This is a genomic window from Xenorhabdus budapestensis (genome assembly GCF_002632465.1).
Lineage (GTDB): Bacteria > Pseudomonadota > Gammaproteobacteria > Enterobacterales > Enterobacteriaceae > Xenorhabdus > Xenorhabdus budapestensis.
Map to the genome: position 1 here is coordinate 57,672 of NZ_NIBS01000013.1, position 57,671 is coordinate 115,342.

Annotated in this window: 51 protein-coding genes, 1 other RNA gene and 4 pseudogenes (2 of these 56 cut by a window edge); 35 read left to right on the forward strand and 21 right to left on the reverse strand. The window is 42.0% G+C overall.

Translation table 11 applies throughout. From position 1 onward, the window contains the following. Positions 1 to 27, forward strand: partial view of an 8-oxo-dGTP diphosphatase MutT gene (mutT, locus tag Xbud_RS12415; RefSeq protein WP_099136355.1) — the 3' end only. It extends 369 nt beyond the left edge of the window; the window shows 27 of its 396 coding nt (coding positions 370-396); its start codon lies beyond the left edge, outside the window; it ends in the stop codon at positions 25 to 27. A 116-nt stretch (positions 28 to 143) separates the two neighbouring features. On the opposite strand, the gene yacG is transcribed toward mutT, so the two are convergent. From yacG to ppdD, 6 genes are all read right to left on the reverse strand, one after another. Continuing rightward, on the reverse strand, positions 144 to 338 hold the full coding sequence (gene yacG, locus Xbud_RS12420; RefSeq protein ID WP_099136356.1) for a DNA gyrase inhibitor YacG: 195 nt from the start codon (positions 336 to 338) through the stop codon (positions 144 to 146). A gap of 37 nt (positions 339 to 375) precedes the next feature. Next, positions 376 to 1,134 carry a cell division protein ZapD gene (gene zapD, locus Xbud_RS12425; RefSeq protein ID WP_099136357.1) on the reverse strand — a complete coding sequence of 253 codons (759 nt, stop codon included), beginning with the start codon at positions 1,132 to 1,134 and terminating at the stop codon, positions 376 to 378. Next, positions 1,127 to 1,750: a dephospho-CoA kinase gene (coaE, locus tag Xbud_RS12430; protein WP_099136358.1), complete on the reverse strand. Its 624-nt coding sequence runs from the start codon at positions 1,748 to 1,750 to the stop codon at positions 1,127 to 1,129. Before coaE ends, zapD begins: the two co-directional genes overlap by 8 nt. A 141-nt stretch (positions 1,751 to 1,891) precedes the next feature. Then, entirely contained in the window at positions 1,892 to 3,091 is a 1,200-nt protein-coding gene (hofC, locus tag Xbud_RS12435) for a protein transport protein HofC (RefSeq protein WP_099136359.1), read from the reverse strand. Continuing rightward, complete coding sequence (gspE, locus tag Xbud_RS12440) at positions 3,088 to 4,629, reverse strand: type II secretion system protein GspE (RefSeq protein WP_099136360.1); 1,542 nt, start codon at positions 4,627 to 4,629, stop codon at positions 3,088 to 3,090. The genes hofC and gspE overlap by 4 nt, the downstream gene beginning before the upstream one ends. Before the next feature lie 136 nt (positions 4,630 to 4,765). Next, on the reverse strand, positions 4,766 to 5,188 hold the full coding sequence (ppdD, locus tag Xbud_RS12445) for a prepilin peptidase-dependent pilin (RefSeq protein ID WP_099136361.1): 423 nt from the start codon (positions 5,186 to 5,188) through the stop codon (positions 4,766 to 4,768). A 340-nt stretch (positions 5,189 to 5,528) separates the two neighbouring features. Here ppdD and ampD point away from each other — a divergent pair, with 340 nt between their 5' ends. The 6 genes from ampD (at position 5,529) to lpdA (ending at position 14,864) form a co-directional block, all read left to right on the forward strand. Further along, on the forward strand, positions 5,529 to 6,080 hold the full coding sequence (gene ampD, locus Xbud_RS12450; RefSeq protein WP_099136362.1) for a 1,6-anhydro-N-acetylmuramyl-L-alanine amidase AmpD: 552 nt from the start codon (positions 5,529 to 5,531) through the stop codon (positions 6,078 to 6,080). After that, on the forward strand, positions 6,077 to 6,931 hold the full coding sequence (gene ampE / locus Xbud_RS12455; protein ID WP_099136363.1) for a beta-lactamase regulator AmpE: 855 nt from the start codon (positions 6,077 to 6,079) through the stop codon (positions 6,929 to 6,931). Before ampD ends, ampE begins: the two co-directional genes overlap by 4 nt. A gap of 1,025 nt (positions 6,932 to 7,956) precedes the next feature. Next, complete coding sequence (gene pdhR, locus Xbud_RS12460; RefSeq protein ID WP_099136364.1) at positions 7,957 to 8,721, forward strand: pyruvate dehydrogenase complex transcriptional repressor PdhR; 765 nt, start codon at positions 7,957 to 7,959, stop codon at positions 8,719 to 8,721. Positions 8,722 to 8,962: 241 nt separating this feature from the next. Beyond that, positions 8,963 to 11,626 (forward strand): pyruvate dehydrogenase (acetyl-transferring), homodimeric type, encoded by a 2,664-nt coding sequence (aceE, locus tag Xbud_RS12465; RefSeq protein ID WP_099136365.1) that lies wholly within the window; start codon positions 8,963 to 8,965, stop codon positions 11,624 to 11,626. A gap of 13 nt (positions 11,627 to 11,639) precedes the next feature. Next, positions 11,640 to 13,235 (forward strand): pyruvate dehydrogenase complex dihydrolipoyllysine-residue acetyltransferase, encoded by a 1,596-nt coding sequence (aceF, locus tag Xbud_RS12470; RefSeq protein ID WP_099136366.1) that lies wholly within the window; start codon positions 11,640 to 11,642, stop codon positions 13,233 to 13,235. A 201-nt stretch (positions 13,236 to 13,436) separates the two neighbouring features. Further along, positions 13,437 to 14,864, forward strand: coding sequence for a dihydrolipoyl dehydrogenase (lpdA, locus tag Xbud_RS12475; RefSeq protein ID WP_099136367.1), 1,428 nt, complete (start codon positions 13,437 to 13,439; stop codon positions 14,862 to 14,864). A 64-nt stretch (positions 14,865 to 14,928) separates the two neighbouring features. Here lpdA and Xbud_RS12480 read toward each other — a convergent pair whose 3' ends face one another. Then, positions 14,929 to 15,576 (reverse strand): GNAT family N-acetyltransferase, encoded by a 648-nt coding sequence (locus Xbud_RS12480; RefSeq protein ID WP_099136368.1) that lies wholly within the window; start codon positions 15,574 to 15,576, stop codon positions 14,929 to 14,931. Between the two features lie 353 nt (positions 15,577 to 15,929). Here Xbud_RS12480 and acnB point away from each other — a divergent pair, with 353 nt between their 5' ends. The 5 genes from acnB to Xbud_RS12505 all read left to right on the forward strand — a co-directional run bounded on the left by acnB (position 15,930) and on the right by Xbud_RS12505 (position 21,867). Further along, positions 15,930 to 18,527 carry a bifunctional aconitate hydratase 2/2-methylisocitrate dehydratase gene (gene acnB / locus Xbud_RS12485; RefSeq protein WP_099136369.1) on the forward strand — a complete coding sequence of 866 codons (2,598 nt, stop codon included), beginning with the start codon at positions 15,930 to 15,932 and terminating at the stop codon, positions 18,525 to 18,527. Positions 18,528 to 18,685: 158 nt separating this feature from the next. Beyond that, positions 18,686 to 19,051 carry a YacL family protein gene (locus Xbud_RS12490; protein ID WP_099136370.1) on the forward strand — a complete coding sequence of 122 codons (366 nt, stop codon included), beginning with the start codon at positions 18,686 to 18,688 and terminating at the stop codon, positions 19,049 to 19,051. Between the two features lie 168 nt (positions 19,052 to 19,219). Beyond that, complete coding sequence (gene mscS / locus Xbud_RS12495; RefSeq protein WP_099136371.1) at positions 19,220 to 20,092, forward strand: small-conductance mechanosensitive channel MscS; 873 nt, start codon at positions 19,220 to 19,222, stop codon at positions 20,090 to 20,092. A 223-nt stretch (positions 20,093 to 20,315) separates the two neighbouring features. Continuing rightward, positions 20,316 to 20,939, forward strand: coding sequence for an arginine exporter ArgO (gene argO, locus Xbud_RS12500; protein ID WP_099136372.1), 624 nt, complete (start codon positions 20,316 to 20,318; stop codon positions 20,937 to 20,939). 190 nt (positions 20,940 to 21,129) lie between these two features. Next, a complete protein-coding gene (locus Xbud_RS12505) occupies positions 21,130 to 21,867 on the forward strand; it encodes an oxidative stress defense protein (RefSeq protein ID WP_099136373.1) in 738 nt (245 codons plus the stop codon). On the opposite strand, the gene Xbud_RS12510 is transcribed toward Xbud_RS12505, so the two are convergent. After that, positions 21,864 to 22,772: a LysR family transcriptional regulator ArgP gene (locus Xbud_RS12510; RefSeq protein ID WP_099136374.1), complete on the reverse strand. Its 909-nt coding sequence runs from the start codon at positions 22,770 to 22,772 to the stop codon at positions 21,864 to 21,866. The two genes, Xbud_RS12505 and Xbud_RS12510, sit on opposite strands and share 4 nt — an antisense overlap. 229 nt (positions 22,773 to 23,001) lie before the next feature. Here Xbud_RS12510 and rpiA point away from each other — a divergent pair, with 229 nt between their 5' ends. Together rpiA and serA are read left to right on the forward strand one after the other, a co-directional pair. Beyond that, positions 23,002 to 23,661: a ribose-5-phosphate isomerase RpiA gene (rpiA, locus tag Xbud_RS12515; protein WP_099136375.1), complete on the forward strand. Its 660-nt coding sequence runs from the start codon at positions 23,002 to 23,004 to the stop codon at positions 23,659 to 23,661. Positions 23,662 to 23,933: 272 nt separating this feature from the next. After that, positions 23,934 to 25,175, forward strand: coding sequence for a phosphoglycerate dehydrogenase (gene serA, locus Xbud_RS12520; RefSeq protein ID WP_099136376.1), 1,242 nt, complete (start codon positions 23,934 to 23,936; stop codon positions 25,173 to 25,175). Between the two features lie 121 nt (positions 25,176 to 25,296). Here serA and Xbud_RS12525 read toward each other — a convergent pair whose 3' ends face one another. The 3 genes from Xbud_RS12525 to zapA all read right to left on the reverse strand — a co-directional run bounded on the left by Xbud_RS12525 (position 25,297) and on the right by zapA (position 26,615). Then, a complete protein-coding gene (locus Xbud_RS12525) occupies positions 25,297 to 25,893 on the reverse strand; it encodes a 5-formyltetrahydrofolate cyclo-ligase (protein WP_099136377.1) in 597 nt (198 codons plus the stop codon). A 49-nt stretch (positions 25,894 to 25,942) separates the two neighbouring features. Then, a non-coding RNA gene (gene ssrS / locus Xbud_RS12530) (6S RNA) lies at positions 25,943 to 26,126 on the reverse strand. A gap of 180 nt (positions 26,127 to 26,306) precedes the next feature. After that, entirely contained in the window at positions 26,307 to 26,615 is a 309-nt protein-coding gene (gene zapA, locus Xbud_RS12535) for a cell division protein ZapA (RefSeq protein WP_038270060.1), read from the reverse strand. A gap of 264 nt (positions 26,616 to 26,879) precedes the next feature. Here zapA and Xbud_RS12540 point away from each other — a divergent pair, with 264 nt between their 5' ends. From Xbud_RS12540 to Xbud_RS12575, 8 genes are all read left to right on the forward strand, one after another. Beyond that, complete coding sequence (locus Xbud_RS12540; RefSeq protein WP_099136378.1) at positions 26,880 to 27,461, forward strand: YecA/YgfB family protein; 582 nt, start codon at positions 26,880 to 26,882, stop codon at positions 27,459 to 27,461. A 44-nt stretch (positions 27,462 to 27,505) separates the two neighbouring features. Then, on the forward strand, positions 27,506 to 28,846 hold the full coding sequence (pepP, locus tag Xbud_RS12545) for a Xaa-Pro aminopeptidase (RefSeq protein WP_099136379.1): 1,341 nt from the start codon (positions 27,506 to 27,508) through the stop codon (positions 28,844 to 28,846). After that, positions 28,846 to 30,036 (forward strand): 2-octaprenyl-6-methoxyphenyl hydroxylase, encoded by a 1,191-nt coding sequence (ubiH, locus tag Xbud_RS12550; RefSeq protein WP_099136380.1) that lies wholly within the window; start codon positions 28,846 to 28,848, stop codon positions 30,034 to 30,036. Before pepP ends, ubiH begins: the two co-directional genes overlap by 1 nt. A gap of 23 nt (positions 30,037 to 30,059) precedes the next feature. Beyond that, positions 30,060 to 31,292 (forward strand): FAD-dependent 2-octaprenylphenol hydroxylase, encoded by a 1,233-nt coding sequence (ubiI, locus tag Xbud_RS12555; protein ID WP_099136381.1) that lies wholly within the window; start codon positions 30,060 to 30,062, stop codon positions 31,290 to 31,292. A gap of 375 nt (positions 31,293 to 31,667) precedes the next feature. Then, entirely contained in the window at positions 31,668 to 32,765 is a 1,098-nt protein-coding gene (gcvT, locus tag Xbud_RS12560) for a glycine cleavage system aminomethyltransferase GcvT (protein ID WP_099136382.1), read from the forward strand. Between the two features lie 46 nt (positions 32,766 to 32,811). Continuing rightward, a complete protein-coding gene (gene gcvH, locus Xbud_RS12565) occupies positions 32,812 to 33,204 on the forward strand; it encodes a glycine cleavage system protein GcvH (RefSeq protein ID WP_099136383.1) in 393 nt (130 codons plus the stop codon). Positions 33,205 to 33,305: 101 nt separating this feature from the next. Beyond that, positions 33,306 to 36,182 carry an aminomethyl-transferring glycine dehydrogenase gene (gcvP, locus tag Xbud_RS12570; RefSeq protein ID WP_099136384.1) on the forward strand — a complete coding sequence of 959 codons (2,877 nt, stop codon included), beginning with the start codon at positions 33,306 to 33,308 and terminating at the stop codon, positions 36,180 to 36,182. Positions 36,183 to 36,319: 137 nt separating this feature from the next. Then, positions 36,320 to 37,042, forward strand: coding sequence for a type 1 glutamine amidotransferase (locus tag Xbud_RS12575; RefSeq protein WP_099136403.1), 723 nt, complete (start codon positions 36,320 to 36,322; stop codon positions 37,040 to 37,042). A gap of 70 nt (positions 37,043 to 37,112) precedes the next feature. On the opposite strand, the gene Xbud_RS12580 is transcribed toward Xbud_RS12575, so the two are convergent. Then, the gene (locus tag Xbud_RS12580) at positions 37,113 to 37,721 is read right to left on the reverse strand and encodes an HD domain-containing protein (RefSeq protein ID WP_099136385.1); all 609 of its coding nucleotides are present in this window, start codon (positions 37,719 to 37,721) and stop codon (positions 37,113 to 37,115) included. Positions 37,722 to 37,741: 20 nt separating this feature from the next. Beyond that, positions 37,742 to 38,740 carry a tRNA-modifying protein YgfZ gene (gene ygfZ / locus Xbud_RS12585; RefSeq protein ID WP_099136386.1) on the reverse strand — a complete coding sequence of 333 codons (999 nt, stop codon included), beginning with the start codon at positions 38,738 to 38,740 and terminating at the stop codon, positions 37,742 to 37,744. Positions 38,741 to 39,039: 299 nt separating this feature from the next. On the opposite strand from ygfZ, the gene sdhE reads away from it, so the two are divergent. Together sdhE and Xbud_RS12595 are read left to right on the forward strand one after the other, a co-directional pair. After that, on the forward strand, positions 39,040 to 39,306 hold the full coding sequence (sdhE, locus tag Xbud_RS12590) for an FAD assembly factor SdhE (RefSeq protein ID WP_099136387.1): 267 nt from the start codon (positions 39,040 to 39,042) through the stop codon (positions 39,304 to 39,306). Further along, on the forward strand, positions 39,287 to 39,745 hold the full coding sequence (locus Xbud_RS12595) for a protein YgfX (protein ID WP_244589944.1): 459 nt from the start codon (positions 39,287 to 39,289) through the stop codon (positions 39,743 to 39,745). The genes sdhE and Xbud_RS12595 overlap by 20 nt, the downstream gene beginning before the upstream one ends. 279 nt (positions 39,746 to 40,024) lie before the next feature. Here the strand turns inward: Xbud_RS12595 and Xbud_RS20550 are convergent, their stop codons facing one another. Both Xbud_RS20550 and Xbud_RS12600 read right to left on the reverse strand, forming a co-directional pair. Continuing rightward, on the reverse strand, positions 40,025 to 40,309 hold the full coding sequence (locus tag Xbud_RS20550) for a hypothetical protein (protein ID WP_244589945.1): 285 nt from the start codon (positions 40,307 to 40,309) through the stop codon (positions 40,025 to 40,027). A gap of 83 nt (positions 40,310 to 40,392) precedes the next feature. Continuing rightward, complete coding sequence (locus Xbud_RS12600; RefSeq protein ID WP_244589946.1) at positions 40,393 to 41,103, reverse strand: hypothetical protein; 711 nt, start codon at positions 41,101 to 41,103, stop codon at positions 40,393 to 40,395. 1,013 nt (positions 41,104 to 42,116) lie between these two features. Here Xbud_RS12600 and Xbud_RS12605 point away from each other — a divergent pair. Further along, complete coding sequence (locus Xbud_RS12605) at positions 42,117 to 42,497, forward strand: DUF4354 family protein (RefSeq protein WP_099136388.1); 381 nt, start codon at positions 42,117 to 42,119, stop codon at positions 42,495 to 42,497. 89 nt (positions 42,498 to 42,586) lie between these two features. Here Xbud_RS12605 and fldB read toward each other — a convergent pair whose 3' ends face one another. Then, positions 42,587 to 43,105 (reverse strand): flavodoxin FldB, encoded by a 519-nt coding sequence (gene fldB, locus Xbud_RS12610; protein ID WP_099136389.1) that lies wholly within the window; start codon positions 43,103 to 43,105, stop codon positions 42,587 to 42,589. Positions 43,106 to 43,211: 106 nt separating this feature from the next. On the opposite strand from fldB, the gene xerD reads away from it, so the two are divergent. The 5 genes from xerD to lysS all read left to right on the forward strand — a co-directional run bounded on the left by xerD (position 43,212) and on the right by lysS (position 49,556). Further along, positions 43,212 to 44,150, forward strand: coding sequence for a site-specific tyrosine recombinase XerD (gene xerD / locus Xbud_RS12615; protein WP_099136390.1), 939 nt, complete (start codon positions 43,212 to 43,214; stop codon positions 44,148 to 44,150). Positions 44,151 to 44,226: 76 nt separating this feature from the next. Next, positions 44,227 to 44,928 carry a bifunctional protein-disulfide isomerase/oxidoreductase DsbC gene (gene dsbC / locus Xbud_RS12620; RefSeq protein ID WP_099136391.1) on the forward strand — a complete coding sequence of 234 codons (702 nt, stop codon included), beginning with the start codon at positions 44,227 to 44,229 and terminating at the stop codon, positions 44,926 to 44,928. 53 nt (positions 44,929 to 44,981) lie between these two features. Beyond that, complete coding sequence (recJ, locus tag Xbud_RS12625; protein ID WP_099136392.1) at positions 44,982 to 46,715, forward strand: single-stranded-DNA-specific exonuclease RecJ; 1,734 nt, start codon at positions 44,982 to 44,984, stop codon at positions 46,713 to 46,715. A gap of 218 nt (positions 46,716 to 46,933) precedes the next feature. Beyond that, positions 46,934 to 48,032 (forward strand): peptide chain release factor 2 gene (gene prfB, locus Xbud_RS12630; RefSeq protein ID WP_099136393.1). Its coding sequence is split into 2 segments (ribosomal slippage): positions 46,934 to 47,008 and positions 47,010 to 48,032, totalling 1,098 coding nucleotides; the frame shifts between segments, so codons are not numbered across the junction. 9 nt (positions 48,033 to 48,041) lie between these two features. Next, complete coding sequence (gene lysS / locus Xbud_RS12635) at positions 48,042 to 49,556, forward strand: lysine--tRNA ligase (protein WP_099136394.1); 1,515 nt, start codon at positions 48,042 to 48,044, stop codon at positions 49,554 to 49,556. A 142-nt stretch (positions 49,557 to 49,698) separates the two neighbouring features. On the opposite strand, the pseudogene Xbud_RS20555 reads toward lysS, so the two are convergent. Further along, positions 49,699 to 49,961: pseudogene (locus Xbud_RS20555) on the reverse strand (PAAR domain-containing protein). A gap of 72 nt (positions 49,962 to 50,033) precedes the next feature. Continuing rightward, complete coding sequence (locus tag Xbud_RS12640; protein ID WP_099136395.1) at positions 50,034 to 50,690, reverse strand: DUF2931 family protein; 657 nt, start codon at positions 50,688 to 50,690, stop codon at positions 50,034 to 50,036. 48 nt (positions 50,691 to 50,738) lie between these two features. Here Xbud_RS12640 and Xbud_RS21120 point away from each other — a divergent pair. Continuing rightward, a pseudogene (locus Xbud_RS21120) lies at positions 50,739 to 50,900 on the forward strand (IS630 transposase-related protein); the annotation flags it as partial. On the opposite strand, the pseudogene tssI reads toward Xbud_RS21120, so the two are convergent. Next, a pseudogene (tssI, locus tag Xbud_RS12650) lies at positions 50,861 to 51,956 on the reverse strand (type VI secretion system tip protein TssI/VgrG); the annotation flags it as partial. The pseudogenes Xbud_RS21120 and tssI overlap by 40 nt on opposite strands. Positions 51,957 to 52,057: 101 nt before the next feature. Continuing rightward, entirely contained in the window at positions 52,058 to 52,993 is a 936-nt protein-coding gene (locus Xbud_RS12655; protein WP_244589947.1) for a type VI secretion system baseplate subunit TssF, read from the reverse strand. Between the two features lie 500 nt (positions 52,994 to 53,493). Between Xbud_RS12655 and Xbud_RS20195 the strand changes: the two genes are divergently transcribed. The 3 genes and pseudogenes from Xbud_RS20195 to Xbud_RS20560 all read left to right on the forward strand — a co-directional run. After that, a complete protein-coding gene (locus Xbud_RS20195) occupies positions 53,494 to 54,468 on the forward strand; it encodes a tail fiber protein (protein WP_422645747.1) in 975 nt (324 codons plus the stop codon). Further along, on the forward strand, positions 54,468 to 55,082 hold the full coding sequence (locus Xbud_RS12670; protein WP_099136398.1) for a tail fiber assembly protein: 615 nt from the start codon (positions 54,468 to 54,470) through the stop codon (positions 55,080 to 55,082). The genes Xbud_RS20195 and Xbud_RS12670 overlap by 1 nt, the downstream gene beginning before the upstream one ends. Positions 55,083 to 55,206: 124 nt before the next feature. After that, a pseudogene (locus tag Xbud_RS20560) lies at positions 55,207 to 55,341 on the forward strand (GNAT family N-acetyltransferase); the annotation flags it as partial. A gap of 12 nt (positions 55,342 to 55,353) precedes the next feature. Here Xbud_RS20560 and Xbud_RS12675 read toward each other — a convergent pair. Next, positions 55,354 to 56,421 carry a PfkB family carbohydrate kinase gene (locus Xbud_RS12675; RefSeq protein ID WP_099136405.1) on the reverse strand — a complete coding sequence of 356 codons (1,068 nt, stop codon included), beginning with the start codon at positions 56,419 to 56,421 and terminating at the stop codon, positions 55,354 to 55,356. An 801-nt stretch (positions 56,422 to 57,222) separates the two neighbouring features. Between Xbud_RS12675 and Xbud_RS12680 the strand changes: the two genes are divergently transcribed. Next, a protein-coding gene (locus tag Xbud_RS12680) for a ShlB/FhaC/HecB family hemolysin secretion/activation protein (RefSeq protein ID WP_099136399.1) crosses the window boundary here: on the forward strand, positions 57,223 to 57,671 show its 5' portion. The gene runs 970 nt beyond the window's last position; only the first 449 of its 1,419 coding nucleotides appear in the window; its start codon is at positions 57,223 to 57,225; the stop codon falls past the right edge of the window.

Here is a 57,671-nt window from a genome sequence, read left to right on the forward strand (position 1 = left end):
ATTGTCAATTTATTAACTAAAGATTGAACTCATTGAAACAAATATCGCGGTAGTGTCAGATGATTCGATACTACCGTGATATATTTTAGCAAAAAGCACCGTAAACTCTCGCCTAATACAGGCGGGAATATAAAATGTGATTACTAATCCGGTTGTTCACTCCAGTCATCATTTTCTGTGCTGTCGCCCTGGCTGGGGATTTTCTTTTCCTCATTAGCCCACTCGCCCAAGTCAATTAACTGACAACGTTTACTGCAAAATGGGCGATGAGGGCTGATTTCACCCCATATTATTGTCTTGCCGCATGTTGGGCATGCGACAGTCAATACTTCAGACATTTTAGTTCTCTTCTCCTGCTTAGTTTGATTGATTATATTAACAGCAGGCCAATTCAAATGACAAATGCGTAGGTACAGTACCGTTTTCACTATCCATTGGTAAGAAACGGATAGCAAAACGGGTTTTGTGGCCGGAGATTTGTGGATAAATCAGTGAGTTCAGTACAATATCTAATTTTAATCTCAATAGATCCCCCTCATCAGCATTTCCTTGATAGAAACCGTTATGACTGATTTGCGCAGAGAACATCGTTGAGTGGCGTATCAACCCCAGAATACTTTCTAATGCTTGTTTTAATGGTAACAAACTGTTCAGCCAGGATTTAACTGTCTCATCCCGGATAGATTGTGGTAGATGCAGCCACAGATGTAATGTCGGTAAGTCAAAACTGCAACATCCTCCCGGGATGCTGAGCCGTTGACGCACCATGCTGATGATACGATCTTCTTTGATTTGCTGGCTAAGGCGCGGAGCATGATGTAATGCGATGCTCCGCTCTTTTAGCTGCTCCATCAGTTTGTGAATCATAGGAGTGTCCACATTAGGTGCACTAAGCCATTGTTTTAATTTTATTTGTTGACGATCCAGTTCCTTTAATAATTCAGAGCGTACTTCACCACGTTCCAATATCTCAATTAATTCAGCAATCGTACGAAAAAATGCGAGGCTGTTTGCTTGTGAATCCAGATAGCACTGTTTTTCTAGCTGTTGTAGTGAAGATTCAATCCTCAACCATGAACGCATTTTCTCATTTAGTGGGTGTTCAAAAATAATAGTGGAGGTTGCATCACTCATTACGTTCTTCCTGTCTAACTAATTCTGCTTGTTTCAAATAGTTTTGATGTAATCCGATTATACGTGCAGCGAGATCTTGCTCTTTTTGATCGTTAAGGATGACATCATCCGCCTTTTCCAGGCGTTCTTGACGACTGACTTGCGCGGCCAGAATATTTTCGACTTGTTCACGGTTGACGCCATCACGTGTGATTGTCCGGCTGATTTGTATTTCAGGAGGAACATCAACAACCAAGATACGGTTAGCCAAGTGCATTAAGTTATTTTCTATTAACAGAGGAACGACCCAAATGACATAAGGATAACTGACCTGATTTAATTGCCGTTGTGTTTCTGCATGTATTAGTGGATGAAGAAGTGAGTTGAGCCATTGTTTTTCTTCTGGGGCTGAGAAAATCTTCTGACGTAGCGCGGCGCGGTTTAAACTGCCATCTGATAATAAGATGTCGGAGCCAAAGTGTTCTGAGATTGCTTGTAATGCGGGAGAACCAGGAGTAACAACTTCTCTGGCAATAATATCTGCATCAACAAGCGGGACACCAAGGGATGAAAATACATTAGAGATAGTCGTTTTACCGCTACCAATTCCACCTGTGAGTGCAACAATATAATTCATTCTATCCCTTAAAAGATTTCTGATAGCATATGCAAATTGTAACTCAAGGGATGCACATGGGCTATAAACAAACATGTATAATTTCGGTTCTTACAACCCTCGAGAAAAAATAATGATATTGAAAATATGCAAATTAAGCTGTTACATCAAAATAGTACCTAATTGAAAGATAGGCAGGTACATGGCGAGTAGTAGTAAGCCAACAATCACCGCCATAATCAGCATTAATACAGGTTCAAGTAATTGCACTAATTTATCAGCACAGTTGATAAATTGTTCTTGATACCATAACGCTAGATTACCCAAAAATACTTCAAGTTCACCTGATTCTTCACCAATTATGACAAATTGTTTACATAATGGTGGAAAACAGTCTTCTCTTTTCAAGGCACTGCTCATTGGTATCCCTTGCTGGATCTGTCGGTGAAGGCTTTTTATCCCCGTTATAAATAAAGGATGATGCGTTGCATTCAGTGCGCATTCCAGACCGCTGGTTAAGGTTAACCCTGCTTTCTGTGTCATAAACAGAATATGGAATATTTGGCTGGTATGTTGGTAGCTTGTGAGTTTTCTGAAAAGAGGGAGCTTGAGAAGAAGCATTTTTTCCTTTGAGTACAACACCGGGTATCGTAAACGTAGCCAAGAATAGAGGCTGACCAATATTAATATCGTTGTTAAAAATAGTATGCCCCAGTTAATCAGAAAGTCGGATGCTGACAAAACTCCCTGTGTTAATAAAGGAAGTGAGGCATTAAATGCAGAATATACCTGTTTGAATTCGGGCAGGACAACAATCAACATTAGCAAAATGACAAGGACTGTGATGAAGGCGATTATCAAAGGATAGCGATACGCTTTTCGGATCTTTTTATGCAGTATATTTTGTTGTTCTAATCTATCAATGAGTAGTTGGCAGCAGGTTTCGAGTTGGCCGGTTTGCTCTCCTACTGCGATAATTTGGCAAAATAAGGGAGAAAATAATCGGGGATAGTGTTTCAATGCGGTGGAAAATGGCTCTCCCTGGCTGATTTTTTGAATAAGATCTGTCAGTACACATCGCCAAATGATGTTTTTGCATTCTTGCAATAGGATAGTCAGCCCCTGCAACAAAGGGATACCTGATGTCAGTAATGTATTTAGTTGATGGATGAAATGCAGACGATAAGTAATTTCCTTTTCGCTGTAATAAATAAATTTTTTACATTTTATCGTATAAGGTTGTAAATCAAGTTGACTCAGGTACTGGAAAATAGAGTGTTTGTTTCGGCCAATACTTTCTCCTCTTATAATATTTCCTTTTTTATTAACTGCTTGCCATTGATAAATATATTCCATTTTCATTCTGTACTCTCTGCCTTAATATCTATTGGATACGTTTCTTGTCCTGTAATTTGATAAATCTCTTCCAGTGTTGTTGTGCCCTGTTCTACTAATTCCAATCCAGCAGAAAAAAGAGTTGTTTGCTGGTGTAAGATGGGCAGACAGGGAAATTTGTCAGAAGATTTTTCTGATAAAGCTTGCTGGAATTCAGGCTTGATTTCGAGAAATTCATAGATGGCTGTTCTGCCATAATAACCAGAAAAACAGTGTTCACAGCCGACGGCTACCCATTGCTGCACAGTAATTTGTTGTTTTATTTCTCTGTTTTCAAAATGTATGATCGTAGGTTCTTCCATTTTTTGTCGGCAATGAGGGCAAAGTTTGCGAACTAATCGTTGGGCAATAATTAATTTTACACATGATGCAGTGGTATAGCCTGGAATCCCAAGATTTTGCAGGCGAGATAGTGTGTCTATTGTGGAGTTCGTATGCAGGGTGGATAAAACCAGATGGCCTGTTTGAGCGGCTTTCATCGATATTTCAGCCGTTTCGTTATCACGAATTTCACCAACCATGATGATATCAGGATCTTGCCGCAGTAATGCCCGTAAAACCTTAGCGAAATCGAGTCCAATTTTGTTATTTACCTGTGTTTGATTGATGCCCGTTAAAGGAATTTCTACCGGGTCTTCAACACTACAGATATTCTTCTTCGCTTGATTTAAATATTTCAGGCAACTATACAATGTGATAGTTTTACCGCTTCCTGTCGGGCCTGTAACTATAATCATTCCCTGTGGTACACGAAGTTTCTGCTTTAAAAGCTGTAACTGGGACTCAGATAGACCGAGTTGTTCCAATGATAATTGGTGTATGGTGTTTAAAATTCGCAGAACAATTTTTTCTCCATACAGCGTTGGCAAGGTAGATATACGTATTGCATAACTGATTTTGTGATCATTCCAGTTAAATTGCCCATCTTGCGGTTGGCGTTTTTCAGCGATATTAAGTTTTGCCATGATTTTTAAGCGAGCAGGAATACCCGCATTTATTTGAGAAGAGGGTGATGGCATAGAATGCAACACACCATCAACCCGAATGCGTATCCGATAGTTGTATTGAGAAGGCTCAAAATGAATATCTGATGCTCTTTTCTGTATAGAGATTGAGATTGTCTGATTAATTAACTGAATGACAGGCGTATCAATATTTTCGGTATAGCTGTCATTCAATTGTGCATCATTGTGGTTATTATCTGGAATACCTAAGTTTTCTGTTCGATAGATTTCTGTTTCATCATTCTCAGCACAGTAACTTTCTGTACAAGGTATAAATGATCCTTCTTGTGTCAACATGGATTCAATTTTAGCTTTTGGCCAAATATCAAAATTAATTATTGCACCAGAAATAAAACGTAGTGAAGAAATGAATTCTTCATTAGGGGATTGGCTACAGGCAATAGTTATGGTGTAAGCATCCCTTTTTATAATAATTGCCTGATGTTTTTGGCAGAGTTCTTTGATTTTTCTTTCAATTAAAATATTTTCCGTGTTTTCCATTTATTATATTCCTTTGTTGTTTAAATAGATTAATGGTTTTAGTTTGTCCAAATCCCATCTTGGAAAACTGATATTTTTCCATAAGAATGCTTGATCATAGCTTGCAATTATTAACTAATGACTAAATTAATGACTTTTAAAACTTCAGTGTCTCCTGACATTTTATTTTCAATGATTCGTTTTCGGCATTACATACCGTTTGCCAATGTGTAATACCTGTTTTAATGTCCTGAATTGGTTTTAAGATGGCATTGAGTCCATTGAGATTTTGTTTACCAACGATAGTTATTTCTCCCATTTTTACAGTTATGGTACTGATATAACGGCTATTGTGACCAGATGGAATGGATGTATGGCCAGTGTTGCATTCTTTGTGGCTTTCTGTTTCAAAATGGCAAATTTCAACACCGGATTTATAAGGTACAATTGCCTGGAGCACATCGGTTAATGCAGCCTTTTGAATATAGCCTTGATAGCTGGGAATACCAATTGCACCAAGGATAGATACAATTGCCATCACAACCATGACTTCCATTAATGTAAATCCTTGTTGATTCATATTATCTCCTTTTTATTTTCTTCTTTTATGTGTTTTTCTGCATATTCTCTCTATATTTTTTCAGAGCAATGCATGATTTTTAATATGAGTTGGTGCTAATAAGGATGGAGATTTTTTTTAAAAAGAAAATGGTGTTAGTACATTTTGTGGAAATGGTTCGAAAAGATAACTATTGATTACATTTTTTACCGGAAAATTTTCGAGCCTGCTCGCAAGTGAAAGCACGAGCGAAAATATCTTTCGATTGAAAATGCTAACATACTGATCTGTTACATTTTGATCGGTTGTCTTCCAATTTAGTGGAAAAATTAGCGATGAAACAGTTCGATGGAGTAAGAGAATGAAGTTAAATGAAGGGTGGATTGACGATGCCAGAAAAGTTACTTCTCCACATTATGATTTGCGCCCGGAAGGTGAAATCCCATCATTACTTGTCATTCATAACATTAGTTTACCACCTGGTAAGTTTGGCGGGCCGTATATTGATCAGTTATTTATGGGAACGTTGGATCCCGATGAAGATCCTTTCTTTGAAGAGATAAAAGGGCTGCGTGTTTCTGCTCACTGTTTGATTCGCCGGGATGGTGAAGTTGTACAGTATGTTCCTTTCGATAAAAGAGCTTGGCATGCGGGTGTTTCCTGTTATTGTGATCGTGAAACGTGCAATGATTTTTCAATAGGTATTGAGTTGGAAGGGACGGATTACGAACCATTCACTGAAATCCAGTACTTTAAGTTGGTGGAAGTGACTCAGCTAATTATCAAACAATACCCTGATATTCGTAACAATATTACAGGGCACAGTGATATCGCACCGGGTAGAAAAACCGACCCAGGGCCTTATTTTTACTGGGAATATTATCGGCAATTATTGAAGGAGCGAATTGGATGACCCTCTTTATTCTATTGTTAATACTGGCATGGGAACGCATTTTTAAAATGGGAGACCATTGGCAGCTGGAACATTATCTGGCACCTTTTTTTGCCAGAGTAAAATTATATTCACTGTGGGTAAGTTTAGGGATGACCCTTGTGGTTGTTTTTTTGACCTGGAAGCTCATTGAGGTTTTGAGCACAGTGGCTTTTGGTATGCCGGCAATTTTATTGTGCATCATGATTAGTTTGTTATGTATTGGTGCGGGTTCTTTGCGTCATAGTTATCGTGAATATCTCCGAGCCGTGCGTATTGATGATTTAGATCAGCAAAATATGCATCTTACCCATTTGACAATGGGGCAAGGAATTCCATCGAATACAACAAAAGACGAACGATTGCGTGAAATACAGAACGCGTTAATCTGGATTAATTTCCGTTACTATCTTGCTCCAATTTTCTGGTTAGTCGTGATGGGTAAATTTGGCCCGGCAATTTTGATGGGGTATGGTTTTTTGAGAGCTTATCAAGGATGGTCAGCACGATATGGGACTACCGTACAGCGTGCTCAATCAGGTGTTGATGCGCTATTAAATTGTCTGGATTGGATCCCTGCGCGTTTGGCTGGTATAGCTTATGCTCTGTTGGGACATGGCGAAAAGGCATTACCTGCCTGGATTGCATCACTTAGTGACTTGCGGACATCCCAATATAAGGTGGTCAGTCAATTGGCACAATTTGCATTGAGTAAGGAACCTCATCTGGATCTTTTGAATACCCCCCTTGCAGCAGTGAAAATCGCGAAAAAAGCAACATTTACCATTGTGATCATTGTTGCCTTATTGACAATTTATGGGACGTTAACCTAGTTGAGAAATGAGTGGGTATATAAGCTTAGCGAAAGACGCTGTAAGCTTTTGATAGGGCCAAGAACAGTCACTTTGGGGCGTAACATAAAAAAACTCCCGCCAGTGTCAGGTTTGACATATTATGGCGGGAATTGCATGAAAAGGAGCTTTATACCGTCCATCTTTCAGGTTGCTTCTTTGATGGCTGTGAGCATTCACTTGCTACAGTGATGCAACTTGAAATCTATTGGTACATATCAAATTAGCCTGAACCTATTCATCCTTAATAGTTTTTCATCCTGAAAAATTGGAATATTCCCTGAGTTGGAACTTGGTGTGACCACTTGAAGAAAATATCCATAACATTCTTGTTATTCCTGAGGGGAGGGTATTGCGTTCAAAATGTCTTGCTGTTTTTCCTAACCATTCATTTGCCACTGCTGTGTAACTTGAATATGTAGCTCGCAATCTATCCAGTATATTGATTATGTATATCGAACATACAGTAGTGATTCTTTAGTTATGATTGGGAATTAACCATTGGAAATCTTACCAATAACATGATTGTGCTGCTGTTATGTTAAGAGAATATATCCCTTTCCTCTTTCACCATGTGTTACAAACTAATAATAATGTATAAATTTAAATAATAAATAAACGAATGAATTGATATACTAAATAAATTATAACAATAGATAATGAATTTGCGTTCTGCCCTTTAATGCTAACCTATTTTATTGTCTAAAAGTCCCGTTTAGTTATAATTTTCTGATAAAAATTAAAATAATTTGTTAAAATTTGCAGGTTTTTATGATTTAGCCCAAGGTCTTTATAGACAGCTAATCAATACTTTGTTACTTTATGGCCTGTATTCTAAATTGGTATTACCAATTGACTAAATCCCGACTAAATGAAGTCAATTGAATGAGGTTGATTGTCTGGAAGTTAGTCTGAATACCCTGCCAAACAGGGCATAGTTCAAATAACTAATTCACATAGAAATAGTTCGAAAGTAACGTTTACTTACTGAATGGCTTACAGCAAATATGGCTTATAGCAAAATTCGCCAACCAAAGTTATCAGATGTGATTGAGCAACGTCTTGAACACCTCATTCTCGAAGGCTCATTACGTCCTGGAGAAAAACTTCCGCCTGAGCGTGAACTGGCGAAGCAGTTCGAAGTATCACGCCCTTCATTACGCGAAGCCATCCAAAAACTGGAAGCTAAAGGTTTTCTTTTCCGTCGTCAGGGTGGAGGAACGTTTGTACAGAATAATCTCTGGCAAAGTTTCAGTGATCCACTCGCCCAACTTATTGCAGAGAATCAAGAATCACAATTTGATCTCCTGGAAGCGCGTCATGCGCTGGAAGGTATTGCGGCTTATTACGCTGCTCTCAGGGGAACGGATGAAGATTTTAAACGTATTGAGAAAAATCACTTTGCTATCCAAGAAGCACAACAAAGCGGGGATATCAATGCGGAATCAGATGCTGTCCTGCAATATCAACTCGTTGTCACAGAAGCAGCCCATAACGTGGTATTGCTGCATTTATTGCGTTGTATGATCCCGATGCTGGAACAGAATATCCGGCGTAATTTCGAATTCATTTATACCCGTAAAGAAATGCTGGCGGCAGTGAGTAACCATAGGGCAGATATTTTTCACGCAATAATGGCGAGAGAGCCGGAAAAAGCTCGTGAAGCTTCATATCGCCATTTGTCTTTTATAGAAGAAGTTTTATTGGATCTGACTCGTGAGCATACTCGTCGTGAGCGCTCACTAAGACGGCTCCAACAACATCAGGACTAAGAGCCTATCCCCCGGGTCGTCATGGATTAATACAACTCCCAAATGGGATAGATTCTAAACTTGACTGTACAGATCCTGGCTGCTGCGTCTGTACAGTCGTTAGCTCTTTATTTAAGGGTTTTAGCGGCAACATATAGCAGGGCCTATCTTCCGGTCATGACTGACTGAATGTCAAAGGGTATGACCAGAAGATAGGCTCCAAAACAACCATTAGAAATAGATAACAGATAAGGAACACACCATGTCAGATATTTTGAAAAATGACGTGGATCCGATCGAAACTCGCGATTGGTTACAGGCGATCGAATCGGTCATCCGTGAAGAAGGTGTTGAACGCGCTCAATTCTTGATTGATCAGGTTTTGAACGAAGCACGTAAAGGTGGCGTTAACGTTGCGGCTGGTACTGCAAACCGTGATTACATCAACACTATTCCGGTTGAGGATGAGCCGGCTTACCCTGGTAATCTGGATTTGGAGCGTCGCATTCGTTCTGCTATTCGCTGGAATGCGATCATGACCGTTCTGCGTGCATCCAAGAAAGATCTAGAACTGGGTGGTCACATGGCTTCATTCCAGTCTTCCGCTACTGTTTATGAAGTTTGTTTTAACCACTTCTTCCGTGCTCGTAATGAGAATGATGGTGGCGACTTGGTTTACTTCCAGGGTCACATTTCTCCAGGCGTTTATGCACGTGCATTCCTTGAAGGTCGTTTGACTGAAGAGCAGATGAACAATTTCCGTCAGGAAATTGGCGGTAATGGTTTGTCTTCTTACCCACATCCAAAATTGATGCCTGATTTCTGGCAGTTCCCGACTGTTTCAATGGGTCTGGGGCCAATTTCTGCTATCTATCAGGCTAAATTCCTGAAATATCTGGAACACCGTGGCCTGAAAGATACTTCTAAACAAACTGTCTATGCTTTCCTGGGTGATGGCGAGATGGATGAGCCAGAATCCAAAGGTGCGATCACTATCGCAACTCGAGAAAAGCTGGACAACCTAGTCTTCATCATCAACTGTAACCTGCAACGTCTTGATGGTCCAGTAACCGGTAACGGTAAAATTGTTAATGAACTGGAAGGCATTTTCGACGGTGCTGGCTGGCAAGTACTGAAAGTCCTGTGGGGTGAGCGTTGGGATGCACTGCTGCGTAAAGATACCAGCGGTAAACTGGTTCAACTGATGAATGAAACTCTGGATGGCGACTACCAGACATTCAAGTCCAAAAATGGCGCGTATGTTCGTGAGCACTTCTTCGGCCGTTACCCAGAAACTGCGGAATTGGTCAAAGACATGACTGATGACGAAATCTGGGCTCTGAACCGTGGTGGTCACGATCCTAAGAAAGTTTTCGCTGCACTGAAAAAAGCGCAGAAAACTACAGGTAAACCAACTGTAATTCTGGCTCAGACTATCAAGGGTTACGGCATGGGTGATACTGCTGAAGGTAAAAACATTGCTCACCAGGTTAAGAAAATGAACATGGAAGGCGTTCGTCAGTTCCGTGATCGTTTCAATGTGCCTGTATCTGATGAGCAAATTGAAAACCTGCCATACGTGACTTTCGACAAAGACTCTGAAGAATCTAAATATCTGCATGAGCGTCGTAATGCACTGGGTGGTTACCTGCCAAGCCGTCGTGTTAACTTCGACGAAAAACTGGATATCCCAGTTCTGGAAGATTTCAGCTCTCTGCTGGAAGAACAATCTAAAGAAATTTCTACCACTATCGCTTTCGTTCGTGCACTGAATATCATGCTGAAGAATAAGTCGATCAAAGATCGTCTGGTTCCAATCATTGCTGATGAAGCACGTACTTTCGGTATGGAAGGTCTATTCCGTCAGATCGGTATCTACAGCCCGAATGGTCAGCAGTATACTCCGCAAGACCGTGAGCAGGTTGCGTACTATAAAGAAGATTCTAAAGGCCAGATCTTGCAAGAAGGTATCAATGAGCTGGGTGCTGCGTCATCCTGGCTGGCTGCTGCAACTTCATACAGTACCAACAATCTGCCAATGATCCCGTTCTACATCTACTACTCCATGTTCGGATTCCAGCGTATCGGTGATCTGTGTTGGGCCGCGGGTGATCAGCAGGCTCGTGGTTTCCTGATCGGTGGTACTTCTGGCCGTACAACGCTGAACGGTGAAGGTTTACAGCACGAAGATGGTCACAGCCATATTCAGTCTCTGACTATCCCTAACTGTATCTCTTACGATCCAGCGTTCGCTTATGAAGTAGCTGTCATTATGCATGATGGTTTGGAGCGTATGTATGGTGAAAAACAAGAAAATATCTACTATTACATTACTACCCTGAACGAAAACTACCACATGCCAGCAATGCCTGAAGGCGCTGAAGAAGGTATCCGTAAAGGTATCTACAAGCTGGAATGCATGGAAGGCGCAAAAGGTAAAGTTCAGTTGCTGGGCTCTGGTTCCATCCTGCGTCACGTTCGTGAAGCAGCTAAGATCCTGTCTGACGAGTATGATATTGGCGCTGACGTTTACAGCGTAACTTCCTTCACTGAACTGGCTCGCGATGGTCAGGATTGTGAGCGCTGGAACATGCTGCATCCATCAGAAGAACCACGCATTCCTTACATTGCTCAGATCATGAACGACGCACCGGCAGTCGCTTCTACTGACTACATGAAGCTGTTTGCTGAGCAGGTTCGTAACTTCGTACCAGCAAGTGAATTCCGCGTATTGGGTACTGACGGTTTCGGTCGTTCTGACAGTCGTGAAAACCTGCGTCATCACTTTGAAGTTGATGCTTCTTACGTGGTCGTTGCTGCTCTGGGTGAATTGGCTAAACGTGGCAAAGTTGATGTGAAAGTGGTTGAAGAAGCAATCAAAAAATACAACATCAATCCAGAAAAAGTTAACCCACGTCTGGCATAAGAGGTAAAGATTAATGTCTATCGAAATTAACGTACCTGATATTGGTGCAGATGAAGTTGAAGTTACCGAGATTCTGGTGAACGTTGGTGACACAGTAGAAACAGAACAGTCACTGATCACTGTTGAAGGTGATAAGGCCTCCATGGAAGTTCCATCTCCACAGGCGGGTGTGGTTAAAGAAATCAAAGTTGCGGTTGGCGATAAAGTTGAAACCGACAAACTGATCATGATTTTTGAATCCGCAACTGGTGTAGCAGAAGCTGCACCAGTACAGCAGGAAGAGGCTCCGGCAGTAGCGCTTGTAGCGGCTACAGCAGCGGCGTTTGTAGCGGCTGAAAGCAAAGAAGTTGCTGTACCAGATATCGGTGGTGATGAAGTTGAAGTTACCGAAATCATGGTAAAAGTCGGTGACGCCATCACTGAAGAGCAGTCACTGATCACCGTTGAAGGTGATAAGGCTTCTATGGAAGTTCCGGCTCCATTTGCGGGTACAGTGAAAGAGATCAAAATCGCAGCTGGCGATAAAGTAAAAACCGGCTCTCTGATTATGGTATTCGAAGTTGCCGATACAGCACCTGCGGCAGCTCCAGCAGCGACTCCGGCTCCTGCGGCGGAACCTGCGAAAGCAGCACCAGCACCAGCGCCAGTAACCAGCCAGCCAGCAGAAGGCAAAAATGAGTTTGCAGAAAACGATGCTTACGTTCATGCGACTCCAGTTATTCGTCGTCTGGCACGTGAATTTGGCGTAAATCTGGCTAAAGTAAAAGGGACGGGTCGTAAAGGTCGTATCTTGCGTGAAGATGTTCAGGCTTACGTGAAAGATGCAATCAAACGTGCAGAAGCAGCACCTGCGGGTGGTGGTCTGCCGGGTATGTTGCCTTGGCCGAAAGTTGATTTCAGCAAGTTTGGTGAAATCGAAGAAGTTGAAATGAGCCGTATCCAGAAAATCTCCGGTGCTAACCTGAGCCGTAACTGGGTAATGATCCCTCACGTTAACCTGTTCGATGAAGCGGATATCACTGAGGTTGAAGAATTCCGTAAGCAGCAGAACAAAGAAGCTGAGAAGAAACAGCTTGGCGTGAAGATCACTCCGCTGGTATTCGTTATGAAAGCGGCTGCGAAAGCACTGGAAGCAATGCCTCGCTTTAACAGCTCTATCTCCGAAGATGGCCAGAAGCTGATCCTGAAAAAATACGTTAACATCGGTATCGCGGTTGATACACCTAACGGTCTGGTTGTTCCTGTATTCAAAGATGTTAATAAGAAAGGCATCGTTGAACTATCAAGAGAATTGGCAGAAGTATCTAAGAAAGCGCGTGCTGGTAAGCTGACTGCTTCCGATATGCAGGGTGGTTGCTTTACTATCTCAAGCCTGGGTGGTATCGGTACAACTGGTTTTGCACCAATCGTGAACGCACCAGAAGTGGCAATTATGGGGCTGTCCCGTTCTTCTATGAAGCCGGTCTGGAATGGCAAGGAATTCGTTCCTCGTCTGATTCTGCCTATGTCTCTGTCTTTCGACCACCGTGTGATCGATGGTGCAGATGGTGCTCGTTTCATCACTTACATTAATCAATTGATGAGCGATATTCGCCATCTGGTGATGTAATGCGAAGGCCGGTAAATATGCCGGCCTAATAATTATGATCGTGACAGGTATTTTATACTTGCATCTGGCAGGTTGCGATTTCTGTCACGTTTACGCGCTTTTCAGGTTATTTACAATTCTGTAAACTGCTCGCGGTGTGTACGTCCCGGTGGAATATGTTTTTTTCGTCTGACCCGCCGGACAAATAATTAAGAGGTCATGATGAGTACTGAAATTAAAGCCCAGGTAGTGGTGCTTGGAGCAGGCCCGGCAGGGTATTCTGCTGCTTTCCGTTGTGCAGATTTAGGTTTGGATACCGTTCTGGTTGAGCGCTACTCTACTCTAGGTGGTGTTTGCCTTAATGTGGGTTGTATCCCATCTAAAGCATTGCTTCACGTTGCAAAAGTGATTGAAGAAGCAAAAGCGCTGTCACAACACGGTATCGTGTTTGGTGAGCCACAAACTGATATTGATAAAATCCGTCTCTGGAAAGAAAAAGTTATTTCCCAGTTGACAGGTGGTCTGGGCGGCATGGCTAAGGGCCGTAAAGTTAACGTTGTTAACGGTGTTGGTAAATTTACAGGTGCTAACACTCTGGTAGTAGAAGGCGGGAACGGCACAACAACGATTAATTTTGATAATGCCATTATCGCAGCGGGTTCACGCCCAATTCAACTGCCATTCATTCCACATGATGACCCTCGCGTATGGGATTCTACCGATGCACTGGAACTGAAAACTGTTCCGGGACGCTTGTTGGTTATGGGCGGGGGTATTATCGGCCTGGAAATGGGTACTGTTTACCACGCTCTGGGTTCTCAGATCGACGTGGTGGAAATGTTCGATCAGGTTATTCCTGCTGCGGACAAAGACGTTGTTAAAGTGTTCACTAAGCGTGTCAGCAAGAAATTCAACCTGATGCTGGAAACTAAAGTGACCGCTGTAGAAGCTAAAGAAGATGGCATCTACGTGACAATGGAAGGTAAAAAAGCACCAGCAGAACCTCAGCGATATGATGCGGTTCTGGTTGCTATCGGCCGTGTACCAAACGGTAAACTGATCGATGCTGGCAAAGCGGGTGTTGCTGTTGATGACCGTGGTTTTATCCATGTTGATAAGCAAATGCGCACTAACGTACCTCATATCTTCGCTATCGGTGATGTCGTTGGTCAGCCAATGTTGGCACACAAAGGTGTTCATGAAGGTCATGTTGCAGCAGAAGTTATCTCTGGTAAAAAACATTACTTCGATCCAAAAGTTATTCCATCTATCGCGTACACTGAACCAGAAGTTGCATGGGTTGGTTTGACTGAGAAAGAAGCAAAAGAGAAGGGCATCAGTTACGAAACTGCGACTTTCCCATGGGCTGCTTCTGGTCGTGCGATCGCATCTGACTGTTCAGATGGTATGACTAAACTGATTTTCGATAAAGAAACCAATCGTATTATCGGTGGTGCTGTTGTTGGTACTAACGGTGGCGAACTGCTGGGTGAAATTGGTCTGGCTATCGAAATGGGTTGTGATGCAGAAGATATTGCTCTGACTGTTCATGCTCACCCAACACTGTATGAATCAATCGGTATGGCTGCGGAAATGTACGAAGGCAGCATCACTGACTTGCCAAACCCTAAGGCGAAGAAAAAGAAATAATTCTTTATAGTTTGCAGTAGGTTAGCAAAGATATTAAACGGCTTCCAAAGATGGGAGCCGTTACTTACAATATATGGCATTGCCAATTAAATAAAGAGCGGGATTTAGTTAATCGATAGCCATTAGGGATAACACTCCAGCGATTGCTTATTCTAGGGTCCAAACGCATTTCAACGGCTCCAAAATTAGAATTGCCTGTAAATACAAAACATAATCGTTGATAAATCGGTATGGCATAGCGCTCAGCGTAGAGTTTCAATATGCCTGAATGATTTAACGAAATGGAAAAATTCACCGCATGTTCAATCAGTAAACTTCCATATCCTTGACCGCCGGGATAGGTCAATATATATCCTATTAGATCAGCGGTATCGTGTGAAATTACTGACGATGCTGGAATGAATATCATGATGCCAACCGGTTCAGGAGCACAAAAACAGACAAAATAACGATGCGTATTTATATTTCCTCCGATACTTGCATTAGTATAAATATTGTTTATTGAATTTGCCGTGTTGATAAATGATTGGTGTCTTCTCATATCGGGGTGAGCCAAAGCCTCATTTCGCTTTAACCCGTTCAGTGCTGATATCATGCCTTCTTTGGAAACTTCTTTGATAATCGTTTTATAATCGGGATAACTTCTTTCTTCAAGGATGGGGCTTAAATGAGAAGTAGATGGTATATCATTTCTTATTGGGATATTTGGCATAATATCCTCCATGATGACGCATTTTGTGTAACATTTGGTATTTTTTACTATTGCCTGACGGTATTTATTGCTTTTTTAGGCTAAAATAGCAACAAACAGCATTTAGTACTTTAATACACCTTTTAAGCTCATATATCCAGAATCTTATCACGGTCCAATGTTGATTTTATGTGAATGAATTAACATGCCATTCAAATTTTGGTATGCTAATTGCTCGAAGCTCGGCATAATTTTATTAGTGTTATGTGAGCAAAATCCTCTGACCTGGCATCCTTGATGGTCATTTCATGGTGATCGTTACCGGATGCAGACAGCCGGGCATATAAAATGACAATGAGAGCGAGGAGTAAGTCGTGCTAGAAGAATACCGCAAGCACGTAGCCGAACGTGCAGCGCAAGGCATCGTCCCTAAGCCATTAGACGCAGCTCAAGCAGCCGCGCTGGTCGAATTACTAAAGAACCCAACTCAAGGTGAAGAAAATTTTCTGTTAGACCTGCTGACAAACCGTGTTCCCCCCGGTGTTGATGAGGCGGCCTATGTAAAAGCTGGTTTCCTTGCTGCGATCGCTAAGGGTGAAACAACTTCACCACTTGTTACGCGGGAAAAAGCCATTGAGTTATTAGGAACCATGCAGGGTGGGTACAATATTCATGCTTTGATTGACGCTCTCGATGATGAAAAATTGGCTCCAATTGCAGTGAAGGGGTTATCCCATACTTTGCTGATGTTTGACAGTTTCTATGATGTGGAAGAAAAAGCGAAAGCAGGTAATCCACATGCTCAACAAATTATCCAGTCATGGGCAGATGCGGAATGGTTCCTGGAACGCCCTGAACTGGCAGAAAAAATTACAATTACTGTCTTTAAAGTCACCGGTGAAACTAACACCGATGATCTTTCTCCTGCACCAGATGCGTGGTCACGTCCAGATATTCCATTACATGCCCTGGCAATGTTGAAAAACGCCCGTGAAGGTATCGAGCCTGATCAGGCGGGTGCCGTTGGCCCAATCAAGCAAATTGAAGAACTCAATAAAAAAGGTCATCCTCTGGCGTATGTAGGGGATGTAGTGGGTACAGGCTCTTCCCGTAAATCTGCTACAAACTCCGTATTGTGGTTTATGGGGGAAGATATCCCGTTTGTACCAAACAAACGTGGCGCTGGTGTTGTATTGGGTGGAAAGATTGCACCAATCTTTTTTAACACAATGGAAGATGCTGGCGCATTGCCGATTGAGGTAGATGTTTCCAAACTCAATATGGGTGATGTTATTGATATCTACCCTTATAAAGGTGAAATTCGTCATCACAATACTAATGAAGTGTTGGCGACGTTTGAACTGAAAACTGATGTACTGATTGATGAAGTACGCGCAGGCGGTCGAATTCCATTAATTATCGGCCGTGGTCTGACAGCTAAAGCTCGTGAATCTTTAGGATTGTCACACAGTGATATTTTCCGTCAGGCAAAAGCGGTTGAGAAGAGCAGTCGTGGTTTCTCGCTGGCACAGAAAATGGTTGGCCGTGCTTGTGGTACTACTGGGATCCGTCCGGGAGAATACTGTGAACCGAAGATGACTTCTGTCGGCTCTCAGGACACCACTGGCCCAATGACTCGTGATGAATTGAAGGATTTGGCTTGCCTTGGTTTCTCGGCAGATCTGGTTATGCAGTCATTCTGCCATACAGCGGCTTATCCAAAACCTGTTGATGTGACGACTCATCATACTTTGCCTGATTTCATCATGAACCGTGGTGGTGTATCCCTGCGTCCGGGAGATGGAATTATCCATTCATGGTTAAACCGTATGTTATTGCCGGACACTGTAGGTACAGGTGGCGATTCTCATACTCGTTTCCCTATCGGTATCTCTTTCCCGGCGGGTTCTGGGTTAGTGGCATTTGCCGCTGCGACGGGGGTTATGCCGTTGGATATGCCTGAGTCTGTATTAGTTCGTTTTAAAGGCAAAATGCAACCAGGTATAACCTTACGTGATCTGGTTCATGCAATTCCTTACTACGCGATTCAGCAAGGTTTGTTGACTGTAGAGAAAAAAGGTAAGAAAAATATTTTCTCTGGCCGCATTCTGGAAATTGAAGGTTTGCCGGAACTCAAAGTTGAGCAGGCATTTGAGTTGGCAGATGCATCCGCAGAACGTTCCGCAGCAGGCTGTACGATCAAACTGGATAAAGCACCGATCATTGAATATCTGCAATCCAATGTTGTATTGCTGAAATGGATGATTGCAGAAGGTTATGGTGATCGCCGGACATTAGAGCGCCGTATCATCGGTATGGAAAATTGGTTGAAAGATTCACAATTACTGGAAGCAGATGCAGATGCAGAATATGCAGCAGTGATTGAAATTAATTTGGATGACATCAAAGAGCCTATTTTGTGTGCACCAAATGATCCGGATGATGCTCGCCTGTTATCAGAAGTTGCCAACAATAAAATTGATGAAGTATTTATCGGCTCTTGCATGACGAATATTGGTCATTTCCGTGCGGCTGGTAAGTTATTGGATCAACATAAAGGCCAGTTACCGACCCGCCTGTGGGTTGCTCCTCCAACGAAAATGGATGCTGCTCAACTGACAGAAGAGGGTTATTACAGTGTCTTTGGTAAGAGTGGGGCGCGTATTGAGATCCCTGGTTGTTCACTGTGTATGGGAAATCAGGCTCGGGTTGCAGATGAAGCGACGGTGGTATCCACTTCTACGCGTAACTTCCCAAACCGTTTAGGCGCGGGAGCCAATGTATATCTGGCATCTGCGGAGTTGGCTGCTGTGGCTGCATTGTTGGGTCGTCTGCCAAAGCCAGAAGAGTATCTGCAATTCATGGCTAAGGTTGATGAAACAGCGGCAGATACTTATCGTTATCTCAATTTTGATCAATTGAACCAATATACCGAAAAAGCAGATGATGTGATCTTCCAAACTGCTGTGTAAAAAATATATTGCAAAGACATGGGAGGCGGAGGCCTCCCTTTTTTATGTCTGTTTTTTGTGGCAAATTTTGTGTCAGTTTGTGGACAGCCTCTGAGGTGGAAATCGGAAATGTTTAAAATCCAGATGTGGCTGATATAACAAAAATGTGGAGGTATGTGATGGAATATGAATTTATGCAGGATGTCACTGGTCAGGTGATAACAAATTTCTCAATGGATCATGAAGCTATTGGTCACTGGTTGAATGAGGAAGTGAAAGGCGATTTGAGGGTTCTAGATAAAATAATTTCAGCATTGACGGATATAAAAGGTAGCGAACGTCAGTGGCAATTGAACGGTCATGAATACACACTGTTAATGAGTGAAGAAGAAATTATGATCAGAGCTAATCAACTCCAGTTTGATACAGAGATGCTGGAAGAGGGTATGAGCTACTATGATAATGAGAGCCTGGCACTTTGCGGTACAGATGATTTTATCGATATGTTGGTCATTTACAGAGATTTTGTTTTGCAAAACAATTAAAGGTAAGTGTTTATGTTCAACCAATGGCAGCTTTCTGCCATAATCGATATTTCATCACTTTTGTGTGACGTATTTGTGTGACATCGTATTGACTTTTTATTTATAAACAGGAACCTATGCTGTTAAGAGATTCTTCCCGGCAGGTTCCAACAAAAAAGGTAGGCTTTTATGGAAGAGATCAATCTATCAGGTGAGATTGGTAAGGCAGCTAATTGGCTTGTCAGTAATCAAAATCTACTTATCCAATATGCAGTGAATATTGTGTTTGCCATTTTAATTCTGATTGTAGGTTTGGCTGTTGCCAAACTGGCAAATAAAGCAGTGAAACGAATCATGACGCTACGTGGTATTGATGCGACTATTTCTGACTTTTTGTCAGCAATAATTCGTTATGCCATCATCGCGTTTACTATTGTTGCAGTGCTTGGAAAATTAGGTGTTCAGACCGCCTCTGTGATTGCCGTTATTGGTGCCGCAGGTTTGGCTGTCGGTCTGGCATTACAGGGTTCACTGTCAAACTTTGCCGCTGGTGTGTTGTTGGTAATTTTCCGTCCACTCCGTACTGGTGAATATGTCATTATTGGTGCAGTAGAAGGAACGGTTGTCCAAGTACAAATTTTCTCCACAACATTACGTACTACGGATGATCGTATTATTGTGATCCCTAACGGAAAGATTATTGCGGACAATATTATCAATACCAGCCGTGAACCAAACCGCCGTACTCAGATAATGGTCGGTGTAGCTTATGACGCTGATATTGATGAAGTAAAGAAAGTGTTGGGTGACGTCATCAAAGCTGATAAGCGCATTCAGCATGAGAAAGGTGTCACTATTCGGTTGCATGAAATGGCACCCTCATCACTCAATTTTATTGTGCGTGTGTGGACAACTAATGGAGATGCTTGGAGCGTTTACTGGGATCTGATGGAAAACTTCAAACGAGCTTTGGATAAACACAATATTGGTATTCCTTTCCCACAAATGGATGTTTATCTGCATCAACAGCAAGTTGCTCTACAGAAGAAAACGGATCAATAATCAATATACTTGGTGTGAGAAATAGAAGTACTCTCACACTAAGTCAGCACTGCTTAAATAGCTTGGGCGTGTCACTCTTTCTGCTCTATTTCTTCCAATACCTTTTAATTGCTCGATAAGTTTCTTTAATGATAGATAAGAAATATTCATTTCTACTAATGAATGAATTTTCCTAATATGCAGATAGAACTTATCTGATTGAATAAATATTAGGAATTTTTGCATGTTTTCAACATTGATTCAGGGCTTTTTTCTCAGTGCTGCGATGATTATTCCACTTGGACCACAAAATGTTTTTGTGATGCAGCAGGGTAGTAAAAAACGGTTTCATTTGATGAGTGCAGCATTATGTTCTGTCAGTGACATTATTCTTATCATGGCAGGAGTCTTTGGTGGTAGTGCCTTGCTTGGGCAGTCAGCGTTTCTGCTGCAAGCTGTGACATGGGGAGGCGTTGCATTTTTGCTATGGTACGGATGGGGAGCTTTTCGGCTAGTATTATCAGCAGATATTGCATTCTCCAGTACAGAAGCTCTGGCTCAAAGCCGCTGGCGGGTAATTGTGACATTATTTGCAGTAACCTGGTTGAATCCTCATGTTTATCTGGATACTTTCGTTGTATTAGGTAGCGTTGGAGGACGATTATCAGCAGAACACAGGCCGTGGTTTACTGTCGGTGCAGTTGCCGCATCCATCAGTTGGTTTTTCGCATTGGCTATTCTGGCTGCATGGTTTTCACCGATTCTTAATCAGCCACGATCTCAGCGCATCATTAACTTATTTGTTGGTTGTGTGATGTGGTATATCGCATGGAATTTGTTTAAGCAAGGATTACAGATTTTTAATTAAATTAAACATTTCTTTATAATTTAAATGCTTCTTTATAATTCAAACTGTTCTTTATAAATATGGTTCTTTATAAAAATAGTGTGCTAATGTTTCTGAAAGAAACTTGTCTTAATGTGAGAATTCTGTAGAAAATACTTATTTATTTGCTGTATACCTGATAGATAAAGGGTATATCCGAAAGGAGGTTTTAGTGAAACGTAACTCACTGATATTTGCTGTTATGTTAGCTGTAGGTAGTTTGTCATGTATGACGGCTTCGGCTGCGGAATTACCATCCACTCCGCATATATCAACTTCTGGAAATTCGACAATCAAAGCGGCTCCAGATATGGCGACTTTGTTGATCCATGTGAAAGTGAGTCAGAAAAGTGCGGCAGATACAAAGAAAAAAGTTGATGAGCGTGTTGCGAAATATTTTGATTTTTTGAAAGCAAATGGTATCGAAAAGAAAGATATTAATGCTGCTAATATACGTACTCAGCCAGAATATCAGTATGATCAGAAAACAGGCAAATCAACTCTTACGGGATATAACGCTTCCCGCGCAGTTGAAGTTAAAGTTCGTAAGTTGGATCAACTGAATACACTTTTGGATGGAGCCTTGAGAGCGGGATTAAATGAAATTAATTCTGTACAGTTCAGCGTAGCCGATCCTCAGCGCTATCGTGATGAAGCCAGACAGAAAGCAATTGCGAATGCGATTCAACAGGCAACCGAATTGGCAAAAGGTTTTAACAGTAAATTAGGTTCCGTATATAGCATCACTTATCGTCCACCTGAAGCAGTGCCTTTTCCAATGAGTCGGCTGCAATTCAAATCAGCTCTAATGTCTGCGGCTTCTGCGGAAAATTCAGCCGATGAAACTTATGAACCGCAGAGCATAGAGTTTTCTGATCATGTTGATGCAGTTTTTGAATTACAGCGTTAATTAGCTTCATTATCTTCCTGACGTAACGTCTGGCGTCCTAGTTTTAACAGGGCGTCAGTCACTTTTCTCATAGCGCTGCTTTCCGGGGCAAAGCGATGCCAGTAAAGCATACGGCGTTGACACAGACCGGGTGTTAAATCAACCAATTCACCTGCCTTCAATTCTTTGTCGATTTGTAAATGGGGGATCATACAACATGTCGATCCTTGTCTTGCCAATTGAACGAAAGCTTCGGACGAGTTAACGATATGGCAAGGCACACTGCCCGGTGATAAATCAAAATATTGCTGTAAAAAGGCCTGATGCATATCATCCAAATGGTCGAATGCAACAGCAGGCGCTTTCAGTAAAGCTGAGCGAGTTACCCCATTGGTGAAAAAACGTTCAGCGAATTTAGGAGAAGCGACGAACAGATAATCAAGAGCACCTAATTTATCCACCAGACAGCTTGGTAGGGGTTGTGATTGAATACTGATTGCACCAACAACTTCCCCGCGCCTCAAGCTTTCTTGTGTACGTGTTTCGTCTTCCACCTGAATATTGAGCCGGATAGGCAAATCAGAGAGCACGGGATGAAGGGCCGGTAAGAGCCAGGTTGCCAGACTATCCGCATTGACGGCAAGAGAGAGCAACAGAGGAGTCTCATTTCCATTTTCATCACCGAGCCATTGTGCTTCGAGCAACTCTACCTGATGTAATAACGCAAGCAGTTTTTGCCCTTGCTCTGTCGGGCGGGGGGGAACGGTACGAACCAATAACGGTTGACCGAATAAGTTTTCTAATTGCTTGATACGTTGGGATACTGCGGATTGAGTGATACAAAGCTTTTGTGCTGCACGTTCGAAACCGCGTTCACGGATCACGGCATCCAACGCTTGTAGGGATCGGTAATCAGGGCGTTTCATTGAAAATCAGGCTCTCCATTTTTACTCTTCTCTTTGATTATCAGGGCACTAGATTGCGTGTTCAAAATTGTGTGTTCAGAAATTGTTGTTGACTCAAAAATATATTGTGTGCTCAAAAGATTTTTGGGTCTAGGGAGCACTATGCCATATTTTTTCACAGGATAAGATAAAATATTGTTTATACTGGCGGCTGGATTTTTCTTGTAATTGATTATAGGCAGTAATTGATATGACACAGGACGAACTGAAAAAAGCGGTAGGTTGGGCAGCACTGGAGTATGTCAGACCAGGAACAATTGTTGGGGTTGGTACAGGTTCAACAGCATCCCATTTTATTGATGCGTTGGGTACAATGAAAGACAAAATTGAAGGTGCAGTATCCAGCTCGGAAGCATCGACAGAGAAATTGAAAAGTCTTGGCATTCCTGTGCTTGATTGTAATGAAGTTGATTCTTTGGACATTTATGTTGATGGTGCTGATGAAATCAATGGCAACATGCAGATGATTAAAGGTGGTGGAGCTGCACTGACCAGAGAGAAAATCATTTCTGCTGTGGCAAAGAAATTCATTTGTATTATTGATGAATCCAAGCAGGTTGATATATTGGGTAAATTCCCGTTACCGATTGAAGTTATTCCGATGGCACGTGCTTATGTTGCCCGTGAGTTGGTGAAATTAGGGGGAACTCCGGTTTACCGTCAGAACGTTGTCACTGATAATGGTAATGTCATTTTAGATGTTCACAATCTTGCTATTCTTAACCCAATCGAATTAGAAAACAAAATTAATGCTATTGCTGGTGTAGTAACTGTTGGCTTATTTGCTAATCGTGGTGCGAATGTCGTACTGATTGGTACAGCTAATGGTGTAAAAACGATTGCAGAGTAATTATTAGTTGGGGGCAGAATACTCTGCCCTTAAAAAAATTTCAGATTTATATTCAAAAAATAAAATTCAGATATATATATTGTATATTTGTCTAATTATAACTCAAAGTTCTATATTTATCTCGTAACTAAAATTTTTACTTTGCATAACAACTTTTTTACTGTTTCTTATGCTGTTTTACAGGCAAACGATTGTATTGCTGTTGACGTTTTTTTTGTTATTTTAGTGAAACCTATCGGCATTACGAAAATTAGTACAAATAAGGCGGATAAATGGTTAAGGTATCTTTAGAAAAAGATAAAATTAAGTTTCTGTTGCTGGAAGGTGTTCATCAGAGCACAGTAGACAATTTGCGGGCAGCAGGGTACAGCAATATTGAGTATCATAAGGGCGCATTAGAACCGGAAGAACTGAAAGAAGCGATCCGCGATGCCAGATTTGTGGGGATCCGTTCCCGTACTCAGTTAACCGAAGAAATTTTTGCTGCCGCTGAAAAATTGGTTGCAGTTGGATGTTTCTGCATTGGAACTAATCAAGTTGATCTGAACGCCGCAGCAAAACGCGGTATTCCCGTATTTAACGCTCCATTCTCCAATACACGCTCAGTGGCTGAAATGGTATTGGGAGAGCTGCTGCTGCTATTGCGTCGTGTTCCAGAAGTTAATGCCAAAGCTCACAAAGGAGAATGGAACAAACAGGCTGCGGGTTGTTATGAAGCACGTGGCAAAAAATTAGGCATTATCGGTTACGGTCATATCGGTTCACAACTTAGTGTTCTGGCTGAAAATATCGGTATGAATGTCTATTTCTTTGATATTGAACATAAACTACCGCTGGGGAACGCCCAACAAGTTCATCACTTATCTGAATTGTTAAATATGAGTGATGTCGTGAGCCTGCATGTTCCTGAAACATCTTCAACTAAAAATATGATTGGTGCGGCAGAATTAGAGCGGATGAAACCAGGTTCAATTTTAATCAATGCTTCACGCGGTACTGTTATTGATATTCCTGCGTTAGTTGAAGCGCTAGAAATTGGGCACATTGCCGGCGCTGCAATTGATGTATTCCCCGTGGAGCCAGCAACCAACAACGAGCCTTTCGTCTCCCCATTAATCAAATTTGACAATGTATTGCTGACGCCACATATCGGTGGATCCACACAAGAAGCGCAACAGAATATTGGTTATGAAGTCGCCGGAAAATTGGTCAAATATTCTGACAACGGTTCTACACTGTCGGCGGTTAATTTCCCGGAAGTTTCACTGCCAGTACATGCTAAGGATACTAATCGATTACTGCACATCCATGAAAACCGTCCGGGTATCTTAACCAGCATCAACCAGGTTTTCACCGATCAGGAAATCAATATTGAAGCACAATACCTGCGTACTGAAGGTGATATTGGTTATGTGGTTATCGATATCATGACGCAAAATCCGGCCCAGGCTGAATTAGTTTTGCAACAATTGAAGGCCTTACCTGGCACGATCCGCTCCCGTCTACTTTACTAAGGCGAGCTGTACTTAAGTGAATAAGTAAGTTAGGTGAAAAACACGTAACCAAATAAAATAAGGGCTATTGAAGAAACAATAGCCTTTGGACTAATCTGCTAAACTCAATCCCCTGCAATTATTACGACCAATGCCATATTTTTTCTGGTGTGATAATTTCCGGTAACGGAATATCCCAGCTTGTGCTGGGCAGCGTATTAACTAACTGAAAATTGTGTACTAGCCCAATCGGATAAAAATTTTGCTGTTGCCATTTGGCTAGTGTTCTGTCGTAGAACCCTCCTCCCATGCCTAACCGTTGCCCTGTATGATCGAAAGCAACCAGAGGGATAAACATAATATCCAGTTCAGAGATAGGTAAAACCTGTCTGACGTCTAGTCGCGGCTCTTCTATATTAAAGTGGTTTTGGACAAGAGGAGTATCAGGTTGATAATGCAAGAATAATAGGTGATTCCGGCTGAAAGGATGCAATACCGGTAGGTAAACCTGTTTATTTTGCTGCCAAAGTTGTTGAATCAATGGACGTGTATCTAGTTCTCCATCAAAAGAGAGATACAGGGCAATTTTTTTCGCTTGGAGGATCCTTGGATGAACTATGACTCGCTCGGCAGCCTGTAGAGCAAATTGCAGTTGTTGTTCAGGGGAAAGGCTTTTACGCAGTTGTCGGATTTTTTGTCTGATGCTTTTTCGGAGAGAGAAAAAAGAATCTGATTGCATGATACCTACCTATTTAGTAGTGCAGAAAAGGATACAAAACAGATAGATAGGATTCTCCAAGATGCCGTTACAGGTGGTAACCCTTGAACCCTTGGTTCAAGGTGAACGTGGAGTCGCCCCTATTAGGCTTCTTGGTCTGGCCAAGCATGCTCACAAGGAACGGAATACCACATTCTATAGATATGAAATATCGGCTCAGGGGACTTCCCTGCACACGAACACCTCAGAGAAAATTTTTTACTACTTAAACCATTAGCAGAGAACCATTAAATCAGGAACCTACCCATTTGGTTTTAAGCAACATCATGCAACCTATTGTATGGAACTAAATGGAGAAAGCAACTGGTTATATTCATCTATCGTGACTACTGCCTGATTTATCAACAAAGATCTGTTTATTAACAGGTAGGCGGTCAGCTAATTTTGTTACCTTGCTCTAATAAGGCTTGCTCAATAGTCTGCTGGAGCATTTTAATTTTCTGTTCCATATTATAGGAATAATCACGGGTTTTCATTTTTTCTTGTGCTAACTCGTGACAGATATTCAGTGCCACAATAAAAACCAGTTGCTCAGTGTTAGTCACTCTGGTGCGTTCTTTGAGGTTATGCAAACGCTGATCAAGTTCCTCCGCCGCAGCTTGTAATGCTTCTATCTGCTCCGGTGGACAATTGACACGTAATGACCGCCCAAAAATCTGAATATCTACTGGTTGTGCAGACATGACACCTTCCTGATTTATTACTGTATCGATACCTTTGTTGATACCTTAATTCTGTTATACGTCCCTCATCTTTCAAGTTGTTATGTTATAGCTGCAACTCGAAATTTATTGGGGGTAAAAAAACATATTTTGGTATAAAAATAAGGCCGACACCAATCATTATCATACAATACCAAAAGACAACCTGATTATGTTGTCTGGTATAGCGACTCCCCTTGATGGTAGCATAGCATGAACTTATATCGCCAACGATGATCAATATACATGTCTATACAAAACTCATTACCTAATTATCAATCATTTGATGAAATTTTGCATCAACAGTCCGTTGCACTGACAGCCGCAGAAATGCATGGCTTAATAAGTGGTTTATTATGTGGTGGAAATCACGACAGTAGCTGGCAGACTCTTGTACATGATCTCACTAATGATGGCTTTGCATTTTCACAGACACTCGCACAGCCAATCAGAGAATTGTATGAAGTCACTTTCGAATCATTGGATGATAGTAACTTTAATTTTAATTTACTACTTCCTGATGATGAAGCTGGTGTCTTTGCATGTGCTGACGCGTTGGCAGGATGGGTAAACCATTTCCTGTTGGGATTGGGGGTTGTAGATCCAAAAATAACAGAAAAAAAAGAAATTCAGGAAGTTATTACTGATTTACGTAATATAGGTATGCTGGGATACGACGAAAGCGAATATCAAGAAGAGCTATCTCAGGCACTGGAAGAAGTATTGGAATATGTCCGTGTTGCAGTGCAGCTCTGTTACATTGCACTAGCGACGCCCAAAAAAGCAGGCAATACAACGAAAAAAGATGAAAAACCAACGCTGCATTGATTGGTAATTAACTAATTAATAATAACGAGATTGCAGGAGAGGGTATGACTAAACAAGAATATTTATCCCGTCGTCAGGCATTATTGTCAAAAATGGCACCAGCCAGTGCGGCCATTATTTTTGCGGCTCCGCCTGCGACACGCAACTCAGATAGTGAATATTCTTATCGTCAGCACAGTGATTTTCTTTACCTGACCGGGTTTAATGAACCAGAAGCTGTTCTTATTCTTATTAAAAGCGATGAAACTCACAACCACAGTGTGTTGTTTAATCGAGTGCGTGATCTCACCGCAGAAATCTGGTTTGGTCGTCGGCTTGGGCAGGAAGCTGCTCCAGAAAAACTGGGGGTGGATCGTGCTCTGCCATTTAATGATATTGATGAACAACTCTACCTCTTGCTGAATGGGTTAGATGTGGTTTATCACTCTCAGGGGGAATTTGAATATGCTGATAAGATCGTATTCAGTGCTCTGGATAAGTTACGTAAGAATAGTTGCCGTAATCTCAGCGCCCCATCAATAATAGCAGACTGGCGTCCATGGCTGCATGAAATGCGCTTGTTTAAATCAGAAGCTGAATTGGAAATCATGCGCAAAGCCGGGAAAATCAGTGCTCAGGCACACACCAGAGCTATGAGAAACTGCCGCCCGGATATGTTTGAATATCAGCTTGAAGCTGATATTCACCATGAATTTACTTATCACGGTGCGCGCTACCCTGCTTATAACACCATTGTTGGTACAGGAGAAAATGCTTGTATCCTGCATTACACAGAAAACGACCGTCGTATGAAAGATGGCGATTTAGTGTTGATCGATGCAGGTTGTGAATATGAAGGGTATGCGGGGGATATTACGCGGACGTTTCCGGTTAATGGCAAATTTACCCGTCCTCAACGAGAAATTTATGACATTGTGCTGAAATCCATCAATGTCTCCCTTGAACTTTATAAACCGGGTACTAGCATTCGTGAAGTGACTGAGCAGGTTGTGCGCATCATGGTTGAAGAGCTGGTTAAACTAGGCATTATGCATGGTGAAGTGGAATATTTGATCGAGACCAATGCCTATCGTCAATTTTTCATGCATGGTTTAAGTCATTGGCTGGGGCTGGATGTCCACGATGTGGGGCATTACGGTGTTGATCGTGATCGCATTCTGGAACCTGGCATGGTACTGACTGTTGAGCCGGGGCTGTATATCGCACCGGATGCTGATGTGCCGTCGGAATACCGTGGTATTGGGATCCGCATTGAAGACGATATTGTGATTACAGAATCAGGCAATGAGAATTTGACTGAGTATGTCGTTAAAGATCCTGATGAAATTGAAGCACTGATGGCACAGGCAAAACAGGGTTACAGTAATCAGGAAGTCAAGTCATAATGAGCGTGATTATCGTGGGAGGAGGGATGGCTGGTGCAACATTAGCGCTTGCTATTTCTTCTTTGAGTCGGGGGCAGTTGCAAGTCTCTTTAGTTGAAGCAGCAGAGCCAACACAGGAACATCCGGGTTTTGATGCAAGGGCGATTGCCTTAGCTTATGGTACATGTCAGCGTTTGAGCCAGATAGGTGTCTGGTCTGCACTGAAAGGTTGTGTGACCCCAATTACTCACGTTCATGTCAGTGACCGTGGTTGTAGTGGTTTTGTCAATATCCGGACTGACGATTATGACATTCCGGCATTGGGTCATGTTATTGAGCTGCACGATGCTGGAAACAGTCTGTTTGATTTATTAAGACAGGCACCTAATATCAAACTTTATTGTCCGGCTAAAGTGAATTCTGTTGAGCGGCTGGACACTTCAGTTTCTATTATCTTGAATAGTGGCGAAAAAATTACGGGAAAACTGTTGATAGCAGCGGACGGAAGCCAGTCTTCCGTAGCAAAAGCTTGTAATATCCCGTGGCAGCGGCAGGATTACGGTCAGGTTGCCATCATTGCCAATGTTCTGACATCTGAACATCCCCGAGGCCGGGCATTTGAGCGTTTTACTGAACATGGCCCATTGGCACTGTTGCCAATGTCAGAAGGGCGCAGCTCTTTAGTCTGGTGTCATCCATTGGATAAATGGGCGGAAATTAATCAGTGGGAAGATGCCGAGTTTCGCCATCAACTGCAAAAAGCGTTTGGCTGGCGGCTGGGGAAAATGTTGGAAACAGGTCAGCGGTACAGTTATCCACTGACTTTATCTACATCCAAACGGCAGATCAGCCATCGTTTGGCATTAGTAGGTAACTCATCCCAAACTCTGCATCCAATTGCAGGGCAGGGCTTTAACTTAGGTATGCGTGATGTAATGGCATTAGCTCAGGTTATTTCAGCTGCTGCGATTGAGGGGCACGATATCGGCTCTTATAACATTCTGACTCGTTACCAACAGCAACGTTTTGCAGATCGTGAGGCGACGATCGGTATTACTGATGGGTTGGTCAGGCTGTTTGCCAATGACTACTTTCCGTTGAGAATCGGACGCAATCTTGGCCTGATGGCGATGGAAATGTTGCCACTGATAAAGGGTCCATTGGCCCGACAGACATTGGGTTGGGGCGCCCATCTTTTAACGGCAGAATAAGTCAGATTAAGAGGAATAAAAACATGCAATCATTTGATGTTGTGATCGCAGGAGGCGGTATGGTTGGCCTTGCGCTGGCCTGTGGTTTACATAGTAGCGGTCTGCGCATTGCGATTGTAGAAGAGCATCCACCAACCAGCACTTTTCATACTGATGATGAACATACGTTGCGTGTTTCTGCCATCAATGCAGCCAGTGAGCGGTTATTAACCCATCTCGGTGTCTGGCAGAAGCTCCTCGCAATGCGTGTCAGTCCTTATCAGGGAATGGAAGTCTGGGATCAGGATAGCTTCGGTCGTATTCAGTTCAATGCGGCGGAAAATGGCCTCAATCATCTTGGACATATTATTGAAAATAATGTGATCCGACAGGCTCTCTGGCAACAGGCTGAAAGTTTATCTGATGTAACCATGTTTGGCTCTGTTTCTCTTAAGAATGTTGCCTGGGGAGAAAACGAAGCCTTTATTACCCTGTCCGATGAGCGAATGCTGACTTCACGGTTAGTCGTTGGTGCAGATGGTGCTCATTCATGGCTGCGTCAGCATGCAGATATTCCACTGACTTTCTGGGATTACGAACATCATGCATTGGTCGCGACTATTCGTACTGCGGAATCTCATCAGGGCGTTGCACGCCAGGTTTTTCATGGGGATGGTATTCTTGCTTTCCTGCCACTTTCTGATCCTCATTTATGTTCTATTGTCTGGTCATTGCCTGCGGAAGCGGCGCAACAACGTAAGACAATGGAGACTGAGTTGTTTAATCGGCAATTGAGTGTCACTTTTGACATGCGATTGGGGCAGTGTGAGTTGATCAGTGACCGTCAAACTATCCCATTAATGGGACGTTATGCTCGTAATTTTGCTGCACATCGGTTAGCTTTATTGGGAGATGCAGCACACACAATCCATCCATTGGCCGGGCAAGGAGTCAATCTGGGGTTTATGGATGTAGCAGAGTTGATCGGAGAATTGAACCGATTGAACCAGCAAAGCAAAGATATCGGTCAATATCTCTATCTTGGTCGTTATGAGCGTCGCCGTAAACACAGTGCGGCTGTCATGCTGGTTGGTATGCAGGGATTTCGTCTACTATTTGATGGAAATAATCCTTTCAAGAAACTATTTCGTGATGTAGGGCTGACTTTGGCTAACAGTTTCCCCGGAGTGAAACCACAATTACTCCGTCATGCGATGGGTCTTCATGATCTGCCGGATTGGTTGATTACTCAAACCTCTTCAGTTGAAAAAATCTAATTATTTCTCTTATTTTGGATTAGTTTTTTTTATATCAGGCTAAAGTGTATTCAGTTGATTTGCTTCATGCTTTAGTCTGTTTGTAATAAAAAAAAGAATATTTTTTACATATTACTGCCATTTTTTAGCGTTCCCACACAATAAAATAGAAAAAAATTCCGCATGATAGTGAAAGGTTTTTGAAGGTATCATTGTTATGTTGATAATTTATTTTATGGTTCATTTCCATTTTCAGTGATAACTTCTAGTCCAAGGTATCGTTTGCGTTATTAACCGCTTCTTTGCTTCATGATCCAACATTTGCCGGTTAATACGCCGTATGTATGTTACTCAGATCAAGAACGTTTTCATGCTAAAAATGGAAAGAGGGAAATAATGTCAAAACACACCCCACTATATGATCAACATCTGGCATGCGGGGCACGCATGGTGGATTTTCATGGCTGGATGATGCCCCTTCACTACGGTTCACAAATCGACGAGCATCATGCGGTGCGTACTGACGCAGGTATGTTCGACGTTTCCCATATGACCATTATGGATTTGCACGGCGCAGGTTGCCGTGATTTTCTCCGTTATCTTCTGGCAAATGATATTGCTAAGCTGACTGAAAAAGGTAAGGCGCTTTATACCGGCATGCTTAATGCTTCCGGTGGTGTTATTGATGACCTGATTGTCTATTTTTTCACTGATAATTTTTATCGCATGGTCGTTAACTCGGCAACACGTGAAAAAGATTTAGCCTGGATCCAACAACATGCGGAGAAATACCCTGTTGAGATCACCGTGCGTAATGATTTGGCGTTGATTGCAGTTCAAGGACCTAACGCACAATCCAGAGTTCAGTCTTTGTTAAATAATGAGCAAAAACAATCCATTGCAGGTATGAAACCTTTCTTTGGTGTGCAATCTGGTGACTTATTTATCGCAACTACCGGTTATACCGGTGAAGCGGGTTATGAAATTGCATTGCCTCAGGAGCAAGCTATTGATTTTTGGCAGCAGTTACTGAAAGAAGGTGTTAAACCAGCAGGACTGGGAGCACGGGATACACTGCGCCTTGAAGCTGGTATGAACCTTTATGGTCAGGAAATGGATGAATCCATCTCACCTTTGGCTGCGAATATGGGATGGACAATTGCATGGGCACCGGAAGAGCGCCAATTTATTGGCCGTGAAGCCCTGTTGAAACAGCGTGAAGCTGGGACAGAACAATTGATTGGGTTAATTATGCGTGAAAAAGGTGTCTTGCGCAGTGGGTTAACGGTGAGTTTCACTGATGAAACGGGTGAAGTACGTTTTGGTATTATTACCAGTGGAACATTCTCACCCACATTAGGATTCAGTATTGCTCTTGCAAGGGTGCCGCAAGGGGTTGGAGAACAGGTGATTGTCCAGATCCGTAATCGCGAAATGCCGGTTCAGGTTGTTAAACCGGGTTTTGTCAGGCTGGGAAAATCGCTTGTAGGATGATTTTGGTCGCAACATTTTAATAAATAAAAATAAGGAGATGGAACCGATGAGTCATGTACCAACTGAGTTAAAATATACCGAATCACACGAATGGATTCGCTCTGAAGGAAATGGCGAATATACCGTGGGTATTACCGAACATGCCCAGCAATTATTGGGTGATATGGTATTTGTTGACTTGCCTGACATCGGAGCGGTCGTAAACAGCGGTGATGATTGTGCAGTCGTTGAATCAGTCAAGGCAGCTTCCGATATTTACGCACCACTGAGTGGTGAAGTTATCGCCGTCAACCCAGCTTTAGAAGGTTCGCCCGAGTTAGTGAATAGCGAACCTTATAACGAAGGCTGGTTATTCCGCATCAAGGTTACTGATGAAAGTGAATTGACCAACCTGCTGGATGCAGAAAGTTATCGGTCACTATTGGAAGAAGAAGAGTAAGTAATCACCGCCCCACATCATCAACGTCGCCGACGTTACACAGTGAGTGGGGCGTTTTTTATATGTGCCGTTTTTTAGCTTGTTTCAGGAAATTATTATCAATGATCCAGACTCTAATCCAACTTGAAAATCAAGGTGAATTCATTCGTCGCCACATTGGTTCCTCTGCTGAACAGCAAAAAGAAATGCTGGCAATGGTTGGCTCGAACTCTCTTGACGATCTCACTAATAAAATTGTTCCCTGTGATATCGCATTGCCAGAGCCACCCGCAGTAGGTGAAGGTGCAACAGAGCAACAGGCACTGGCTGAACTGAAAGCAATAGCGGGTCAGAACAAACGTTATCAATCTTATATCGGTATGGGGTATGCTCCCGCAATACTACCGTCGGTTATCCTGCGTAATTTACTGGAGAATCCCGGTTGGTACACAGCATATACGCCTTACCAGCCTGAAGTTTCTCAAGGGAGATTAGAAGCCTTGCTGAACTTCCAGCAAGTCACCATCGATCTGACCGGATTAGATCTTGCTTCAGCATCACTGTTGGATGAAGCCACCGCAGCAGCCGAAGCGATGGCAATGGCAAAACGGGTTAGCAAACTGAAAAATGCGGAGCGTTTCTTCGTAGCTGATGATATTCATCCACAGGTATTAGATGTGGTGCGTACACGAGCGGCAACATTTGGGTTTGATGTTATTGTTGATAAAGCAGAAAGAGTACTGGAACTAGAGGGTGTTTTTGGTGTTTTGCTGCAACAAGTTGGTACTACAGGTCAGATCCATGATTACAGCGATCTTATCGCAAAACTGAAACAGCAAAACATCATTGTCAGCGTTGCCGCTGATATTATGGCACTGGTTATGCTGACTGCGCCGGGCAAACAAGGCGCTGATATTGTCTTTGGTTCAGCACAACGTTTTGGTGTCCCTATGGGATACGGCGGTCCGCATGCTGCATTCTTTGCTTGCCGTGACGAATATAAACGCTCAATGCCGGGTCGTATTATAGGTGTTTCCCGCGATGCCGCTGGCAACCGGGCATTGCGTATGGCGATGCAAACACGTGAACAACATATTCGCCGTGAAAAGGCGAATTCCAATATTTGTACCTCACAGGTATTACTAGCGAATATTGCTGGTATGTATGCGGTTTACCACGGTGCTGAAGGTCTGAAAAGAATTGCGGGGCGCATTCACCGATTGACTGACATTTTAGCTGCTGGTCTACAAAAAGCGGGCATAACGCTGCGTCACAAAACATGGTTTGATACATTGGCTGTAGAAGTCATCGATAAGGCATCAGTACTGGCACGAGCGGAAAAAGCACAAATCAACTTACGTACTGATATTCTTGGTGCTGTTGGCGTGTCATTGAGTGAAAAAAACAGTCGTGAAGACTTGATAACCTTGTATCAAGTTTTAACTGGTTCTGAAACTGTGTTAGATGTTGATGTTCTTGATAGTGAAGTATCAGGGAACAGCCAATCCATACCGGCTTCAATGCTGCGCGATGATGAAATTCTGACACATGATACCTTCCGCCGTTATCATAGCGAAACAGATATGATGCGCTATATGCATAGTCTGGAACGTAAAGACCTGGCACTGAATCAGGCGATGATCCCACTAGGATCATGCACAATGAAACTGAATGCGGCCGCTGAACTCATACCAATCACATGGCCTGAATTTACTGACCTGCATCCTTTCTGTCCGTCAGAACAAGCACAGGGTTATCAACAATTGATTAGCCAGCTCTCACATTGGCTGGTATTACTGACAGGATACGATGCAGTATCTATGCAGCCAAACTCTGGTGCCCAAGGAGAATATTCTGGTTTACTGGCTATTCGTCATTACTATGCCAGCCGCGGTGAACAACACCGTCATATCTGCCTGATCCCAAGCTCAGCCCACGGCACAAACCCTGCATCTGCACATATGGCAGGCATGACAGTGGTTGTGGTGAATTGTGATAAAGAAGGCAATATCGATCTGACAGACCTGCGTGAAAAAGCGGAAAAACACCATGATGAATTGGCTTGTATCATGGTTACCTATCCATCAACCCACGGTGTATATGAAGAAACCATCCGCCAGATTTGTGACATTATTCATCAAAATGGTGGGCAGGTTTATCTTGATGGTGCAAATATGAATGCTCAGGTTGGGATCACAACTCCGGGCTTTATTGGTGCTGATGTTTCACACCTGAACCTGCATAAAACTTTCTGCATTCCGCATGGTGGTGGTGGTCCGGGTATGGGGCCGATTGGTGTGAAAAAACACCTTGCCCCTTTCCTTCCGGGGCATACCGTGGTGGAAATGGGGTCATTAACCACATCAGGTGCAGTATCGGCCGCACCATTTGGCAGTGCGTCTATTCTGCCGATTAGCTGGATGTACATCCGCATGATGGGGGCAAAAGGGTTGAAACAAGCTAGTCAGGCTGCGATCTTGAATGCAAACTACATCGCAGCTCGTCTGAAAGACGCTTATGAAATCCTTTATACCGGCCGCGATGGTTATGTTGCCCATGAGTGTATTTTGGATATTCGCCCACTGAAAGAAGAATTTGGTATTAGTGAAATGGATATCGCCAAGCGTTTGATTGACTATGGCTTCCATGCACCCACTATGTCATTCCCTGTCGTTGGAACTCTGATGGTTGAGCCAACAGAATCAGAAAGTAAGATCGAAATTGATCGTTTTATTGATGCGATGCTGGCAATCCGCGGAGAAATCAAAAAAGTGGCGGAAGGTGACTGGCCACTGGAAGATAACCCGCTGGTGAATGCACCACATGTTCAGGCTGAGCTGATTACTGACTGGGACCATGCGTATAGCCGTGAAATTGCCGTTTTCCCGACAGCAGAGACAAAAGCAAATAAATATTGGCCGACGGTGAAACGTCTTGATGATGTGTATGGGGATCGTAACTTGCATTGTTCCTGTGTACCGATTGAAGATTATCGGTAATCATGGTGTCGCTAATTGATTTAGAATAAAATCGATTAGAAATAAAAGCAGTGTTGAGAGTCATCTCACACTGCTTTTTTATATCAGCTAGAGACATCCGCTGGAATAATTCAATCCTTTTCTAAGGTGATAAAGTGATAAGAATCCATTTTGTAGTACATGAATATTTTGAAGCACCTGGGGCATATGAAGATTGGGCTAACGCAAGAGGATATCAGACTACATTTTCACGGACTTATCTTGGAGATAAATTACCAGATTCAGTTGAGGGTATTGATTTCCTGATAGTTATGGGAGGGCCGCAAAGCCCTGCAACCACAACGACTGACTGTGCACATTTTGATGCAGCAGCGGAAAAGCAACTTATTGTAAAAGCGATTGCATCAGATAAGATAGTTATTGGTGTCTGTCTTGGCGCACAGTTAATTGGAGAAGCATTGGGGGCTGCTTTTGAGCATAGTCCTGAGAAAGAAATAGGAAAGTATCCAATTATGCTTACTGCGGAAGGTTTAAAAAATGATAAATTTACTCATTTCGGTGAACTTCTTGAAGTTGGGCATTGGCATAACGATATGCCGGGTTTGACCCAGGATGCAAAGATTATCGCTTTTAGTGAAGGTTGCCCCAGACAGATCATTGAATACCAAAGTCTGGTTTATGCTTTCCAGTGTCATATGGAGCTGACTACAGAGGTAGTTGAATTGCTTATTCAAAATTCAGAAAAAGACCTTAGTAAAGCGGATGAGCATACATTTGTTCAAACACCAGAAATATTACGCTCCCATGATTATAGTGAGATGAATAATAAATTATTTGTTTTTCTTGATAAATTGGCTAACCAATATATAAATTTGAATTGATTGATATAATCGTCACGACGGTTTTTAAGTCGTGACGGTAAACTGAACGATTTTAATTGGGGATAGAGGATTATTCCTTCAACCAACCTTTTTCTCTTGCTGCTTCCAGTTGTGGTAGCAAATATTTCCAAAATTCAGGGTAACTTTCAGAAATAAACTGGAGCAGGTTAAAGACTTGTTCAAAACGAATATTATTTTCTACCCAACTCTGACCATTATTATGCAGATTCATAAATACTGGCATGACCCTGTCGAGCATTTTGGCGAAACGCGCTTCAGGTGTTTCACCGTCTTCATATTCGTGCCAAAGGGCCAGAAAATAATCTCTCTGCGTTTCTGGCAGTAAGCCGAAAATACGCTTGGCAGCTTGCACTTCTTGCTCGTGGATAGCTTCACGGGCGGCTAAATCAAACGCGATAACATCCCCGGCATCGATTTCCACAATATCGTGAATCAATGCCATCTGTATAACACGGCTGATATTTACCTCTCCGGCATAAGGGGCAAAACTGATAACTGCAAGAGCAAAGTGCCAGCTATGTTCCGCAGAATTTTCATTGCGCTGATTGTTCAGGATTTTCGTTTTACGATGGACATATTTTAATTTATCCAGCTCCATGATAAAGGAGATAACATCGGTAAACGGGCCGAAATTAACAGGAGATACATTTGATGACATAAAAAACTAAACCTCAAATATTATTTTTCTTCCAATGAATAAGGCAGTGTCTGAATAGAAAGATAATGCCCTTCATCGTTGCGAATACGGAATACATTATCTGCTTCCATATCATTGCTCATAACGATCTGCACCCAAACGGAGCCATCAGCCAATTTGACCGCAGCGAGAACTGAGCCAGTCCGGCGCCATTTATCGCCTAACTGCCACTCCAGTTCATCACCGGCTACAGGAAGAGAAGATGCGCTACCTGCCAGCCAATACATGGCCCGCTTATTAACACCGCGATATTTAGCACGTGCTACCATTTCCTGACCGGCATAGCAGCCTTTTTTGAAACTGATACTGTCTTTGATGGCCTGAAGATTAGTAGCTTGTGGAATAAATTGTGTACTGTTTGCTCCATCAATTACGGGGAACCCTGCTTCAATCTCTAGCGCCAGCCACTGTTGGCTATCGTTCAATTGTGCCTGAAATTTTTCAACTAACACTTCTGCTAATTTGGTTGCAGTAGTGCTATCTGTAACTAAAAGAAAACGTTCTGTAGGGAGAGAGAAATGAAGAATAGTTGTTGTTTCATGTTGGATAACTGCTGTTTCTGCGTCAGGTAAAATGGGGAAAAGTGTTGCCAGTGCTTCCCGGCTTCCCGCTCCGGCAATACCAAGTAAGATACTTTTTTCATCTTTGGCAAAGGCCACTTTGGAGAATACCGCATATTTTTTCAATTCAGTCAGTTGTATATCCAATACCGAACGACGTTCAATATAGGCAAAACCTTCTCCACGATGAAACAGTCGCAGGTTGCTCCACATCTTTCCTTTGGCATCACAGTGGGCGCATAGTACATGTTGATTTACATCCAGGGAATTAATATCTGCTGTCATCTGACCTTGCAGATATTTTTCTGTATCAGCCCCGGTTACAGTAGCCATTGCCCAATCATCAAGGGAAATTAACGTCAGTGGAAGTATTGTGGAAGATAATAGAGATTGTGCAGAAAACGGAATTTGGTAAGCCATAACAGCTCCTGCCATAAACTATCTGAGAAATAACGTTAATGGTAAAAGAGATGAAGCTCAATGCAAAGGAGTTATTCTTTTATTTGCTGGTTGAAGGTTTATTGGCTGATTGTAGCGATACATTTTATTGCGATACTCTTCGCATATTGTAGAGATACCAACAGTTCAATCGTTGCCAATGATGAAAAACAGCCCAGAATCATTGATAATTACAGGCTCTTACTGTAACAGGTTTTTACAGTGATAAAGCATTGCCGTCCCAATGGCACGAATGAAAATAATCAAGAGGCTTTTTAAACATGGATATTGACAATAAAGCGCGTATTCACTGGGCATGTCGTCGCGGGATGCGTGAACTGGATATTTCTATCATGCCATTTTTTGAATATGAATATGACTCGTTGAGTGATGATGAAAAACGCATTTTTGTTCGTTTGCTGGAATGTCCAGATCCTGATCTTTTCAATTGGCTGATGAATCATGGCCGCCCGGAAGATGAGGAGCTTTTTAACATGGTGCAATTGATTCAAAGCAGAAACCAAGCTCGTGGCCCTGTGGCACAGTGAACTGAGAGTATCCCTCCGAACCCGCCTGTTTTCCTCTGGCGTGCATGGAGTGATAGCCCTAGCTGCTCTATTAGCACCGTGGTTTGCCAATAGTTTTTATGTCTGGCTTCTGCTGCCGATCATTATCTCCATAGTGGCGAGTTGGATAAGGAGCCAGAGAAATATCATGCAGTGTCAGGGAAAACTAATACTGTTTCGTGGCAATAAAGTGCATTGGCAAAAAGAAAGATGGAAAATGACTCAGCCACCGTGGCTTAGCCGTTATGGAATAATGCTCACACTACGTGCCTTTGAGCAAACGGAAAGTTTCTGCCTCCCGTCTAATATTCGATTATGGGTAGCATCGGATAGTGTGTCGGTTGAAGCTTGGCGTAGTTTTAGCCAGATTATGCGTAGTACAGAATTGTGGAAAGAAAAGGTAAAGGCAGAAAGATCATGAGAATCTGACTGTCTTATTCTTGTGTGGGGAATCTGTTGTGGCTAAGAAATGGATATGTCACTGCTGGACTAGCGAATGGCAATAAGCTGTTTTATTAGCGAATTCGGTGACCGTCTGGACGGTCACCTCTAGAAAAGGCATTTACACAAAATGCAATACAGGCTCCATTAGCCACGTCAACCACGTTGCCTATTTTTACCACCCATTTTTTTACACCCAGTACAATAGAATTGTAACCTTCACATTTATCTCACCTCTTATCACCATCTATAAATCAGGCTACAAATTTTTATAATGAGTTCCAACACTTTGAATCTCAATTATTTTGTCAGTGTCATTTTTGATGAATGTTACCCTGTGTTCTTGGCTTAGCCTTATACTAAATAAATCTCTACCTTGCAGTTTTTCGAAGTTACTGCCGTTTGCTGTACCAATGTTTTTTGCTGCTGTAATTGGATCATTACCCTTTTGCACCTCTTTTATAAAGGAGCTATATTTTTGTTTTGCAGCGTCGTCCATATTAGCAAATCCATTCTTGGATTTGTTATCTCTAAGTTTTTGCAAACTAACTTTCCATTTAGACGGTGCTGTTGTGGACGATGCTGCTGAACCCAATTTAGGTGCTTTTGTTGGGCCTGCCAGATAACCTATCCTGCCATCAGGTAATTTCTGAGGTGGTCGAAAGAAAGGCTGAGAAAGTTTTTTCTCCCAATATAATTCTCTAATGATTTAGTTTCTAGTCCATTGTAAAAATTTCTTGAAAAAATCCTCTTTCCTAGTGATGTTGCAGCAGATAAGATAAATAAAAAATCAATTAATTTAAAAAATCTTGTGGCGTTTGATTGTTGATTTTCCTCCAGTGGGATTTCTTGTGAAGCAAAGAAATAGAGTGCTAATAATTTATCTTCATCTGAATAAGTACTTAATGGCTTATTTTCAAGGTCAGGAACATCCCAGATATTTTCAGGATATTCACCTTCAAAATCCAGTTCGTTCTGGAGAAATCCATTTGCCATATCTTTAGAAATTTGATCACCATTCTCACCCAATAGTGCAGATGAAAGATTAGGCATATATTCTTGAAAAATTCTCTCTGCAGTATCTTTATGATAATAGTAACCTGGAAGTTGAGATACATTATGAATACCACTTACCGCTAAAGCATATGCTAATATTGTTCTTTTAGCTCGAAATTCCTTTGTAGATGTTGATGTATAACTTCCATCTTCTTCTTGCCTAAAGTTTAGTACACGTATTATTTCGTTCGCTATTTGCTTTTCAACGGGTAGATAATCTTCACCTCTATCATCAGGAGTTAATTGTATTACACTCGAAGTTGTTACGGATTTTATAACCATTGTATTTTCCCATTATGTTGGTGCTTATTGAAATAACTACTAATATAAATTGCAGCGCTGATTTCCGCTGTTACGGTTTCTTGACTGCTTTAATTAAATTATCAAGTTTATTTGCTCTCGATAATATCCTTACAAATACTTCGGATAATTGAGATGCTAATATCTTAATAATAAGTAACTATATAATCATTTTCTATGATTATGAATAAATATAAAAAACATTTGTTTATATGACCGTTAGACATATAGATAACATAGCACTTTTATGGTGTCAAGCACTGCTAAGTGACTTAATTTTGATTATATTATAGGCATGAATGATTCTATTTTAATTAAATCTCTGTATCCTGAGCCAGTTTATCAGGACTCTTTTAGAGGCAACTGTAGCGAATGAAACAGCATTAGTTCTATATATTTTGTTTTAGTGTTGTTTCTAATGATAATGAAAAATAAAGTAAAAAAGATAAAATTACGCGATGTGGTTTTGATATTAAATTTTTTCCATCAATATTGTATGGAATTTCTGACAAATATGTTGGCGTACATGTTGTTAAATTTTTTTTAAATTGTTGTTGGTTTTAATTATAAAATAATTTAAGCGTTAGCACATATTTCTCAATTTTTTATGATAGTAAATTAATTTTGCAAATAGGATTTACATTTTATTATATATTTAATTAGTTATAAATTAATGCCAATTTATTTATGAGCAATATGTTTCTACTAATAACTAAGTAATTTATCATTGGTTTAATTTTAATTAACTTTAAAATAATCAGGGTCTTTAGATAAAATTTCTACAAGATTTTTTTGAGGCATTTTTCAGGATATTATAAGTGGTAACAATCTGAATTATTTTGTGTCATTGCAATTTAAAAATGTCATCCAATCCTGCAATAATATTGAAATATCACTTTACTGATGGATTAGTTACTTAAAGGTAGTATCATAATTGAGACTGTATCTTGCATACGTACAGTTATTACGAAATTTCAACTAAAGAAGGGACTTATATGAAGGTTTCCACATTTGTCGCATCAGTTGCTTTGGCTGGCTTTTGCTTTGTTGCAAACGCGTCTACTCTTGATAATGTTGCTGTTTATTCTACAGAGAAATCTAACGGCTCTATGTCAGTGGGTGGCAAAAATGCTTACACTAAATCCTTCGAGGTTGCAGTAGCGAACTTATCCGGTAAGGATATTGATTTGTCGAAGCTTTGCCTGAAAGCTTACTCTCCTGACGAAAAAGAATTTAGGCTGGATACGGTTGATGAAGACCTGAATCAGGGCACACTGAAAGCGGGCAAGTCCGTCAAAGGTATTGCTGTGTTTGCTTCTGAAAATGACGTAGTTTATAAAGCCGCTCTTATTAAAATTTCTGGCGATTGCAATTAAAATTTAACCAGATAAAGCAGCTTTTTGGCTGCTTTCTTCGGATTAACTGTTCAGGCTCGCTCTGAACTTTTAAGAAAGCTTAAGTGATGTTAAAACAGTGCTTCCATCTCTGCCAATATCTGCATACACCATTGATTCAAGCGTTCCTCAGTCTCTTCAAACTGGTTCACATCATCCAGAGCAAGGCCAACAAACTGTTTGCCATCTTCGATCAGTGGTTTTGGACTGGTGAATTCATAACCTTCAGTCGGCCAGAAGCCGATAAACTGTACGCCCGTAGGAAGTAAATGGTGATACAGCATTCCCAGAGCATCCAGAAACCATTCGCTGTAATCAATTTGATCGCCCATGCCATACATGGCAACAATTTTCCCTGCCAAATTCAGTGATGGAAGTTGATCCCAAATAGTCAGCCAATCTTCCTGTATTTCACCAAAATCCCATGTAGGAATGCCGAGGATCAAGACAGAATATTCTTCCATCAATTTAAGATCACAATCTTTGATGTTGTGCAGCTCAATCAGATCTTCACCAAGAATATCGCGTATTTTTTCTGCTACCATTTCAGTATAGCAAGTGGTAGAGCCGTAAAAGAGACCAATTTTCATCATTATTTATCAGGGAATTTCTAATATAAGAGAGGGTATTGTAACAGAAGAATTGCTTTTTCAGGCATAATAGCCGATCGGAAGGCACAGATATAAAGGAGGGCTTGTGCCAAGCAAACACGTATTAAAAACTGATGTATCGGAACAGAGCCCGTCGGCTAATCCCCTGATAGAACAATTTTTGGATACGATCTGGCTGGAAAAAGATCTGGCAGAAAACACATTGGCTTCTTATCGGCTTGATTTACAATCCCTGAATAATTGGCTGGTGCATGGTGGCTATGATTTGCTTTCTGTACAGTCTATCGAATTACAATCATTTTTGGCTGAACGGGTGGATGGCGGTTATAAAGCCAGTAGCTCTGCGCGTTTGTTGAGCTCCATGCGCAGATTTTTTCAGTATCTCTATCGCGAAAAAATGCGGACGGATGATCCAACTGCGCTTTTATCTGCTCCAAAATTACCTAAGCGCTTACCAAAAGATTTAAGCGAAAAACAGGTTGAAAATTTGCTAAACGCTCCCTCGACTGATCAACCAATAGAACTGCGGGATAAAGCGATGCTTGAAGTGCTTTATGCCTGTGGGTTACGCGTATCCGAATTGGTTGGGTTAACATTATCGGATGTGAGCTTACGTCAGGGCGTTGTCAGGATCGTGGGTAAGGGGAACAAAGAGAGATTAGTTCCTTTAGGAGAAGAAGCTCTCTACTGGCTGGAACAATATCTAGAGTATGGACGCTCATGGTTACTGAATGGCATAGTGTCCGATGTGTTTTTCCCCAGTAAACGGGGAACACAGATGACGCGCCAGACTTTCTGGCATCGGATCAAACATTATGCTGTATTGGCTGGTATTGATTCCGAGCGTTTATCCCCGCACGTTTTACGCCATGCTTTTGCAACACATTTAATCAATCATGGTGCTGATTTACGGGTTGTGCAGATGTTACTCGGACATAGTGATCTCTCCACAACACAAATTTATACACATGTGGCAACTGAACGTCTTAAAGTGCTGCATCAACAACATCATCCTCGCGGATAACAACTCATAAATGACTGTTCGTTGATAACAGTTTATGAATAGGTTGCGAAGAAAGATGAAAAAAAGGAACAAAGTAATGAAGAAGATTGCGTTTTGTCTTTCCTTGATACTAACTGCTTTTACCAACAATACCTTTGCTGACGACAGCATGATTAATAAATCATTGTCAAAAATGGGGCTTAAGGCAGAAAGTATTACTCCATCACATATTACCGGGGTAAGTACTGCTTTGACCCAGCATGGAACTCTTTATATATCCAATGATGGTAAATATTTGTTCCAGGGGCCACTTTACGATCTCAGTGGAAAAGTACCAAAACACGTGATTAATAAGGCTTTGGTAGAAAAACTGGAAACCTTGAAAGATCAAATGATCATTTATAAGGCTCCAAAAGAAAAACATGTAGTTACTGTATTTACAGACATTACTTGTGGATATTGTCGTAAGTTACATGAAAATATTAAGGAATATAATGATGAAGGAATTACTATCCGTTATCTGTCATTCCCTCGTCATGGTTTGCAACACCAATCAGCGAAAGATATGCAATCTATTTGGTGTAGTGCGAAGTCTGCTAAAGCATTGGATGATGCTTTTAAAGGTGAGAAAATTTCACCTATTGAAAGTTGTAAGAAGGATATTGCCAAACATTATGAGCTAGGCTTACAGTTTGGTGTCAGTGGAACACCAGCTATGATACTCAAAGATGGCAGTATGATTAGTGGTTTTATGCCACCAAAAGATTTAGCTGACGCATTAGCACAGCATGCTGAATAATCCATCGCCAACGGATCCTGATTTAGTTAATAACAGGTAGTGAATTAAGCCCAGTGAATAGAAAAACACAGCTCCGCCGCCGTCCAGCGGCGGATGATAGCCACCTTCCCGATAGTATCCATCCGTTATTGCGCCGTTTATATGCTACGCGTGGTATACGCCAGACTGATGAGTTAGAACGCGGAGCAAAAGGGTTACTTAATTATCAATCTCTTAATGGCATTGAAGAGGCTGTTTCCTTGCTTATCACAGCGTTGCACCAACATTGGCGCATTGTTATTGCTGGTGATTTTGATGCTGATGGAGCAACCAGCACCGCATTAAGCATCCGTGCATTACGTGCAATGGGATATCGGGATCTGGATTATTTTGTGCCTAATCGTTTTGAAGATGGTTATGGCCTAAGTGTGCCGGTCGTGAATGATGTCGCCAAAAGAGGGGCTGATCTGATCATTACCGTCGATAATGGGATATCTTCCCATGATGGTGTTATGGCAGCACATCAGCATGGCATCAAAGTGATCGTCACAGATCACCATTTGCCGGGAGAAACATTGCCAGCCGCAGATGCTATTATCAACCCCAATCTGGTGGATTGCTCCTTTCCTTCGAAAGCATTGGCGGGTGTTGGTGTTGCCTTTTATCTGATGTCCGCACTCAGAGCGGAACTACGTAAAATAAGGTGGTTTGAGCAACAGGGTATTCCTTTGCCGAATCTGGCAGAATTGCTTGATTTGGTTGCATTGGGAACAGTGGCAGATGTCGTTCCTCTTGATACCAATAACCGTATTCTGGTGTATCAGGGATTGAACCGGATCCGGGCAGGGCGTTGTTGTGCCGGTATTCGTGCATTACTGGAAGTTTCTAAACGGGAATCAGGAAAGCTGGCTGCCAGCGATTTGGGGTTCTCCCTTGGCCCACGGTTAAATGCAGCAGGGCGACTGGATGATATGTCCGTTGGTGTCGCATTGTTACTAACCGATGATATCGCACAGGCGCGACAGATTGCCTGTGAATTAGATGGATTGAACCAAACCCGCCGTGAAATTGAACAGGGTATGCAGCAGGAAGCCTTGCAGATCTGTGACCAAATTGAGCGTACTCATACTGAATTACCTTACGGGCTGGCTATTTATCATCCTGAATGGCATCAGGGAGTTGTGGGCATTTTGGCATCTCGTATTAAAGAACGTTTTTATCGTCCGGTTATCGCTTTTGCCCCTGCGGGAGACGGAACACTGAAAGGTTCAGGCCGTTCCGTAAATGGACTACATATGCGAGATGCCCTTGAGCGCCTTGATACCTTATATCCGGGATTAATGCTGAAATTCGGTGGCCATGCCATGGCAGCCGGGCTATCGATTGAGCAGGATAAATTCGACCAGTTTCAGCGCCATTTCTCTGAGTTGGTGGCAGACTGGCTGGATATCGCTCAACTTGAAGGGGTAATCTGGAGTGATGGTGAGCTGGCATTAAAAGAGTTGTCACTGGAAGTTGCTGAGATCCTGCGAGATGGCGGTCCTTGGGGGCAGGCATTTTCTGAGCCGGTATTTGACGGTAAATTCAAGCTTCTGCAACAGCGGATTGTTGGTGAAAATCATCTGAAAGTCATGCTTGAGCCGTTAAAAGGAGGGCCGATGTTGGATGGTATCGCGTTTAACATCGATACAAAATTCTGGCCAGATAACAGCGTTAAGACGGTGGAACTGGCTTATAAACTGGATATCAACGAATTTCGCGGTAACCGTGATGTTCAGCTTTTAATCCAGCACATCTGGCCTCACTGAATTGGCCTCATTGACTGAGTCGATCGAGTGTCTAAGGTAGTGTGACTAACCATTTATCCATTGCCACATAATCAAATGTGATTATGTGGCAAGTCACTTGAAATGCTATAAACCCTTTGCCAGATCCGTTACAATACGCGGTTCGAAAATATCCATGCGATCATCTTTCTGTAAAAAACATCGTTTTTTATAAAAACACAACGTATAAGACACGAAATATGTTTGAAATTAATCCGGTAAAAAACCATATTCAGAACCTGTCTGAGCGGACAGCAGTTCTGAGGGGGTATCTTTGACTATGATGCCAAGAAAGAACGTTTAGAAGAAGTCAATGCTGAATTGGAACAGCCTGATGTCTGGAATGAACCGGAGCGGGCACAGGCGTTGGGTAAAGAGCGTTCATCACTGGAAAGCATTGTAGAAACGATTGATCAGCTTGAACAAGGCTTAGAAGATGTAAACGGCTTGTTGGAACTGGCTGTTGAAGCTGATGATGAAGAAACTTTCAATGAAGCGGTAGCTGAATTGGAGCAATTGGAAGAAAAACTGGGCCAGCTTGAATTCCGTCGTATGTTCTCTGGTCAATATGACAGTGCAAACTGTTATTTGGATTTACAGGCAGGTTCTGGTGGTACGGAAGCACAGGATTGGGCAAGTATGTTGATGCGCATGTATCTGCGCTGGGCGGAATCTAAAGGCTTTAAGACCGAAATTATTGAAGAATCTGATGGTGATGTTGCAGGTCTGAAATCCGCTACCATCAAAATTATCGGTGAATATGCCTACGGTTGGTTACGTACAGAAACTGGCGTACATCGTCTGGTACGTAAAAGCCCGTTTGATTCTGGTGGTCGCCGTCATACATCATTCAGCTCAGCTTTTATTTACCCGGAAGTTGATGATGACATTGATATCGAAATCAATCCTGCTGATTTGCGTATCGATGTATATCGTGCTTCTGGTGCGGGTGGTCAGCACGTCAACAAAACCGAATCTGCGGTGCGTATTACTCACATACCGACGGGTATTGTTACTCAGTGTCAGACAGACCGTTCTCAGCATAAAAACAAAGATCAGGCGATGAAACAGTTGAAAGCCAAACTGTATGAGCTGGAAATGCAGAAGAAAAATGCTGATAAACAGGCCATGGAAGAGAACAAATCGGATATCGGTTGGGGTAGTCAGATCCGCTCTTATGTTTTGGATGATTCCCGCATTAAAGACTTGCGTACAGGTGTTGAAACCCGCAATACGCAGTCTGTGCTGGATGGTGATTTGGACAAATTCATTGAAGCAAGCTTAAAAGCTGGCCTATGAGGAACTAAAATGTCACAACAACAGCAGGGGGCTGAACAGGCTCCTGATTTAAATAACGAACTGAAAACACGTCGTGAAAAACTGGCTACACTGCGCAGCAACGGCATTGCATTCCCGAATGATTTTCGTCGTGAAAACATTTCTGAAGATCTGCATGCAAAATACGATGACAAGACTCAGGAAGAGCTGGAAGCGCTGAACATTGAAGTGACTATTGCAGGTCGTATGATGACCCGCCGTATCATGGGTAAGGCATCTTTTGCAACCTTACAGGATATGGGCGGTCGTATTCAGATCTACGTTTCCCGTGACGACCTGCCGGAAGGCATTTATAACGAACAGTTCAAAAAATGGGACTTAGGTGACATTTTAGGTGCACGCGGTAAATTATTTAAAACTAAAACCGGTGAGCTTTCCATTCATTGTAGTGAACTGCGTTTATTGACTAAGGCACTGCGCCCACTGCCGGATAAATTCCACGGTCTGGCGGATCAGGAAACCCGTTACCGTCAGCGTTATCTGGATCTGATCTCGAATGATGAATCGCGTCAGGCATTCCAGATCCGTTCCCGGGTTATGTCCGCGTTGCGTAATTTCATGATCAGTAAAAATTTCATGGAAGTTGAAACGCCAATGATGCAGGCGATCCCTGGCGGAGCGAGTGCGCGTCCATTTATTACTCACCACAATGCGTTGGATATCGATATGTATCTGCGTATAGCGCCAGAGCTTTACCTGAAACGTCTGGTGGTGGGTGGTTTTGAACGTGTGTTCGAAATCAACCGTAACTTCCGAAATGAAGGGGTTTCACCACGGCATAACCCAGAGTTCACCATGATGGAACTCTACATGGCCTATGCTGATTATCAGGATTTGATCGTTCTGACTGAAGAACTGTTCCGCACACTGACTCAGGATGTGTTGGGTACAACTCTGGTCAGATACGGCGAACAAGAGTTTGATTTTGGCAAACCTTTCGTGAAAATGACCATGAAAGAAGCGATTTGCAAATATCGCCCGGAAACCAATGTGGCGGATCTGGATGATATGAATAAAGCTGTTGCTATCGCTGAATCTCTTGGTATTGAAGTTGAAAAAGGTTGGGGATTGGGCCGTGTTCAGTGTGAAATTTTTGAAGAAACTGCGGAAAGCCATCTGATTCAGCCAACATTTATTACTGAATATCCGGCAGAAGTTTCTCCACTGGCACGTCGTAATGACGATAATCCATTCATTACTGACCGTTTTGAATTCTTCATTGGTGGACGTGAAATCGGTAATGGTTTCTCCGAGCTGAACGATGCAGAAGATCAGGCAGAACGTTTTGCAGAGCAGGTTCGTCAGAAAGACGAAGGTGATGACGAAGCCATGTTCTACGATGATGACTACGTAACCGCATTGGAACACGGTATGCCACCAACAGCGGGTTTGGGTATTGGTATCGACCGTATGGTGATGCTGTTCACTAACAGCCATACCATTCGTGACGTGATCTTGTTCCCGGCCATGCGTCCGAACAAATAATCGCTTTTTGATTAAAATCGATGAATAACGCCCTGCTCAGTCTGTTGAGCGGGGCGTTTTTACAGTGAGGAAAAAAATAAAAAGTGAGGAGAAGACAAGCGCAGCGCGTCAGTGACGCTCAGAATAGGCCAAAATGACTAGATTACGCGAGAAACTCTTTCTGGCTGGCAATCAGTTTGGCACCACAGGCTGTGTACATCCCTTCCACAGCGATAGATTTCCTTTAGTTTTTAAATTATCACTGCCTTCGACAATAGGAAAAACGCCATCACATTTGGGGCACTCAACTAAATCCGATTCTCCAGCAACGGGAATACCTTTTTAGGTGTAGCCACCCACAGCAGTAATCACTTTTCCACCGTGATCGGTGGTGTCGTTTAATAAAATAACGGCTTTGTTTGCCATGTTTGACCTCATACCTGAAAAATTCGGTTATCAATGATTAAGTCAGCAAAAACATCAGAAATCATAAATAATTTATATTAATTTCTGATGTTGTGATGGCTTCAAGACAAGCGTTTTACCATTCTCCGTAGGGATATTTTTTCCTTTGATAAAGTTCTTGATACGTTCGGAATATTCATCATAACCATCCGGATGGTTTGTTTTTCCCTGACAAATAGCCATTTTATCACCGGAAACGGATTCACCAGTGGCAACTAAAATATTATCACCGTTATTTTTATCATAATCACGTAACCAAGCCCGGGTAGTTCCACCGGGAGCTAATCCAACAAGTATTGTATCCCGATAGAATACATATCCCTTAACTGCACGCCCGATATAAGGTTCACGCATCAGTTGCCAGACTTCGGGAGTAAATTTAAAAGTTGTCTGATAAGATTTTTTATCAATCACGGAATCCCAACAGATTTGTATCCATTGGGGCAGCGCTTCTCCATTGTTTCGGATACCACGACTCCCTCCTAATCGTTTATTCCAACTATTCAGACTTTCATAATCTGGATTTGCGCCATCAGGCATAAATTTTTGTACAACGTAATTATCCTCATCCTGAAACTGAACAAAGCTGATGCTGGCGGGAAAATATTCAGGAGTGCGCAATTTAAACCACCATTTCTCATAAGGCAGCGGCTCACTGTGGTGCACAATGGGTTTATATAGCGGAATCATATTAATATGGCATAATGTCTGGATTCAACTGACAAGGGATAAAGTAAGATGGGCTACAGTTTGGATTTTCGAAAGCGAGTACTGGCATACAAAGACAAGCATTCGTTGACTTTCGAACAAACGAGTGCCCATTTTGACATTTCTATGCGTACCTTATTTCGCTGGAGTCATAAAATAGCGCCTTGTATGACTCGTGATAAACCGTCCACTTTCAGCGTGATTTCTGACGCGGCTTCCAGCGCCACTTTTCAGGTGAATTTCCTGCCCACTGTCAATCACGGTGACATCCCCTGTCTGGATATGCTGGCTGCCGGCAATCCGGTGGGAAACATTTCCTTCGGTGGTAATTTTGCGTGAACCGGCGACCTGATGATGATCATCAGCGCGGATATCGTGGTAACGGTTGTTATCGATACGCTGTTTCTGGTCATGCTTGATATGCCAGTAGGCATCGTTTCTGATATGCGCGGTAAAATCTTTCTGACCGCGGAAATAGATTTCTTCACTGTCTTTCGCGTCCTCAAAGCGCAGTTCGTTAAAGCCTTTACCTTTGTGCGTCTTGGTCTTAAAGGTAGTGCGGGTTTTTTCTGCTGGTAAATCCAGTGGCGGGCGGTTCAGACCGTTGTAAACACATCCGGTGACGATTGGGCGGTCAATATCACCGTTTAAATAAGAAATAATCACTTCCTGCCCGATACGCGGTATCGCCATAAAACCGAAGCCATTACCATTCCAGCCCTGCGCAACACGTACCCAGCACGAAACCCCATCATCCGGCTGGTCATAGCGGTTCCAGTGGAAATGGACTTTAATGGCACCATCTTTATTGACGAAGATTTCCCCTCCTTCCGGCCCAACTACCATCGCCGTTTCATCCCCGTCCGCTAAGGGTTTGTAGTGGAAAGGCGGGCGGTAATCATCAAAGCCGGAAATAAAACTGAAATGATTGGAGAGCGTGGTGCCTTCACTGGCATCGTGTCCTAGTGCCTGCGGGCAGCGCCCGTGGTGACTGATACCGACTACCTGCCAGCGGGTATTGAGCGGCGCGTGCGGGTGACTTTTTATCTCGAAGATTTTGCCCGGCATCAGTTTGATGCAGTTACTACTGCCGCTGCCGGTTTGCTTCTGGTTATCCAGTGCTTCCTGCCGGTATTTTAAAAACGGTTTGGCGGCGGCATCTTTCTGAAAACGGCCGTAACTTTCAAACACGGTATAGGGCGTCTGGCTACCAAAATCGCGGAACCCTTCGCTGCTCTGCATATGAGAGCCGGCGGCTCAATGGGCGATTCGTGTCAGCATAAGGGTCAAACAGTCGGAGAAACTGTTTCAGGCTTTCGGTGACAAATCAGGGGGTAACTGGCGTGATATTATGTACGATGAGATAGGGACGGCGAGCCTTCCTGCGTCACAGTGATAGTGCCTTGTTCCAAGGCGCACGCCTGCTCATAGTAGCCGATGAAATAGCCCGATACCGAAAGGGTCGGCAAGTGGTTTGCTGGTTTGCCCATCAAATCAAAAAAGTGCAGCCGGTGCTGTGTCCTGTCCAGAAAATCACGCTCGGTTTGAAGCTGGTAGTAAAAAGTGTCGGGTTGGTAATCCTCATCCAGAAAATACCCGGCGGGGGTAAACTGTTCAATCGGCAGCCAGTGATAAGGTGTACCGCGTTGCTCATTGTCATCGGGCTGTTGCACCACCTGAATATCGCGCAACCGGAATAATCGCACTGATTCCCCCAATGGCAGCGGGTAACTGTGATTGCCGGAATCCAGCAGAATGGACGGGCTGGTCTGATTTTCCAGATGAATGGCCGGGACGTAGCCCAACAAAAACGCCTCATCGACATTATTCAGCGGTAGTTCACCCTCGAAACGAAAAACCAGCTCAAACGTGCCGTCCGCATTCAGCGGAATTTCCACGCAGTGACTACGGATATCGAGGGTAACAAAGTTATAAAGCTGGGGCAGCGCATAATATTCCACCAACGGTTGTAGGCCAGAATAGGTATTCTTTGACGCAGGCAGCACCGGACTATCAAACAGGTTATGCCAGACATAAGGGGAACAGCGCAGTTTTCGCTGCTCTCCCTGTATTGTCAGGCTGACATCACAGAGATGCTGATCGAGCCAGAGACTGAGCTGTGCCGCCTTTTCCGTGTCAGTGCCGAGAAAAAAAGACAATGCTCCGCTTCGCCAGACCGGAGACACCGTGCCGGTTTGACACAGGGTCAGAATAATTTCACTGTGGATGCCGGTTTTTTTCACTGTGCGTTCTTGTAGATACAGCGATTCCTTGTTGTTTTTCATTATTTTCACTTAGTCATGTCAGATGTTTTATTAATCAGGGATCGGTGATGTCTGCATCAGGTGGAGATAACATGGGTATCCGACCAATAAAGGTGGTTTATTGCACACATACATCAATAAAATTAATTAACAAATTAAATCCAATTTTCGTCTGATTTTGGCGGAATATGGAGGTGTTAGCGGAATTTGCACGGAAATTCAGGCAGAAATAAGGATGGCAGGAACAGCAACAATTTGACACCACCCTACCTAACCGTTAATATTTTTTCTACAAAAACGATCTGTCGCCTGTCAGGAGCGCCTTCGGGTGGCAAATCAAAACTCCCGTAGCCTGAAAGGGTGGCTAAAAATGTGTCCGGAATTTCTTGACCGCTACACTGAACTTAGCCAAGCCGTACTCTCTAGTATTGATGAACCAATTTTGTTGATGTTCACAGGCGGAGAAGTATTCCACCGCCTTCATATTATTTAGCAATGTGTATTGTTGATTAAATGAGGGAATAAATATGCAAGATAAAAAACCTGAGACAAAGGCATTAGACGATAGCAGCTTTGTGACCGTTACAACACCGGAGTATGTCAAAGATTCAATTAAAAAAGCGATAGAAAAACACGCCCTAAGTCGCAACCATCCAGATGCAACGCTACAAGATAAAGGATTTGTTATCCTGAGCAATGATGTCGGTAGTAATAGCGAGACTGATGCAGCAACACCAAAAGCGGTGAAAACAGCATATGATTTAGCTAATACAGCCAACCAAAATGCCAACAATGCGAATAGCAATGCCAATACCCGCTTAGCGAAAGGCCAGAACGGAGCTGATATTCCTGATAAAGACGCTTTTATAAACAATCTCGGATTACGAGATACAGTCAATCAGGCGGAAAATGCCTTGCAAAAATCAGCCATTGTTCAACAAACTGGGGTATCTAATGACCTTGTGATGAGCCAAAATGTGACAACTATGCTGATTAGTGAGTGCATCAAAAAAGAAGACGCTGAGTTATTGGCAGTTCCCATCGGTGGCATTTTAATGTGGGGCAGTGATCTACCGCACCCCAATAACTTCTTGCCGATGGAGGGTGGACAAATTGACCCTAATCAATATTCTGAATTACTTAAACATTACCCTTCGGGAAATCTGCCAGATTGGCGGGGTTATGTGCCTCGTGGATGGGATCAAACCGGAGGAGTTGACCCAGATGATAGAGAGCTGGGATCATTTCAGTCCGATGCTATTAGGGATATCACAGGAGTAATTAGGACAGGTAGTCGTAAGACAGATGAAGCTCCCGATAATACAACAGGGGCATTCACTACTATCAATCAGGGTAGGGAATATCAGGCTTATACTCCAGGAACCAACATTTACACTTATGAGGATCGAGAATTTCGTGCTTCTTCCGTTGTCCCAACATCGTCTGAAAATAGAATGAAAAACGTTGCAGTGATATTTTTAGTAAGGGGAAGGTAATGACTCAGCCAACAGAACCATCGGTACAATTTGATGAAAATGGATTTGCCCTGTCCTATGGCTGGATACAGGTTTATTGCACGAGTGCGGTAAACCGGGAATACATCGGAACAAAACTGGAACGTACCTTTATTGGCGTTACTTTATCTGCGGGATCGTATCTGGATGAACCCAAACTGCCCAAAGCTCCGAATAAGGTGATTTGCCGGACAGTTGACGGCAAATCATGGGAGTACGTACCAGATTACCGGGGTAAAATGGCATACCATATTCAGACTCGTAAGCACATTGAGATAACAGAAATTGGGGATATTCCCACAGAATTAACGTTACTGGAGCCGAAAACTCCCTTTGATAAATGGAATGGTACGCAGTGGGTGACGGATGTTGGAGCACAGAGTCAGCATGAGGTGCAGCAGGCAGAATCTCAGAAACAACAATTGCTGATTGAGGTGTTTCATCGGATTGCTCCACTACAGGATGCCATTGATTTAGGCATTGCCACCGATACAGAGAAATCAAAACTTACCGTCTGGCGCAGATATCGGGTTCTGCTCAACCGGGTAGACTGTTCTATGGCCCCTGATATCGTATGGCCTGAACAGCCAAAATGATGATAGGGTGTATAAGCATATATTGATCTCATACCAATCTAGACACGGACGTCTAATCGATACTCTTCTGAAATATCACAAGTTCCCTATCGCCAACAGAATACCTAAACACACAATTCCTATTATTCAACGATTGCGAAGAGTAATGCTGGTGACTTCATCTGCACATTCGTTATACGAAAAGTTTGGCTATTCTCCTGTTAATCGTGAGATTTTTGTCTGGCAAATATTTCGTCCAGATGTTTATGAAAAAAATTGATACCAAACAAGGCTACCGATGTTTAAATTTATTGGGAAAGATTACAATGTCTTCCGATGACAATGTGAATGCAGAACATTGCTGAGAAAATTGAACACTATCTTCCAGTGTCATTCCGGCCAGCCAACAGTGAGCAAGCCCTGCCATCATTGCATCACCAGCTCCATTTGTATTGACGACATTACTCATTAGTGCGTGAGAATGACCTGCTTTGTTATCTAATTCACTATAATACACACCCTCTGCATCCATACTTAAAATTATTCGTTGGACACCCTGTTGATGAAACCAAGATGCAGCAATGGCTGCGTCTTCCAATGTTTCAATCTCAATACCACTGAGTATTTTGGCTTCGGAGCGATTAGGTTTCAGAGTATGGATATAGGATAGCCAATGGCGGATATTAGACGCTTTGAAGGTGGAAACAGTATCAACAAAAATCGGAACATTATTAGCGTGGCTGAATATCCATTCCAATGATTCCTGAGATAAATTGCAATCAAGAACTAATACACTGGCATTTTGGATAAGTTTTTTAGATTGAGTCAGTAACGAGGGAGTAAGTTTATCCAGAATGCTCATATCATTTACAGATATGATACATTTTCCATTTTCATCAATAAATGAATTGCAGATTGATGTTTTTTCATCATCCAGCTTATGTAAATATTTAATATTAACGCCAGATAATTTTGTTTGTTCTGACAGAAATTTGCCATGTTGGTCGTTACCAACGACGGAAATTAAATAACTTTCATTCTTTAATGCAGCAATATTCTGAGCGATATTTCTCCCGACCCCACCGGGGGTCGAGATTATTTTCCCTGGGTTGGAATCATCATATACTACTTTAGCAAAGGTATAGCTGGTTATATCTATATTAGTTGCACCAATCGTAACAGCATAAACATCATTGGATAAAATATAACCTTTCCCTTTGATATAACCTTTTTTACTTAGGTTCATAATATGCCCTGCAACACACGAGCGACTAATTCCAAGAATATCTGCAATTTCTTGCTGTTGGATAAAAGGATCTCGTTTTAAAATTTGCAGTATTTGGGTTTCCCTATTTGACATATTATGGCCTTGGTTACTTTTTGTATTCATACTTTTATTTCATATTGAGCGGACAGTAAAGGTTATTTTTATAGTTTATTCGGCTTTTGAGAAAGTGATCGTAAGTTTGGTTGGATTGATTTTGTGATAAAATTGTGATCTGTATCATAAATATTATTCTAATAAATCAGAAATGTTTAGGATAATAAAAGTGTTTAGATTGTAAACTATATTTTATTCTAAATAAAATTATTTAATATCAATGCATTATTGATAATTATGTTTCTTACAAACAAGTGTTTGGTTTTTATGGAAGAGCTTTTAATATCATGTGATAGCGAAAGATATTTCATATCTTACTATATTAAATTCACATCATGAAATTAAAAATTTTGTGTAAACCTGCCTAATGCTATCAGAAATAAATCTGATTTCTGTATTCAGATAACAACGTTGGTATTTAAGTCTATCTTCATGATATGAGGTGTTTTTCACAAATTTCCGTTATTTAAATATATATTTATTTTTACCATCTGAATAAAACATTTTATGAGTTTGATTATATTGCCAAAAATAGATTATTAATTTTATTTCTTATGATTTTCATAGGGATAATGAGCGATTTTTTATTACGTTAATGTTATTAAGTAGTTTCATATTAATCTCTTTCTTGTTGGTGTTTATGAATTGTTTGTATTTGACTTAAAAAAATATGGCAATATGTAAGTACTAAATTTGATGTTAATTAATTGTGATTAAAAAATTGTCAGTGTGAATTAATATATTAATGATAAGTATTAATTGATTATTTTGGTGCCGTATATGATTAGAAAATTCACAACAATATTTATATTTTTAATACCGTATATTTCGTTTACAGTATCTGCCTCTCCGGTAAGCCTTAATGAAAATTTATCGCCATCTGTTGTGAGTGAAGGAATAAATAATTTACAGAACAGTGAAAGAGAGATTAACAAACTCATTGAACAGAGACGGCATCAGGCAATACTCAATCGATCAGAACAGAATTCTGCAAAAAAATCATCACCAACGCTTGTGGAGTCAAAAAGATGTTTGCCAATTAGTGGCATTTATATGCAGGGAATATCATTATTGTCAACCTCTGACCTGAAAACGTTAAGTGCTATTCCTAGTGATTGTATTACCAGTAGTTATATTAATAGATTAGCATCAGAAATTACGAATCTTTATATTCAGAAAGGTTATGTTACAGCCAGAGTAAAACTCATTCCGCCTGATTATGATAAGAA

Excerpts from the sequence above, each read along its gene's own strand:
- rpiA (WP_099136375.1), top strand. The coding sequence starts at position 23,002 with ATGACACAGGACGAACTGAAAAAAGCGGTAGGTTGGGCAGCACTGGAG.
- zapA (WP_038270060.1), bottom strand. The coding sequence starts at position 26,615 with ATGTCTGCACAACCAGTAGATATTCAGATTTTTGGGCGGTCATTACGT.
- Xbud_RS12540 (WP_099136378.1), top strand. The coding sequence starts at position 26,880 with ATGTCTATACAAAACTCATTACCTAATTATCAATCATTTGATGAAATT.
- yacG (WP_099136356.1), bottom strand. The coding sequence starts at position 338 with ATGTCTGAAGTATTGACTGTCGCATGCCCAACATGCGGCAAGACAATA.
- dsbC (WP_099136391.1), top strand. The coding sequence starts at position 44,227 with ATGAAGAAGATTGCGTTTTGTCTTTCCTTGATACTAACTGCTTTTACC.
- lysS (WP_099136394.1), top strand. The coding sequence starts at position 48,042 with ATGTCACAACAACAGCAGGGGGCTGAACAGGCTCCTGATTTAAATAAC.
- Xbud_RS12490 (WP_099136370.1), top strand. The coding sequence starts at position 18,686 with ATGGAATATGAATTTATGCAGGATGTCACTGGTCAGGTGATAACAAAT.
- Xbud_RS12525 (WP_099136377.1), bottom strand. The coding sequence starts at position 25,893 with ATGCAATCAGATTCTTTTTTCTCTCTCCGAAAAAGCATCAGACAAAAA.
- Xbud_RS12655 (WP_244589947.1), bottom strand. The coding sequence starts at position 52,993 with ATGAAAAACAACAAGGAATCGCTGTATCTACAAGAACGCACAGTGAAA.
- gspE (WP_099136360.1), bottom strand. The coding sequence starts at position 4,629 with ATGGAAAACACGGAAAATATTTTAATTGAAAGAAAAATCAAAGAACTC.
- gcvT (WP_099136382.1), top strand. The coding sequence starts at position 31,668 with ATGTCAAAACACACCCCACTATATGATCAACATCTGGCATGCGGGGCA.
- zapD (WP_099136357.1), bottom strand. The coding sequence starts at position 1,134 with ATGAGTGATGCAACCTCCACTATTATTTTTGAACACCCACTAAATGAG.
- Xbud_RS12605 (WP_099136388.1), top strand. The coding sequence starts at position 42,117 with ATGAAGGTTTCCACATTTGTCGCATCAGTTGCTTTGGCTGGCTTTTGC.
- mscS (WP_099136371.1), top strand. The coding sequence starts at position 19,220 with ATGGAAGAGATCAATCTATCAGGTGAGATTGGTAAGGCAGCTAATTGG.
- ygfZ (WP_099136386.1), bottom strand. The coding sequence starts at position 38,740 with ATGGCTTACCAAATTCCGTTTTCTGCACAATCTCTATTATCTTCCACA.
- Xbud_RS12675 (WP_099136405.1), bottom strand. The coding sequence starts at position 56,421 with ATGTCAAATAGGGAAACCCAAATACTGCAAATTTTAAAACGAGATCCT.
- gcvH (WP_099136383.1), top strand. The coding sequence starts at position 32,812 with ATGAGTCATGTACCAACTGAGTTAAAATATACCGAATCACACGAATGG.
- Xbud_RS12600 (WP_244589946.1), bottom strand. The coding sequence starts at position 41,103 with ATGGTTATAAAATCCGTAACAACTTCGAGTGTAATACAATTAACTCCT.
- pdhR (WP_099136364.1), top strand. The coding sequence starts at position 7,957 with ATGGCTTATAGCAAAATTCGCCAACCAAAGTTATCAGATGTGATTGAG.
- Xbud_RS12580 (WP_099136385.1), bottom strand. The coding sequence starts at position 37,721 with ATGTCATCAAATGTATCTCCTGTTAATTTCGGCCCGTTTACCGATGTT.
- sdhE (WP_099136387.1), top strand. The coding sequence starts at position 39,040 with ATGGATATTGACAATAAAGCGCGTATTCACTGGGCATGTCGTCGCGGG.
- argO (WP_099136372.1), top strand. The coding sequence starts at position 20,316 with ATGTTTTCAACATTGATTCAGGGCTTTTTTCTCAGTGCTGCGATGATT.
- fldB (WP_099136389.1), bottom strand. The coding sequence starts at position 43,105 with ATGAAAATTGGTCTCTTTTACGGCTCTACCACTTGCTATACTGAAATG.
- Xbud_RS12670 (WP_099136398.1), top strand. The coding sequence starts at position 54,468 with ATGACTCAGCCAACAGAACCATCGGTACAATTTGATGAAAATGGATTT.
- Xbud_RS12510 (WP_099136374.1), bottom strand. The coding sequence starts at position 22,772 with ATGAAACGCCCTGATTACCGATCCCTACAAGCGTTGGATGCCGTGATC.
- Xbud_RS12480 (WP_099136368.1), bottom strand. The coding sequence starts at position 15,576 with ATGCCAAATATCCCAATAAGAAATGATATACCATCTACTTCTCATTTA.
- serA (WP_099136376.1), top strand. The coding sequence starts at position 23,934 with ATGGTTAAGGTATCTTTAGAAAAAGATAAAATTAAGTTTCTGTTGCTG.
- ubiH (WP_099136380.1), top strand. The coding sequence starts at position 28,846 with ATGAGCGTGATTATCGTGGGAGGAGGGATGGCTGGTGCAACATTAGCG.
- ppdD (WP_099136361.1), bottom strand. The coding sequence starts at position 5,188 with ATGAATCAACAAGGATTTACATTAATGGAAGTCATGGTTGTGATGGCA.
- hofC (WP_099136359.1), bottom strand. The coding sequence starts at position 3,091 with ATGAAAATGGAATATATTTATCAATGGCAAGCAGTTAATAAAAAAGGA.
- aceF (WP_099136366.1), top strand. The coding sequence starts at position 11,640 with ATGTCTATCGAAATTAACGTACCTGATATTGGTGCAGATGAAGTTGAA.
- ampD (WP_099136362.1), top strand. The coding sequence starts at position 5,529 with ATGAAGTTAAATGAAGGGTGGATTGACGATGCCAGAAAAGTTACTTCT.
- Xbud_RS12640 (WP_099136395.1), bottom strand. The coding sequence starts at position 50,690 with ATGATTCCGCTATATAAACCCATTGTGCACCACAGTGAGCCGCTGCCT.
- lpdA (WP_099136367.1), top strand. The coding sequence starts at position 13,437 with ATGAGTACTGAAATTAAAGCCCAGGTAGTGGTGCTTGGAGCAGGCCCG.
- coaE (WP_099136358.1), bottom strand. The coding sequence starts at position 1,750 with ATGAATTATATTGTTGCACTCACAGGTGGAATTGGTAGCGGTAAAACG.
- ampE (WP_099136363.1), top strand. The coding sequence starts at position 6,077 with ATGACCCTCTTTATTCTATTGTTAATACTGGCATGGGAACGCATTTTT.
- aceE (WP_099136365.1), top strand. The coding sequence starts at position 8,963 with ATGTCAGATATTTTGAAAAATGACGTGGATCCGATCGAAACTCGCGAT.
- ubiI (WP_099136381.1), top strand. The coding sequence starts at position 30,060 with ATGCAATCATTTGATGTTGTGATCGCAGGAGGCGGTATGGTTGGCCTT.
- pepP (WP_099136379.1), top strand. The coding sequence starts at position 27,506 with ATGACTAAACAAGAATATTTATCCCGTCGTCAGGCATTATTGTCAAAA.
- gcvP (WP_099136384.1), top strand. The coding sequence starts at position 33,306 with ATGATCCAGACTCTAATCCAACTTGAAAATCAAGGTGAATTCATTCGT.